Source organism: Streptomyces sp. NBC_00258 (assembly GCF_036182465.1).
Classification (GTDB): Bacteria; Actinomycetota; Actinomycetes; order Streptomycetales; family Streptomycetaceae; genus Streptomyces.
The window spans coordinates 9,640,682-9,697,829 of record NZ_CP108081.1 but is presented as its reverse complement, the minus strand read 5'-3'; the positions used below and the strand labels follow the sequence as shown (position 1 = coordinate 9,697,829).

At 70.9% G+C, this 57,148-nt stretch carries 53 protein-coding genes and 1 riboswitch (2 of these 54 cut by a window edge); of the genes, 9 read left to right on the top strand and 44 right to left on the bottom strand.

Features of this window, described 5'->3' with window-relative positions; genetic code table 11:
• From OG718_RS43200 to OG718_RS43155, 10 genes are all read right to left on the bottom strand, one after another.
• Window positions 1–629, bottom strand: the 5' portion of a protein-coding gene (locus tag OG718_RS43200) for a hemolysin family protein (protein ID WP_143635294.1). It extends 472 nt beyond the left edge of the window; 629 of the gene's 1,101 nt are visible here — the first part of the coding sequence; its start codon is at window positions 627–629; its stop codon lies beyond the left edge, outside the window.
• Window positions 626–1,981: a hemolysin family protein gene (locus tag OG718_RS43195; RefSeq protein ID WP_143635296.1), complete on the bottom strand. Its 1,356-nt coding sequence runs from the start codon at window positions 1,979–1,981 to the stop codon at window positions 626–628. The genes OG718_RS43200 and OG718_RS43195 overlap by 4 nt, the downstream gene beginning before the upstream one ends.
• Window positions 1,982–2,181: 200 nt before the next feature.
• The gene (locus tag OG718_RS43190) at window positions 2,182–2,670 is read right to left on the bottom strand and encodes a PH domain-containing protein (RefSeq protein ID WP_143635298.1); all 489 of its coding nucleotides are present in this window, start codon (window positions 2,668–2,670) and stop codon (window positions 2,182–2,184) included.
• A 12-nt stretch (window positions 2,671–2,682) separates the two neighbouring features.
• Window positions 2,683–3,540: an ATP phosphoribosyltransferase gene (gene hisG / locus OG718_RS43185; protein WP_143635299.1), complete on the bottom strand. Its 858-nt coding sequence runs from the start codon at window positions 3,538–3,540 to the stop codon at window positions 2,683–2,685.
• 47 nt (window positions 3,541–3,587) lie between these two features.
• Window positions 3,588–3,860 (bottom strand): phosphoribosyl-ATP diphosphatase, encoded by a 273-nt coding sequence (locus tag OG718_RS43180; RefSeq protein ID WP_143635302.1) that lies wholly within the window; start codon window positions 3,858–3,860, stop codon window positions 3,588–3,590.
• Window positions 3,861–3,894: 34 nt separating this feature from the next.
• Window positions 3,895–4,380, bottom strand: a complete 486-nt coding sequence (gene ribH / locus OG718_RS43175; RefSeq protein ID WP_055615729.1) for a 6,7-dimethyl-8-ribityllumazine synthase — start codon at window positions 4,378–4,380, stop codon at window positions 3,895–3,897.
• A 25-nt stretch (window positions 4,381–4,405) separates the two neighbouring features.
• A complete protein-coding gene (locus OG718_RS43170; protein ID WP_306941020.1) occupies window positions 4,406–5,704 on the bottom strand; it encodes a bifunctional 3,4-dihydroxy-2-butanone-4-phosphate synthase/GTP cyclohydrolase II in 1,299 nt (432 codons plus the stop codon).
• A complete protein-coding gene (locus OG718_RS43165) occupies window positions 5,701–6,345 on the bottom strand; it encodes a nicotinamide mononucleotide transporter family protein (RefSeq protein ID WP_143635305.1) in 645 nt (214 codons plus the stop codon). The genes OG718_RS43170 and OG718_RS43165 overlap by 4 nt, the downstream gene beginning before the upstream one ends.
• Window positions 6,342–6,977, bottom strand: a complete 636-nt coding sequence (locus OG718_RS43160) for a riboflavin synthase (protein WP_143635307.1) — start codon at window positions 6,975–6,977, stop codon at window positions 6,342–6,344. Before OG718_RS43160 ends, OG718_RS43165 begins: the two co-directional genes overlap by 4 nt.
• A 152-nt stretch (window positions 6,978–7,129) precedes the next feature.
• A riboswitch (FMN riboswitch) is annotated at window positions 7,130–7,260 on the bottom strand.
• Between the two features lie 402 nt (window positions 7,261–7,662).
• Window positions 7,663–8,862 (bottom strand): ROK family transcriptional regulator, encoded by a 1,200-nt coding sequence (locus OG718_RS43155; RefSeq protein WP_143635309.1) that lies wholly within the window; start codon window positions 8,860–8,862, stop codon window positions 7,663–7,665.
• A 131-nt stretch (window positions 8,863–8,993) separates the two neighbouring features.
• Here OG718_RS43155 and OG718_RS43150 point away from each other — a divergent pair, with 131 nt between their 5' ends.
• Both OG718_RS43150 and OG718_RS43145 read left to right on the top strand, forming a co-directional pair.
• Window positions 8,994–10,208, top strand: coding sequence for an MFS transporter (locus OG718_RS43150; RefSeq protein WP_306941018.1), 1,215 nt, complete (start codon window positions 8,994–8,996; stop codon window positions 10,206–10,208).
• A gap of 112 nt (window positions 10,209–10,320) precedes the next feature.
• Window positions 10,321–11,757, top strand: a complete 1,437-nt coding sequence (locus OG718_RS43145; protein ID WP_328846716.1) for a uracil-xanthine permease family protein — start codon at window positions 10,321–10,323, stop codon at window positions 11,755–11,757.
• Here OG718_RS43145 and OG718_RS43140 read toward each other — a convergent pair.
• The gene (locus OG718_RS43140; RefSeq protein ID WP_328847928.1) at window positions 11,739–12,860 is read right to left on the bottom strand and encodes a glycoside hydrolase family 6 protein; all 1,122 of its coding nucleotides are present in this window, start codon (window positions 12,858–12,860) and stop codon (window positions 11,739–11,741) included. The genes OG718_RS43145 and OG718_RS43140 overlap by 19 nt on opposite strands.
• 173 nt (window positions 12,861–13,033) lie before the next feature.
• Here OG718_RS43140 and OG718_RS43135 point away from each other — a divergent pair, with 173 nt between their 5' ends.
• Entirely contained in the window at window positions 13,034–13,732 is a 699-nt protein-coding gene (locus OG718_RS43135; protein ID WP_306941016.1) for a DUF5995 family protein, read from the top strand.
• A gap of 82 nt (window positions 13,733–13,814) precedes the next feature.
• Here OG718_RS43135 and OG718_RS43130 read toward each other — a convergent pair whose 3' ends face one another.
• Both OG718_RS43130 and OG718_RS43125 read right to left on the bottom strand, forming a co-directional pair.
• A complete protein-coding gene (locus OG718_RS43130) occupies window positions 13,815–15,521 on the bottom strand; it encodes a flavin monoamine oxidase family protein (RefSeq protein WP_328846715.1) in 1,707 nt (568 codons plus the stop codon).
• Window positions 15,522–15,592: 71 nt separating this feature from the next.
• Entirely contained in the window at window positions 15,593–16,381 is a 789-nt protein-coding gene (locus OG718_RS43125; protein ID WP_328846714.1) for a carbon-nitrogen hydrolase family protein, read from the bottom strand.
• Window positions 16,382–16,714: 333 nt separating this feature from the next.
• Between OG718_RS43125 and OG718_RS43120 the strand changes: the two genes are divergently transcribed.
• Entirely contained in the window at window positions 16,715–17,344 is a 630-nt protein-coding gene (locus OG718_RS43120; RefSeq protein WP_143635320.1) for a Repetin, read from the top strand.
• Here the strand turns inward: OG718_RS43120 and OG718_RS43115 are convergent.
• The 6 genes from OG718_RS43115 to OG718_RS43090 form a co-directional block, all read right to left on the bottom strand.
• Window positions 17,313–18,662: an MFS transporter gene (locus tag OG718_RS43115; protein WP_328846713.1), complete on the bottom strand. Its 1,350-nt coding sequence runs from the start codon at window positions 18,660–18,662 to the stop codon at window positions 17,313–17,315. The two genes, OG718_RS43120 and OG718_RS43115, sit on opposite strands and share 32 nt — an antisense overlap.
• 250 nt (window positions 18,663–18,912) lie before the next feature.
• Entirely contained in the window at window positions 18,913–20,496 is a 1,584-nt protein-coding gene (locus tag OG718_RS43110; RefSeq protein WP_328846712.1) for an HAD-IA family hydrolase, read from the bottom strand.
• A gap of 11 nt (window positions 20,497–20,507) precedes the next feature.
• Window positions 20,508–21,578, bottom strand: a complete 1,071-nt coding sequence (locus OG718_RS43105; protein WP_143635323.1) for an ABC transporter ATP-binding protein — start codon at window positions 21,576–21,578, stop codon at window positions 20,508–20,510.
• Between the two features lie 3 nt (window positions 21,579–21,581).
• The gene (locus tag OG718_RS43100; RefSeq protein ID WP_186001102.1) at window positions 21,582–22,409 is read right to left on the bottom strand and encodes an ABC transporter permease; all 828 of its coding nucleotides are present in this window, start codon (window positions 22,407–22,409) and stop codon (window positions 21,582–21,584) included.
• Complete coding sequence (locus OG718_RS43095) at window positions 22,394–23,293, bottom strand: ABC transporter permease (RefSeq protein ID WP_328846711.1); 900 nt, start codon at window positions 23,291–23,293, stop codon at window positions 22,394–22,396. Before OG718_RS43095 ends, OG718_RS43100 begins: the two co-directional genes overlap by 16 nt.
• Complete coding sequence (locus OG718_RS43090) at window positions 23,290–24,435, bottom strand: ABC transporter substrate-binding protein (protein ID WP_143635327.1); 1,146 nt, start codon at window positions 24,433–24,435, stop codon at window positions 23,290–23,292. The genes OG718_RS43095 and OG718_RS43090 overlap by 4 nt, the downstream gene beginning before the upstream one ends.
• 222 nt (window positions 24,436–24,657) lie before the next feature.
• Between OG718_RS43090 and OG718_RS43085 the strand changes: the two genes are divergently transcribed.
• On the top strand, window positions 24,658–25,407 hold the full coding sequence (locus OG718_RS43085) for a GntR family transcriptional regulator (protein ID WP_143635329.1): 750 nt from the start codon (window positions 24,658–24,660) through the stop codon (window positions 25,405–25,407).
• Between the two features lie 179 nt (window positions 25,408–25,586).
• Here OG718_RS43085 and OG718_RS43080 read toward each other — a convergent pair whose 3' ends face one another.
• The 9 genes from OG718_RS43080 to rpe all read right to left on the bottom strand — a co-directional run bounded on the left by OG718_RS43080 (window position 25,587) and on the right by rpe (window position 33,133).
• Window positions 25,587–26,039 (bottom strand): Lrp/AsnC family transcriptional regulator, encoded by a 453-nt coding sequence (locus OG718_RS43080; RefSeq protein WP_055618648.1) that lies wholly within the window; start codon window positions 26,037–26,039, stop codon window positions 25,587–25,589.
• Window positions 26,040–26,049: 10 nt separating this feature from the next.
• The gene (locus OG718_RS43075) at window positions 26,050–27,516 is read right to left on the bottom strand and encodes an amino acid permease (RefSeq protein WP_143635331.1); all 1,467 of its coding nucleotides are present in this window, start codon (window positions 27,514–27,516) and stop codon (window positions 26,050–26,052) included.
• Window positions 27,517–27,884: 368 nt separating this feature from the next.
• Window positions 27,885–28,280, bottom strand: coding sequence for a hypothetical protein (locus OG718_RS43070; RefSeq protein WP_143635333.1), 396 nt, complete (start codon window positions 28,278–28,280; stop codon window positions 27,885–27,887).
• 15 nt (window positions 28,281–28,295) lie between these two features.
• Window positions 28,296–28,826 carry a GNAT family N-acetyltransferase gene (locus OG718_RS43065; RefSeq protein WP_328846710.1) on the bottom strand — a complete coding sequence of 177 codons (531 nt, stop codon included), beginning with the start codon at window positions 28,824–28,826 and terminating at the stop codon, window positions 28,296–28,298.
• An 87-nt stretch (window positions 28,827–28,913) separates the two neighbouring features.
• Complete coding sequence (locus OG718_RS43060) at window positions 28,914–30,356, bottom strand: GuaB1 family IMP dehydrogenase-related protein (RefSeq protein WP_186001124.1); 1,443 nt, start codon at window positions 30,354–30,356, stop codon at window positions 28,914–28,916.
• 128 nt (window positions 30,357–30,484) lie between these two features.
• On the bottom strand, window positions 30,485–30,817 hold the full coding sequence (locus tag OG718_RS43055) for a barstar family protein (protein WP_143635338.1): 333 nt from the start codon (window positions 30,815–30,817) through the stop codon (window positions 30,485–30,487).
• Window positions 30,814–31,257, bottom strand: coding sequence for a ribonuclease domain-containing protein (locus tag OG718_RS43050; RefSeq protein ID WP_328846709.1), 444 nt, complete (start codon window positions 31,255–31,257; stop codon window positions 30,814–30,816). Before OG718_RS43050 ends, OG718_RS43055 begins: the two co-directional genes overlap by 4 nt.
• Before the next feature lie 67 nt (window positions 31,258–31,324).
• Entirely contained in the window at window positions 31,325–32,368 is a 1,044-nt protein-coding gene (locus OG718_RS43045) for a sugar-binding transcriptional regulator (RefSeq protein WP_055618140.1), read from the bottom strand.
• Window positions 32,369–32,446: 78 nt separating this feature from the next.
• A complete protein-coding gene (gene rpe, locus OG718_RS43040; protein WP_143635342.1) occupies window positions 32,447–33,133 on the bottom strand; it encodes a ribulose-phosphate 3-epimerase in 687 nt (228 codons plus the stop codon).
• 182 nt (window positions 33,134–33,315) lie between these two features.
• Between rpe and OG718_RS43035 the strand changes: the two genes are divergently transcribed.
• Window positions 33,316–35,508 (top strand): MMPL family transporter, encoded by a 2,193-nt coding sequence (locus tag OG718_RS43035; protein WP_328846708.1) that lies wholly within the window; start codon window positions 33,316–33,318, stop codon window positions 35,506–35,508.
• Between the two features lie 90 nt (window positions 35,509–35,598).
• On the opposite strand, the gene OG718_RS43030 is transcribed toward OG718_RS43035, so the two are convergent.
• Entirely contained in the window at window positions 35,599–36,573 is a 975-nt protein-coding gene (locus OG718_RS43030; RefSeq protein ID WP_328846707.1) for a helix-turn-helix transcriptional regulator, read from the bottom strand.
• A 136-nt stretch (window positions 36,574–36,709) separates the two neighbouring features.
• Here OG718_RS43030 and OG718_RS43025 point away from each other — a divergent pair, with 136 nt between their 5' ends.
• Together OG718_RS43025 and OG718_RS43020 are read left to right on the top strand one after the other, a co-directional pair.
• Window positions 36,710–37,105: a RidA family protein gene (locus OG718_RS43025; protein WP_328847927.1), complete on the top strand. Its 396-nt coding sequence runs from the start codon at window positions 36,710–36,712 to the stop codon at window positions 37,103–37,105.
• Between the two features lie 217 nt (window positions 37,106–37,322).
• Entirely contained in the window at window positions 37,323–37,658 is a 336-nt protein-coding gene (locus tag OG718_RS43020; protein ID WP_328847926.1) for a DUF488 domain-containing protein, read from the top strand.
• Between the two features lie 130 nt (window positions 37,659–37,788).
• Here the strand turns inward: OG718_RS43020 and OG718_RS43015 are convergent, their stop codons facing one another.
• Window positions 37,789–39,219 (bottom strand): RsmB/NOP family class I SAM-dependent RNA methyltransferase, encoded by a 1,431-nt coding sequence (locus OG718_RS43015; protein ID WP_328846706.1) that lies wholly within the window; start codon window positions 39,217–39,219, stop codon window positions 37,789–37,791.
• A 292-nt stretch (window positions 39,220–39,511) separates the two neighbouring features.
• Window positions 39,512–40,444 carry a methionyl-tRNA formyltransferase gene (gene fmt / locus OG718_RS43010; RefSeq protein WP_143635350.1) on the bottom strand — a complete coding sequence of 311 codons (933 nt, stop codon included), beginning with the start codon at window positions 40,442–40,444 and terminating at the stop codon, window positions 39,512–39,514.
• A 309-nt stretch (window positions 40,445–40,753) separates the two neighbouring features.
• On the opposite strand from fmt, the gene OG718_RS43005 reads away from it, so the two are divergent.
• The gene (locus tag OG718_RS43005; RefSeq protein WP_328846705.1) at window positions 40,754–41,302 is read left to right on the top strand and encodes a hypothetical protein; all 549 of its coding nucleotides are present in this window, start codon (window positions 40,754–40,756) and stop codon (window positions 41,300–41,302) included.
• Window positions 41,303–41,437: 135 nt separating this feature from the next.
• On the opposite strand, the gene OG718_RS43000 is transcribed toward OG718_RS43005, so the two are convergent.
• The 13 genes from OG718_RS43000 to OG718_RS42940 form a co-directional block, all read right to left on the bottom strand.
• Window positions 41,438–43,606 (bottom strand): primosomal protein N', encoded by a 2,169-nt coding sequence (locus tag OG718_RS43000; RefSeq protein WP_328846704.1) that lies wholly within the window; start codon window positions 43,604–43,606, stop codon window positions 41,438–41,440.
• A 438-nt stretch (window positions 43,607–44,044) separates the two neighbouring features.
• On the bottom strand, window positions 44,045–45,253 hold the full coding sequence (gene metK, locus OG718_RS42995; RefSeq protein ID WP_143635364.1) for a methionine adenosyltransferase: 1,209 nt from the start codon (window positions 45,251–45,253) through the stop codon (window positions 44,045–44,047).
• Between the two features lie 237 nt (window positions 45,254–45,490).
• Complete coding sequence (gene coaBC / locus OG718_RS42990) at window positions 45,491–46,693, bottom strand: bifunctional phosphopantothenoylcysteine decarboxylase/phosphopantothenate--cysteine ligase CoaBC (protein ID WP_306940993.1); 1,203 nt, start codon at window positions 46,691–46,693, stop codon at window positions 45,491–45,493.
• A gap of 102 nt (window positions 46,694–46,795) precedes the next feature.
• Window positions 46,796–47,068 (bottom strand): DNA-directed RNA polymerase subunit omega, encoded by a 273-nt coding sequence (gene rpoZ / locus OG718_RS42985; RefSeq protein WP_006382157.1) that lies wholly within the window; start codon window positions 47,066–47,068, stop codon window positions 46,796–46,798.
• A 38-nt stretch (window positions 47,069–47,106) separates the two neighbouring features.
• On the bottom strand, window positions 47,107–47,700 hold the full coding sequence (gene gmk / locus OG718_RS42980) for a guanylate kinase (RefSeq protein WP_143635367.1): 594 nt from the start codon (window positions 47,698–47,700) through the stop codon (window positions 47,107–47,109).
• Between the two features lie 38 nt (window positions 47,701–47,738).
• On the bottom strand, window positions 47,739–48,062 hold the full coding sequence (locus tag OG718_RS42975; protein ID WP_005319887.1) for an integration host factor: 324 nt from the start codon (window positions 48,060–48,062) through the stop codon (window positions 47,739–47,741).
• A gap of 256 nt (window positions 48,063–48,318) precedes the next feature.
• Window positions 48,319–49,167, bottom strand: coding sequence for an orotidine-5'-phosphate decarboxylase (pyrF, locus tag OG718_RS42970; RefSeq protein WP_328846703.1), 849 nt, complete (start codon window positions 49,165–49,167; stop codon window positions 48,319–48,321).
• Window positions 49,164–50,273 carry a quinone-dependent dihydroorotate dehydrogenase gene (locus OG718_RS42965; protein ID WP_328846702.1) on the bottom strand — a complete coding sequence of 370 codons (1,110 nt, stop codon included), beginning with the start codon at window positions 50,271–50,273 and terminating at the stop codon, window positions 49,164–49,166. Before OG718_RS42965 ends, pyrF begins: the two co-directional genes overlap by 4 nt.
• A gap of 76 nt (window positions 50,274–50,349) precedes the next feature.
• Window positions 50,350–53,658, bottom strand: a complete 3,309-nt coding sequence (gene carB, locus OG718_RS42960; RefSeq protein ID WP_328846701.1) for a carbamoyl-phosphate synthase large subunit — start codon at window positions 53,656–53,658, stop codon at window positions 50,350–50,352.
• Window positions 53,651–54,835, bottom strand: a complete 1,185-nt coding sequence (gene carA / locus OG718_RS42955; RefSeq protein ID WP_328846700.1) for a glutamine-hydrolyzing carbamoyl-phosphate synthase small subunit — start codon at window positions 54,833–54,835, stop codon at window positions 53,651–53,653. Before carA ends, carB begins: the two co-directional genes overlap by 8 nt.
• Complete coding sequence (locus OG718_RS42950) at window positions 54,832–55,443, bottom strand: PH-like domain-containing protein (protein ID WP_373466281.1); 612 nt, start codon at window positions 55,441–55,443, stop codon at window positions 54,832–54,834. Before OG718_RS42950 ends, carA begins: the two co-directional genes overlap by 4 nt.
• On the bottom strand, window positions 55,440–56,726 hold the full coding sequence (locus OG718_RS42945) for a dihydroorotase (protein WP_328846699.1): 1,287 nt from the start codon (window positions 56,724–56,726) through the stop codon (window positions 55,440–55,442). The genes OG718_RS42950 and OG718_RS42945 overlap by 4 nt, the downstream gene beginning before the upstream one ends.
• A gap of 5 nt (window positions 56,727–56,731) precedes the next feature.
• Window positions 56,732–57,148, bottom strand: partial view of an aspartate carbamoyltransferase catalytic subunit gene (locus tag OG718_RS42940; RefSeq protein WP_143635379.1) — the final stretch only. It continues 561 nt past the right edge of the window; only the last 417 of its 978 coding nucleotides appear in the window; its start codon lies beyond the right edge, outside the window; it ends in the stop codon at window positions 56,732–56,734.

Genomic DNA, 57,148 nt, shown 5'->3' with positions numbered 1-57,148 from the left:
GAGCCCAGCTCCAGGGCGTCCTCGAGGCGCTCCTGCTCCTCGGGGTCGAGCAGGCCCGCCTGTCCCGCGTCCTCGACGAGCCGGTTGAGCTGCTCGCTGGTGAAGACCGCCTCGACCTCGTCCTTGGGCTCGACGTGGAAGAGCCGCAGGATGACTCGGGCGCAGGCGCCGAGGCCCAGCGTCACCGGCTTGCAGAGCCGGGCGAAGGCGACCAGGCCGGGGCTGAGCCACAGCGCGGTCTTCTCGGGGGCGGCCATCGCCAGGTTCTTCGGCAGCATCTCGCCGACGACGAGGTGCAGGAAGACGACCGCGGCGAGGGCTATGACGTACCCGAGCGGGTGGATCATGCCCTCGGGCAGGTGCACGGCGTGGAACACCGGCTCCAGGAGGTGCGCGACGGTGGGCTCGGCGACCGCGCCGAGCGTCAGCGAGCAGACCGTGATGCCGAACTGCGCGGCGGCCATCATCTGCGGCAGGTTCTCCAGGCCGTACATGACCTGGCGGGCCCGTGCGGTGCCGAGCGGTTCGATCTGGCTGCGCCGGACGGAGACCAGCGCGAACTCGGCGCCCACGAAGAAGCCGTTGGCGAGCACCAGCAGGACCGCGAACAGGAGTTGGAGCACGCTCATCGCACGGCCTCCACCACGGAAACGGAGGCCGAGGAAGCCGAAGCGGCGCCGGCGGTCCTGACCAGCCGGACCCGCTCGGCCCGGTAGTGCCCGACCTGGCGCACGGAGAGGCGCCAGCCCGGCAGCTCCGCCTTGTCACCGGGCGCGGGGATCCGGCCGAGCAGATCGGCGACCAGGCCGGCGACCGTCTCGTACGGGCCCTCGGGGACGTCCAGGCCTATGCGCTGGAGGATGTCGACACGGCAGCTGCCGTCGGCGTCCCAGGCGGGCCGGCCGTCCTCGGCCGGTGCGGCGGCGAGTTCCGGGACGTCATGGCCGTCGTGCTCGTCGCGGACCTCTCCGACGAGTTCCTCGACGATGTCCTCCAGGGTGACCACACCGGCCGTGCCGCCGTACTCGTCGACGACGACGGCGATGGGCTGTTCGTTGCGCAGCCGCTCCAGGAGGGGCTGCACGGGCAGCGTCTCCGGGACGAGCAACGGGGCCTGGGCGATCCTGGTGACGGGCGTGCGCAGGCGGTCGTGCGAGGGCACCGCGAGGGCGTCCTTGAGGTGCGCCATGCCGACGATCTCGTCGATCCGCTCCCGGTAGACGGGGAAGCGGGACAGGCCGGTGGCCCGGGTGAGGTTCACGACGTCCTCGGCGGTCGCGGAGGACTGGAGGGCGCTGACCTTCACGCGCGGGGTCATGACGTGCTGCGCGGTGAGGTCGGCCAGCGAGAGCGTACGGACGAACAGGTCGGCGGTGTCCTGCTCCAGGGCACCGGCCTGGGCCGAGTGCCGGGCCAAGGAGACCAGCTCGCCGGGGGTGCGGGCGGAGGCCAGCTCCGCGGTGGGCTCGACGCCCAGGGTGCGGACGAGCCGGTTGGCCACGGAGTTCAGCCCCGAGATCACCGGCCGGAACGCGGTCGAGAAGGCGTGCTGCGGGCCCGCGACGAACCGCGCGACCTGCATGGGCCTGGAGACCGCCCAGTTCTTGGGCACGAGCTCGCCGATCACCATCTGCACGGCCGAGGCCAGCAGCATGCCGACGACCACGGCGACACCGGACACGGCGCCCTCGGGGATACCGACCGAGGTGATGGGGCCGTTGAGCAGCTCGGCGAGCGCCGGTTCGGCGAGCATGCCGACGACGAGCGAGGTGATGGTGATGCCGAGCTGGGTGCCGGAGAGCTGGAAGGACAGCTCCTTGAGCGAGTTGACGACCGTACGGGCGCGTCGGTCGCCCTCGGCGGCGGCCTTCTCGGCGTCGGGGCGCTCCACCGTGACGAGGCCGAACTCGGCCGCCACGAAGAAGCCGTTGGCGAGGATCAACAGGAACGCCGCTCCGAGGAGCAGCAGGGGGATGGTCATGCCGCCGCCTCGATATGTCGGGAGGGGGCGGCGCAGGTACTACAGGACGATCCGTCCATCGCTGGAGGGAGTCACTCCTCGAATAGCAGGGGGCCTCTGATGTTCCGGGTGGAAAGTCAGCGGCGGAGGCGCAACGAAAACGCCTCCGCCAACAGATTAATCAAGACATGGGCCCGTACGGCAGGGTGGAAGGCCGAGAGTCAGCCGTGATGTTCGTCGTGCCGGCCGTCCTGCTGTCCTTCGGGGTCGCGAATGGAGCGGGCCTCGGCGAGGGCGCGCAGCGCACGGGCATCACGGATCGCGTGCTGCTTGGCGATGCCCGGCTGGATGCCGAGCGCGGCCAGGCTGGTCCCGTCACTGAGGTTCAGGAACACCCACGGGTCGCCCGGGCGCAGGTTGACCTGCACAATCTCCGCCCAGGCCAGCTTCCGGCGGCCGGCGATGTTCACGACGGTCACGCCGGACTCGTCGGCGACGACTTTCGGCCGTGAGAGCAGCACGAGCACCCCGAAGAGCAGGGCCCCGGTGAAGACGAAGCTGGTGCGCTCCCCCGGGCTGAGCTTCTCCAGCAGCATCGCGACCGTGGTGATGACCACAAAGATCGTGGCGCCGGCGGTCAGCAGGACGGCTCGGGTGCGGCCCGGCCGGAAGGTGACCGGAAGAGCGGGCAGCTCTGGTGCGTCGGACATGGCGGGCGTTCCTCAGAGGCGGCAGGCGTGGATGGCCGTGGTCAGGATGGCCCGCGCGCCGATGTCGTACAGGTCGTCCATGATCCGCTGGGCTTCCTTGGACGGGACCATGGCGCGCACGGCGACCCAGCCCTCGTTGTGCAGCGGCGAGACGGTCGGCGACTCCAGGCCCGGAGTGAGGGCGACGGCCTTCTCCAGCTGCTCGACGCGGCAGTCGTAGTCCATCATCACGTAGGTCCGCGCGACGAGGACGCCCTGGAGGCGGCGCAGGAACTGCTGCACCTTGGGCTCTGTTTCCTCGGTGGTCTCCGCGCCTGTGCGGCGGATGACGACGGCCTCGGACTTCATGATCGGATCGCCGAAGACCTCGAGGCCCGCGTTGCGCAGCGAGGTGCCGGTCTCGACGACGTCCGCGATGACCTCGGCGACACCGAGCTCGATGGCCGTCTCGACGGCGCCGTCCAGGTGCACGACGGACGCGTCGATGCCCTTGTCGTCGAGGTACTTGGCGACGATGCCCTCGTACGAGGTGGCGACGGTCATGCCGGCCAGGTCCTCGACGGACTTGGCCGTGCCGGGCTTGGTGGCGAAGCGGAAGGTGGAGCGGGCGAAGCCGAGCGGGAGGATCTCCTCCGCGTGGGCCGCGGAGTCGATCAGCAGGTCGCGGCCGGTGATGCCGATGTCGAGCTTGCCGGAGGAGACGTAGATCGCGATGTCGCGGGGGCGGAGGTAGAAGAACTCGACCTCGTTCTCCGGGTCGACGATCCTGAGCTCCTTGGCCTCCCTGCGCTGCTGGTAGCCGGCCTCATGGAGCATCTCCCCCGCGGGGCCTGACAGGGAACCCTTGTTGGGGACGGCGATGCGCAGCATGAGGTCGGCTTCCTTTGCGTGACGGGTTCTGGGTGGAACCAGGAGACTTACAGGTGGGCGTAGACGTCGTCCAGCGAGATTCCGCGGGCGACCATCATCACCTGGACGTGGTAGAGCAGCTGCGAGATCTCCTCGGCGGCGGCTTCCTTGCCCTCGTACTCGGCGGCCATCCAGACCTCGGCGGCCTCTTCGACGACCTTCTTGCCGATGGCATGGACCCCCTTGCCGACCAGCTCCGCGGTGCGGGAAGTGGCGGGGTCGCCGTTGGCTGCCTTGTGCTGGAGCTCGTCGAAGAGCTCCTCGAACGTCTTATTGGACATGGTGGCGCCCACCTTATTGCACTTAATAGTGTCTCTAACGCCACGGTTCAGATACTGAGCGGAGCGTGGCCGCCGTCGCCACGGCGGCCGTCACCGCTTCGTGGCCCTTGTCCTCGTTCGAGCCCTCGATGCCCGCGCGGTCCAGGGCCTGTTCCTCGGTGTCGCACGTCAGGACGCCGAAGCCGATGGGCACGCCGGTGTCGATCGAGACCTGGGTGAGGCCCTGGGTGACGCCCTGGCACACGTACTCGAAGTGGGGGGTGCCGCCGCGGATGACGACGCCGAGCGCGACGATCGCGTCGTATCCGCGGCCCGCGAGGACCTTCGCGACGACCGGCAGTTCGAAGCTGCCGGGGACCCTCAGGAGGGTCGGCTCGTCGATTCCCAGCTCGTGCAGGGCGCGCAGCGCGCCGTCGACGAGACCGTCCATCACCTTCTCGTGCCACTGTGCCGCGATGACGGCGACCCTGAGGTCGCTGCAGTTGCGTACGGACAGTTCGGGTGCACCCTTGCCGCTCACGTGTGTCTCTCCTCGTGCTTTGCCGTTACTGGTTGCCGCAGGCGGACACGGTCGTCGTGTCCAGCCAGGGCAGGTCGTGCCCCATCCGGTCCCGCTTGGTGCGCAGATACCGGAGGTTGTGCTCGCCCGCCTGTACGGGCATCGGCTCGCGGTGGGTGACCTTGAGGCCGTGGCGGACGAGCGCGTCGGTCTTCTCGGGGTTGTTGGTCATCAGGCGCAGGCTGCGCACACCGAGGTCCTCCAGGATCTGCGCGCCTGCCGCGTAGTCCCGGGCGTCGGCGGGCAGGCCCAGCTCCAGGTTGGCGTCGAGGGTGTCGTGCCCCTGCTCCTGCAGTTCGTACGCGCGCAGCTTGGACAGGAGCCCGATGCCGCGTCCTTCGTGGCCGCGGAGGTAGACGACGATGCCGCGGCCCTCTGCCTGAATGCGCTCAAGGGACGCTTCGAGCTGGGGGCCGCAGTCGCAGCGCAGCGAGTGGAAGATGTCGCCGGTGAGGCATTCGGAGTGGACACGTACGAGGACGTCCTCGCCGTCGCCGATCTCGCCGTGGACCAGGGCGACGTGCTCGACGCCGTCCACGATGGAGCGGTAGCCGAAGGCCGTGAACTCGCCGAAGGCGGTGGGCAGTTGGGTCTCGGCCTCGCGGCGGACGGTGGGCTCGGCGGTGCGGCGGTAGGCGATCAGGTCCTCGATGGAGATGATCGTCAGGCCGTGCTTGCGGGCGAACGGGATCAGCTCGGGCAGCCGCAGCATCCGGCCGTCCTCGCCCGCGATCTCGACGATGGCGCCGGCCGGGCGCAGACCGGCGAGCCGGGCGAGGTCGACGGCGGCCTCGGTGTGGCCGTTGCGGACCAGGACGCCGCCGGGCTTGGCGCGCAGCGGGAAGATGTGGCCCGGGCGCACGAGGTCGCCCGCCTCGGCCTCGCCGCCGGCCAGCAGCCGGAGCGTGGTGGCGCGGTCGGCGGCGGAGATGCCGGTGGTCACGCCGTAGGCGGGGCCCGCGTCGACGGAGACCGTGAAGGCCGTGCGCATCGACTCGGTGTTGTTCTCGACCATCTGCGGGAGCTGGAGGCGGTCGAGCTCGTCGCCCTCCATGGGCGCGCAGATCAGACCGCGGCACTCGCTCATCATGAAGGCGATGATCTCGGGGGTCGCCTTCTCGGCGGCGATGACGAGGTCGCCCTCGTTCTCCCGGTCCTCGTCGTCGACGACCACGACCGGGCGGCCCGCCGCGATGTCCGCGATGGCCTGCTCGACCGGGTCGAGCGCGAAGTCCGAGGCGTCCTGATCGTGTCCCGTGCTGTACCAAACCGGCGCCGTTGTCATGCCGGGGCTCCTTCCAGGAGGGGCTGCCCGGCCTTGCGGGAGCGCAGCCACCAGTCGCGCATGCCCCACAGGACGAGCGCGCCGTAGATGATGTAGACGAAGCCGGAGAAGGCGAAGCCGTTGGCGAAGTTCAGCGGCACGCCCACCAGGTCGACGAGCAGCCAGGCGAACCAGAACTCGACCATGCCGCGCGCCTGGGCGTACATCGCGACGACCGTGCCGACGAAGATGTACGCGTCCGGCCAGGGGTCCCAGGACAGCGTCGGGTAGGCGGTGAACAGGCTGCCGACCGCGAGGGTGCCGACGGCCGCGGCACCGAGGAGGTACCCGCGCTCGCGCCAGGTGGCGAAGCGGACGGCGATGGAGCCGTCCTGAGCGCCGCCCTTGCCGCGGTTCCACTGCCACCAGCCCCACAGGGCGACGGCCATGACCACCACCTGCTTGCCGGCGCTGCCGGAGAGGTGGGCGGTGGCGAAGGCGGCGAGGAGGATGGCACCGGACAGGAACTGGACGGGCCAGGTCCAGATGGACCGCCGCCAGCCGAGGGCGAGGCCGGCAAGACCGATCACGTTGCCGATCATGTCGGCCCACTTGATGTGCTGGCCGAAGAGCGTGAACGCCTCCGAGTTGAGCCAGTTCACGGCGTCGCTCCCTGGGTGCCGGGCAGGGCCGCCGGCTGCTCTCCCCGCGAGCCGAGCAGCCGCTCGACGTACTTGGCGATCACGTCGACCTCGAGATTGACCGGGTCGCCGGGCTGCTTGAGGCCGAGCGTGGTCAGGTCGAGGGTGGTCGGGATGAGGCTGACGGTGAAGAAGTCGGGGCCCGCCTCGACGACGGTCAGGCTGATGCCGTCGACGGTGATGGAGCCCTTCTCGACGACGTAGCGCGTGAGGTCCGCGGGGAGGGAGATCTTCACGATCTCCCAGTTCTCGGACGGCTTGCGCTCGATGACCTCGCCCGTGCCGTCCACATGGCCCTGCACGATGTGCCCGCCGAGGCGCTCGCCCACGGCCATGGGGCGTTCGAGGTTGACGCGGGAGCCGACGGCGAGGACGCCGAGGCTGGAGCGGTTCAGGGTCTCCGCCATCACGTCGGCGGTGAACTCGTCGCCCTCGTGCTCGACGACCGTCAGACAGACGCCGTTGACGGCGATGGAGTCGCCATGGCGCGCACCTTCGGTGACTACGGGGCCACGGAGCCGGAAACGGGAGGCGTCGTCGAGGTTCTCGACGGCGGTGATCTCACCCAGCTCTTCGACGATTCCGGTGAACACTTCCCGGGTCCTCCTGCCATTTCGGGCACGGACTCCGGGGCCTGTCGATGACGACAGATATGAGCGAGCGAGGACACCGGGGACGACGCCGCGTAGGACGGGTCCCGAGGGACACGTCGAAACAGACGGCGGCGCGCACGAATGCCCGCCCGCCGCGCACTGCCTCCCATCCGGACTTTAACCGTCGGTCCAGGAATTTCACCTGGTCAACCGGCCGCTGGAAGCGACCGGGTCGCGGACTGTAACCGCCGGTTCGGACTTTCACCGACCCCGGAGTGCGCTGCTTCTGGTACAGACTCAGTGTGCCACGCCTGATCGACGCCCATGCGGGCGAATGTTGTGGGCTGCCTCACAGGGTGTGCCGATGGACTTCACGGGACACTCGTGACGGACCAACTACCTTTCAGACACAGCAGCTTACGATTGGTCCATACCTATTGACGCTTTGGTCTAGTCCTCTTTAGGGTCTGCGTTCACCGACGCCTCCACGGGCTCCGCGTTCGCCGGCCCGCCCCCAGAACGACCCGGCGGCGGTGACGGAGGCCCTTGCCCCGCCGCCGGGTCTCCGTTCCCGGACATCGGCCGCTGCCGTCCGTCGCCTCTTCGGAGACGGGCGCCATCCCTCCGGAACCGGAAGCGGGCGTCACTCCTCCAGAAGCGGCTTTCGCCTCTCCGGAGGCGGGCGTCACCTCTCCGGAGGTGCGAACAGTTCGTCCTGGGCCCCGTCCCGCGCCATCAGCAGCGCGCCGCGGAGCACGGCGCCGCCACCCAGGGTGCCGGCCCGCACCTCGGTGGGCAGCGGCGACATACGGCCGACCCGGTCCTGGACACGGGCGGCCAGCACCTCGCCGCCCGCACCGCCGATCTCGCCCGCGAGCACCAGGCATCCCGGGTCGAGGACGGCGACGACGGACGCGGCACCGAGGGCGACACGTTCGGCGAGCGCGTCGAGGAAGCCCGAGGCCAAGGGGTCCCCGGCGTCGGCCGCGACCCGCGCCACGGCCTCCCGAACCAGCGCCGCCGCATGGGGTTCATGGGGAGCGGCGGGCGCCACGATCCCGTGGCGCGCCGCCAGTTCGGAAATCGCGGCGGCGCCCGCGAGGGAGTGGAAGCCGCCCTCGCAGCCCGTCGCGGACGGCAGGCCGTTCGTCCCCGGCACCGGCAGGAAGCCGATCTCGCCCGTGCCTCCTGAGGCACCCCGGCGCAGGGAGCCGTCGAGGACGACGGCCGCGCCGATGCCGTGGCCGAGCCAGAGCAGGACGAAGGTGTCGCGGTCCTGCGCGGCCCCGTCGCGCTGCTCGGCCAGCGCGGCGAGGTTGGTCTCGTTCTCCACCAGGACGCGGGCCGGCAGTCGCTCCTGCAACGCCGCGGCGAGGCGGCGGTGCCATTCGGGCAGCCCCGAGGAGTCACGGAGTTCGCCGGTGGCGGGGTCGATCAGCCCGGGGGCTCCGACACCGATGGTGTGCAGCCGCTCGACGCCCGCCTCCTTGGCCGTACGTTCGACCAGGGTGACCGCCTGCTCGACGGCGGGCCCGGTGTCCGTACCGTCGCCGATCGGCACCGACGCCTCGGCCAGCACCGAGCCCAGCAGATCCGACACGAGGACGGACACGCCCTCGGTCCTTACGTCCAGTGCGGCCAGGTGCGCGCGGTCGGCGACGATCCCGTACAGCCGGGCGTTCGGGCCGCGTCGCTGTTCGCCCGACTCCCCCACGACGCCTATGAGTCCGGCCACGGCGAGGCGTTCCACCAGGTCGGCGACGGAGGGTCGGGACAGGCCGGTGAGCTGCTTCAACTGCCCTGCCGTCAAAGGGCCTTCCTGCTGGAGGAGGCGCAGGGCGAGCCGGTCGTTGATGGCCCGGGCGGTGCTCGGTGATGCGGGCATGCCGGGATCCTTCCAGATCGGGGGCGCCGGGGCGGCAGGCCCGATACCGCCTATCTATCAGGCAGGGTCCCTGATAGTTTACGGCGGCACAGTGGGGAGTGGGCGGGTAATGGACAAGGGGGGCCGGGTAAATGAGTGAAGTGGTCTACGACCAGCGCGAGGTGAAGCGCTCCCGGTACGCGGTGGCGGTGGTGTTCGCCGTGCACGGTGCCGTCACCGGTTCGTTCGCGACCCGCGTCCCGTGGATCCAGGACCACGCCTCCGTGAGCGCCGGCCAGCTCGGCCTGGCGCTCGCGTTCCCGGCGATCGGCGCGTCCGTCGCGATGCCGCTCGCGGGCAGCGTCAGCCACCGCTTCGGCGCCCGCGCGGCCCTGCGCGGCCTGATCGCCCTGTGGACGCTCGCGCTCATCCTCCCGGCACTCGCGCCGAATCTGCTGACCCTGTGCATGGCCCTCTTCGTCTACGGCGCGACGGCGGGCATGGCCGACGTGGCGATGAACGCCCTGGGTGTCGAGATCGAGACCCGGCTCGACAAGTCGATCATGTCCGGGCTGCACGGGATGTGGAGCGCGGGCGCACTGGTCGGCTCGGCGGCCGGCACCGTCGCCGCCCATCTGGGCTCGGACGCGCGCCTGCACCACGCGCTCGCAGCCGTGGCACTCACCCTGATCGGCGTGGCCGCCTGTCAGTGGGTGCTGGACCTGCGTCCCACCGAGGACGAGGAACCGCCCCCGCGTTTCGCGCTGCCTCCGAAGTCGGCACTGCTCATCGGCGCGATCGGCTTCTGCGCGGTGTTCGCGGAGGGGGCGAGCCTGGACTGGTCGGCGGTGTATCTGCGGGACGTCCTCGACAGCTCGGCCGGGGTCGCGGCCGCGTCCACCACGGGCTTCACGCTCACCATGGCGATCGCGCGGTTCGCCGGCGACTCGGTGGTGGACCGCTTCGGCCCGGTCCGCACGGTACGGGTGAGCGGTGCCCTCGCGACCCTCGGTGCGCTGCTCGTCGTGATGGCCCAGAACGCCGCGGTGGCCATGGCCGGCTTCGCCCTGCTGGGTCTCGGCATCGCCGTCGTCGTCCCGCTCTGCTTCGCGGCGGCGGGCCGCAGCGGCCCCAATCCGTCCCAGGCCATCGCGGGCGTCGCCACCATCACGTACACCTCGGGCCTGATCGCGCCGTCCGCGATCGGGGCCGTGGCGGACGCGACGAGCCTGGTGACGTCGTTCGTCCTCGTGACGGTGCTGACCCTCGGCCTCGCCTCGTTCGCGAACGTGCTGCGTGCCAGCGGCCGCACCACCGGCGGGAAGGCCAGCTCGGCGGACGCGCCGGTTCCGGATCGTCGGCCCTGAACCGGCCGCTCTCCCAGCTCCGCCCTACCATGGCGCTGATCTTCACTTGCGGATCTTGACGTCGGCCCATCGGCGTACAGATCTCGTCGTACAGAGAAAGCGGAACCCCACCATGGACCTCGGCGTGCGCTGGAAGCTGCACGGTGACGGGCGCACGCCCGCGCCGGGGGCGGTCGTCCGCCCCGACGAACGGCTCTCGTGGCCGCGTACGGCCGGGCTCGGCGCCCAGCACGTGGTGGCGATGTTCGGGGCGTCCTTCGTCGCGCCCGTCCTGATGGGCCTCGACCCGAACCTCGCGATCATGATGTCGGGCGTCGCGACGGTGATCTTCCTGCTCGCGACCCGCGGCCGGGTGCCCAGCTATCTGGGCTGCTCGCTGTCCTTCGTGGGCGTCGCGGCGGTGATCCGCGCGCAGGGCGGCACCAGCGCGACCGTGACCGGTGCCGTCTTCGTGGTCGGGGTCGCGCTGTTCCTCGTGGGTCTCGCGGTGCAGCGGTTCGGGGCGCGGATCATCCACGCCGCGATGCCGCCGATCGTCACGGGCGCGGTCGTCATGCTGATCGGCTTCAACCTGGCGCCGGTCACCGCCTCCACGTACTGGCCGCAGGACCAGTGGACGGCGCTGCTCGTGATGCTGTTCACCGCTCTGGCCGTGGTGTGCCTGCGCGGTTTCTGGTCGCGGATCGCGATCTTCCTCGGGCTGGTCTTCGGGTACGGGATCTCCTGGGTCTTCGACCGCGTCTTCGGGCGGATCCACTCGGTCGACGCGAGCGGCAAGCTCACCGATCACTGGCGGCTCGACCTCTCCGCCGTGGGCCGGGCCGACTGGATCGGGCTGCCGAACTTCCACGGCCCGTCCTTCGAGTGGTCCGCGATCCTCGTGGCGCTGCCGGTCGTCATCGCGCTGGTCGCCGAGAACGCGGGCCATGTGAAGGCGGTCGGCGAGATGACCGGCGACCCGCTGGACGACAAGCTGGGCACCGCGATCTCCGCGGACGGCGTCGGCTCGATGCTCTCCACCGCCGTGGGCGGCCCGCCCAACACGACGTACTCCGAGAACATCGGCGTCATGGCCGCGACCCGTGTCTACTCGACGGCCGCCTACTGGGCCGCCGCCGGCTTCGCGCTGCTCTTCGGCCTCTGCCCGAAGTTCGGCGCGGTCGTGGCCGCCATTCCGGGCGGTGTGCTCGGCGGGATCACGGTCATCCTGTACGGCATGATCGGCCTGCTGGGCGCGCAGATCTGGCTCAACGCGGGCGTGGACCTGCGCAATCCGCTGAACCTGGTGCCGGCCGCGGCGGGCATCATCATCGGCGTCGGCAACGTCACGCTGGAGTTCACCGACACCTTCTCGCTGAGCGGCATCGCGCTCGGCACGATCGTCGTCATCGTCGGCTACCACGCGCTGCGCGCGATGGCCCCCGCGCACCTCAAGTCGCAGGAACCGCTGCTCGACGAGGGCACGTCGTCGTACGGCTCCGACTCGGGATCCGCTTCCGGCTCCGATTCGGGATCCGGTTCGGCGGGCGGTCAGCGTGCCAAGTCGTAGGCGTAGTCGGGGGTGAACGTCCCCGGCGCGCCCTTGCAGCCGTCGGACTCGCCGGGCAGCTTCACCCACAGATAGGCGTCGATCCGTGCCTCTCCGGTGCTCATGGTCGGCGCCTGTCCGAGCTTGCGGCCCGCGGGATCGCACCACTCGCCGTCGGCCGGGGCGCCGTTGCCGTTGCGGCTGGTGTCGATGACGGCGCCCAGGCCCGCCGGGCCGCCGAGGGCGTCGAGGGTCCGGCGGACGTACGCGATCTCGTCGCCCGTCCGGTTGAAGTTGGAGACATTGCTGAAGATGCCGTCCGAGGAGGCGGCGGATGCGGCACCGGCCCGGCGCAGCAGCCCGGCCTGCTTCTCCGGGGTGTTCCAGTCGGAGTGACCCGCGTCGAAGTAGACCCGCGCCTTCGGGTTCGCCGCCTTGAGGACGCGTCCCGCACGGGCCAGCGAGGCGAAACGGGCGGCCCGGTCGCCTTCGGACAGGCAGTCGGACTGGGCGATCGCGTCCGGCTCCAGGACCACGATGACCTCCTCGGAACCGAGGCCCGCCGCGAACTTGTCGATCCACCCGTCGTACGCCCCGAGGTCAGGCGCACCGCCCTGCGAGGCGCCTCCGCAGTCGCGGTTCGATATCGCGTACGGGACGACGACCGGGACCCTGTCCTTCGCCGAGCCGGCCGAGGTGACCGCCCTGACGCGGGCGGTGATGTTCGACGGCGTGTAGTCCGCGAACCAGACGGCGGCCGGCCGGTCGGCTATCCGGGACTCGATGAGCGGGCGGCGCGGGTCGTCGCGGTGGTCGCGGACCCAGTCGAGGACCTGGGACTCGGGATGGCGGTACAGCTGCACGGACACGGGCTCCGTCCTCGGCTTCGTCGACGCGCTCTTCGACGGCTTCGGGCTCGGCGTGGCCTTGGACGGAGAGAGCGACGGGGACGGCGAGGCGGACGTCTTCGAGGGCGACGGTGTGGGCACACCGGGCAGCGGTTGCAGGAGTGGTGAGCTGGTGACGTCGGGGCGTGCCTCGTCGCTGCCCCGGCCGTCGTCGAGCGCGGACATCATCCCCGTCACCGTGCCGACCACGACGACCGCGGACGCCACGGCGACCATGGCGCCGCGCCGGGCGGCGCGCCTGCGCTCGGCCCTGCGTGCGGCCAGGCGATGGGCACGTTGCCCTGACACGTGGTGCTCCCCCCTCCGTCGGGTCCCGCGTGTTCCCCCGTTCTGGGGAAGCGCTCGGCCCGGCGGCCCTCGGCACAGCGTAGGCCTGGGACCCTGCCCCCATGGTGCCGTTGGAACAGTTCACAGCTCGCGTGCACAGCGTCGACGCGGTGGTGCACCGGATGCGTGCGCTCGGTGCGGCCTGGCCCGAGCGGGACGGTGTCGCGGTCTTCAACCGTGTCTACCTCGCCGTCACCGAGGAGGTCGACCGGCGCCTGGAGACAGGGCACTTCACCGATGCCCGCGCGGCGATCACGCTGGACGTGCGGTTCGCGGAGCGCTATCTCGACGCCGTCGAGGCGGTGGCGGACGAGCGTCGTCCGCCCGCCTGCTGGCGGCCGCTCCTCCAGCTCCGACGTCATCCCGGAGTACGTCCACTGCAGTTCGCACTTGCGGGCATCAATGCGCACATCGGGCACGATCTGGCGCTCGCGGTGGTGGACGCCTGTCGTACGCTCGGCTGCGAACCGGCCGAACTGGAGGACGAGTTCGACCGCGTGGGTGACGTCCTCGTCTCGCTGGAGGAGCGCATCCGCGAAGATCTGATGCCGGGCCCCGACCTCCTCCAGATCGCCGACCCGCTGACCCATCTGCTCGGCGCGTGGAGCCTGGACCGGGCGCGGGACGCGGCGTGGTCCGCCGCGCGGGCGGTGTGGGCGCTGCGGGAACTCCCCGACTTGGCCGGGGAGTTCGTCGAGCGGCTCGACACGGGGGTTGGCCTGGTCGGCCGGTGTCTGCTTACTCCGTTGGGAACGCGGTGATCTATCTGCGGGACGGTGGGGGCTGGTCGCGCAGTTCCCCGCGCCCCTGAAGGGGCGGGGCAGGGCCCGAATCGTCCTGTCGTCAGTCCTCGGGGAGCTCTACCGGAGCGATCTCGTCGTATACGTCGCCCGGGCCCGGGTTGGCCGGGTCCGTTCCGCCGCCGAAGTGGTGCATGACGCCCCATACGGCGTTGAGGGCGGTCTGTACGGCGCCCTCGGCCCAGCCGGCCGTCCAGGAGATGTCGTCGCCCGCGAGGAAGATGCCCCGCTTGTCCTCGGGCAGCCGGTCTTGCATGAAGTGCGTGAACAGGCGCCGCTGGTAGCGGTAGTGGCCGGGCAGGTTGGCCTTGAACGCGCCCATGAAGTAGGGCTCGTTCTCCCAGGACACGGTCACCGGGTTGCCGATGATGTGCTTCCTGATGTCGACCTTCGGATAGATCTCGCCGAGCGACTTCAGCATGACCTCCATCCGCTCGTTCGCGGACAGCGGCAGCCACTTCAGGCTGTCGTCGCACCAGGTGTAGGAGAGGCAGATGACGGCGGGCTTGTCCGGCCCGTCGTCGAGGAGGTAGGTGCCGCGCGTCATCCGGTCGGTGAGCGTCATCGACATGACGTCACGGCCCGTCGGATTTCCCCTGTCGTCGACGGCCTTGTCCAGCCAGAACGGCCGGTCGACCGGCACGAAGAGCTTGCTCGACTCCATGTAGTGGGTGCGCTCGATGGCCGTCCAGTGGTCGATCGGGAAGAGCGCGTCGTCGCAGGCGACCTTGGACAGCAGCATCCAGGACTGGGCTGTGAAGATCGCCGCCCGGTACGTACGGATGTCGCCGGAGGCGTCGGTGACCGTGATCCCGTTGCCGGCCGTGCGGTTCAGGCGGGTCACGGCGGGCCGCGGCGTCCCCTCGTGGAGGTCGGCGAGCGACGTCCCGTACGCCCAGTGCACGATCTTCTGCGGCTCGCGCTCCCACAGGCGCAGCGGGAGTTGCTGGCTGCCGCCGACGATGCCGCGGTGGTGGTCGTCGGCCTCGGTGTAGACGACGCGCAGGATCTCCAGGATGGAGTTCGGGAAGTCGGTGTCCCAGCCGCCGGTTCCGAAGCCGACCTGGCCGAAGATCTCGCGGTGCCGGAAGGACTTGAAGGCCTCCGACTCGCAGAGGAAGCCGTAGAAGGTCTGGTCGTCGAGCTTCTCGACGAGCTTCGCCCAGATCTCGCGGATGCGCGGCACGTCGCGCTCGCGCATGGCCTGGTTCATGTCGGAGAAGTCGGCGCCCTCTTCGAGGCAGGCGTTCCACGCGTTCATCACGTCGCGGTAGACCTGCGGCAGGTCGTCGACGGTGGTCGCGTAGTGCGACTCGCCCTTGAGGTCGACCACGGTCGAAGGGGTCGCCTCGGCAAGGGGGTTGGGGAACGGCTCGGTCCGCAGCCCCACCAGGTCGATGTAGTGCTGGAGCGCCGTGGAGGACGGCGGGAAGCGCATCGCGCCCATCTCGGCGGTGAGGGAGGGGTCGCACCCGTCGAAGCCCACCGTCCGCAGCCGCCCGCCGATCTTGTCGGCCTCGTACACGACGGGCTTGAGGCCCATCTTCATCAGCTCGTACGCGGCCACGATGCCGGACAGACCGCCGCCGATGACGGCGACCTCGGTGCCGAGCTCGGTCGCCGGTATCTGGCCCAGGCCCGCGGGATGCGCGAGGAAGTCGTCGTACGCGTACGGGAAGTCCGGGCCGAACATGGTGATCGGCGGCTGCGCGTCGGTGTGCGGGACGGCGGGGGGCACCGTGGACGTCATGGGGTACGGACTCCTTGCGGGAAAGCTGGGGTGAGGCGGGTGGGGCTGGGGGTGTCAGGCGTCCGGGGGTGTCAGACGAGGGACCCGTAGAGGCCGGGGCGGCGGTCCTTCAGATACGGGTTGGCCTCGCGCGAGGCGGCGAGGAGAGCGGGGTCCGCATCACCGAGGACGAGTTCCTCGCCGCGGCCGGCGCGGGCCCGGGCGCCCCCGTCCGGGCCGGCCAGAGTGGAGAGCCCGACGAACTCGAACTCCCCTTCCACGCCGACCCTGTTGACGTACGCGACGTACATCTGGTTCTCGAAGGCGCGCACCGGTACGACGGACTCGGCGACGAACTGGAACGGGTGCATCTGGGCCGTGGGCACCACGAGGAAGTCGGTGCCGGCGAGGGCGTGCGCACGGACGTTCTCCGGGAACTCCACGTCGTAGCAGATCATCAGGCCGACGCGGAGGCCGTCCAGCTCGGCCTGGACGACCGGCTCGTCCCCGGGGGTGAACCACTCCTGCTCGAAGCAGCCGAAGAGGTGCGTCTTGCGGTAGTTGGCGAGACGCGTGCCGTCGGCGGAGATCAGCTGGGCCGAGTTGAAGACCAGCTCAGCGGCGCGCTCCGGGTAGCCGTAGGCGATGGCCACGCCGTGCCGGGAGGCGATCTCGGCGATCTCGTCCGCGGAGTCGCCGTCGGCGGGCTCGGCGAGCCTGCGCACGTCAGCACCGATCGCGTAGCCGGTCAGGAACATCTCCGGGGCGGCGAGGAGCCCTGCGCCCGCGGCGGCTGCACGGCCCGCGGCCTCGTCGAGGACCTTGAGGTTCTCGACGACCGAGCCGGGACGGCCGGAGCTCTGGAGCAGGGCGGTGCGCATGCGTGATCCTCACCGGAATCGGAAGGGGTTCGGGGGCCAGATAGACGGTACGGGCGGCAGGCTCGGGCGGACAAGGAGGAGCCGTTGCGCGCCGGTGAACGAATCGTTGCGTCCGTCGGCGGTACGGCGGCGATTCGTTGCGCCCCCTGGCATGCGCGCCCCTGGCACGAGGGCCCGTACTCCCAGGGGCGCAGGTCAGGGGTGTACTCCCCCGCCGGGTGGCGGAGGCGCGGTGCAGCCTGCGGCGCGATGTGGCGCGGCGCCTGCGCCGGGACAGTGAGTGCTGTCCGCACCAGTCACCGAACCACCGGACGAACCACCGAAAGGGCCGACATGAATCGCCGTACGAAGACCGCCGTACTCGGTGCCGCTCTGCTCGTGACCGCCGGGGCCACCGGGGCCGCCGCGTCCGCCTCCGCATCCAACACGTCGTCGACCGCCGCCGCCGGAGAGACCTCGACGCCCTCCACCGCCTCCCCCGCCTCAGCGCACTCCGTCGCCTCCGCGGCCGGTGAGCGGCGGCGCGAGGCCGCCGCGCTCACCGGCAGGGCGAAGCTGTACCGGTCGGCCGGGGACGACATCACGTTCTCCTTCGACGCGCATCTGGCGGCGAAGGACACGGACGATCCGCTGAAGGCAACCGGCACCTTCGAGTGGAGCCACTACGCCGGCGGCGACGGTGCCTGGGCGAAGGCCGAGGTCGACTGCCTCCTCACCGGCGGCAAGGTGGCCGTCGTCTCCGGCGTCGTCACCGACTCGGATCTGCCGGGCGCCAAGGGCAAGCGGGTCGGCATCACCGTCCACGACACCGGACGGCAGGACCGGCTCGGATACAGCTGGGCCTCCACCGGCAACCCCGTCGAGACGAAGGACCTGCCCAAGTGCGTCGGCTCCGCGCCCTTCGAGAAGGTCAAGAAGGGCACGGGCGACTTCACGGTCGTGCCCTGGAACCCGAGGTTCTAGCCGCGCGGGCCGCCCTCTTCCCTGCCGGCCCCTTCCCGGCGGCCGCCAGCAGCGCGGCCGCCACGAGGTAGGGCACCGCGAACAGGGCGAAGGCGGCGCCGTGCGTCGTCGCCGACCCGACCACCCCGTATGCCCCGTACACGGCGATGGTGGTCAGGTCGGTGCCCACTCCGGCCACCGAGGTCAGGGTGGCCCGGCCGGTTCCGCCGATCCGGTCCTGGAGCCGGGCGTCGGCCAGCACGCTCGCCAGCTGGAACCCGCAGAAGGAGAGCGCCACCAGCCCGATGCCGGCTGGTGTCCGTACCCACGCGCCCGCGGCCAGTGCCACGGCCGAGACCGCGAGCAGCCCGGCGAACCCGCCCGTGCCCAGCCGGCAGCCGACGCCGGCGAGCAGCCCGCCGACCGTCGCCCCCGCCCAGATCAGCAACAGCCAGTGCGGGACGGCGCTTTCCGCGACGCCCGTGTCGCGGACGAGCAGCGGTGTGTACTCGTCGAGGGAGCCCCACACGGCGGTCACGGCCGGGACGAGCAGCAGGGCACCACGGACGGACCGGTCGCCACGGGCCTCGGCGAGCCCGGCCCGCAGCGTCCGGGTCCAGCCGTCGCCGGGGCCGTCGCCCAGTCCCGCACCAGGTCCGTCGCCCGGTCCCTCGCAGGAGTCGTCGCCCGCTCGATCGCGGCGGGCGTCGCCGTCCTTCGCCGCTTCGGCCGGTTCCCGGTGCTCCGGAAACCGTGCCGCGGTGGCCGCAGCGAGCAGACAGGCCAGCACACTGGCGAACCCGACGGCCGGGTAGCCGCCGAACGCGAACACCGGCGCGGTCAGCGGCATCGCCGCCATCACGGCCACGAGCCCGGCCGCGCGGGCCCGGCCCATGACGGCCCCGTACCGGGCCGCCGCGCCGAGACGGTCCAGCTCCTCGTAGACCAGCGCCTCCAGCGCGCCGGAGCCGAGCGCTCCCTTGGCGCCCCAGAGGACGAAGCCGAGGGCGAACGCCCAGTACGACGGGGCGAGCACCCACAGGGCGAATCCGGCGGCCGTGAGCAGCGGTCCGAACCACAGAAGCAGGCGCCGCGAGACGGCGTCGGCCCAGGCGCCGGACGGGATCTCCAGCAGGACGCCGGTCAGCGACCACAGGCAGAACAGCGAGGAGATCTGCCAGACCGTGAGCCCCGTGTCGCTGAACAGCAGGGCGTACACCGGGTAGAGCAGGACGAAGTCGTCGAGGAACGCGTAGCCGTACAGCGTGGTCGTCAGCCGCCGGACGGCGGGGCCGGAGCCAGGGCCGGTGCCGGGCACACGCGCAGGTGAGAGTGTCATGAGGCCTTCCCGCAGGGACCGCAGGGACAGTTCGGACGCCGGAGATACGGCGTCCGAGGCGGTCCTCGGGCCCCTCGGGAGGCACGGCTGGTGGATCAATGTCGCCAGGTCATGACAGCAATGCTAGGCGCTCCGCTGAGGGTGCGGTGATTAATTCTGCGGGCCCGGTGAGGGCTGGTCGTGCAGTTCCCCGCGCCCCTGCAGTTCCCCGCGCCCCTAAAGGAGCGCGGTGCTGCACCCCCAAAGCCGCTCAGCCGGAACCGGCTGCCCGGCCCAGCGAGAATGTCGTGATCACCGCCGCGTGGTCCGACGGCCAGTCGTTGTCCTCGACGTCGGGCCAGGGGCGCGGAGTGCCGGTGACGAGGGTGCGGGAGTCGAGGACCCGGAGCCCGGCGCCCGCGCAGAGCACGTAGTCGATCCGGTCCTGCGGCTCCGGGCGTCCGCTGCCGTCCTCGTGCTCGGAGTGGACCGGCGACCAGGTGTGGCCGGGGCTCCGGACGGGGTCGGGGTGCGCCTCCCGGTAGGAGTCGCGCAGGCCGGCCTCCTCCGCGGCCCTGGTCACGGGCCACTCGGCGTCCTCGCGGTCCAGGTGGGAGGGGGCGTTGAAGTCGCCGACCAGGAGGACCGGAGTGGTGTCGCGGGCCGTCAGGTCCGGGGCCATCGCGGCCAGGATCTCCCGTACCTGCCCCAGCCGTCCCGACTCGTGGGCCGCCAGTTCGGGCCCGGCGAGCCCGTCGAAGGACGCCTCGTACGGGCCGTACGGCGTGTAGTCGAGGTGGGCGCTCCACAGCACGACGTCCTGGTCCGCGCCGAGCGTGACGCGTACTCCGGTCGCCCCGTAGAAGCCGGGGTCTGCGGCGCCCAGCCTGTCCGTGATCGGATACCGGCTGATGACACCGAGGTTCTCGCCCGCCTGGTGGTACGCCCAGCCCAGCGCTTCGGCGAGTTCCCGGGCAGCGGTGCTGTACGTCTCCTGCAGGCCGACCACATCGGCTCCGGACTCCAAGATGATCTTGAGCTGCTTCTCACGGTGATGGCGGACCTTCGTGCCGCCGTACCAGAGGTTCCAGCTCATCACGCGAAGTTCACGCAGGTCAGAGAGCTCGGGCAGGTCAGAATGGTCAGACGGTTCAGGGGCCTCACGGGTGGTGATCATGTCGCGCAGTCCGGCCGGGGTCACGTCCTCCAGACTCTCCCGGACCGTGCGGCCCGGCGCGGCGGCGATCGGCGCGAGCGACGGGACCGCGAGCACCGTGCAGCCCGCCGCCTCCGCCGAGGAGACACCGGTCCGGGTGTCCTCGACCGCCACGCAGGACGCGGGTTGGACGCCGAGGGCGTGGCAGGCGGCGAGATACGGGTCGGGGGCGGGCTTGGTGCGCGGGGTGTCGTCGGCGGTGACGGTGACCGCGAAGCGGCCGGTGCCCAGGGCCTCGACGACGAGGTCCGCGATGGCACGCGGTGACGCGGTCACCAGAGCGGTGGGCACGCCGTCCGCGGCCAGTGCGTCGAGCAGCCGGAGCGCGCCGGGCCTGGCCACGACACCGGAGCGCACCCGGACGGCGAACTCCCGGTGCAGGTCCGCGGCGACCTCGGCGAACGGGGCGCCCGTCGTCCGGCTCAGCATCTCGGCGGTGTGCTCGACGGGCCGCCCGAGCACGTCGTCCTCGTCGGCCTCCGTGAGCGACCTGCCGAGCCCCGCCGCGACGTGCTCGACCGCGTCCCACCACAGCCGCTCGGTGTCCACGAGGGTCCCGTCCATGTCGAACAGGACGGCCTGGAGCGGCTGTTGGGGAAGTCGAGGGGGGTGGGAGTCGGGGGTGGTGTGGGGGGTCACGCGGCTCTCTCTCACAGACGGTCGGCGACCAGGACGGGACGCTCCGGCAGGCTCACGGTCACGGCGGCACCCGCGCCCAGCGCGGCGGCCTCGTGGGTCGGCAGATCGGCCTTCACCTCGGTGCCGTCGGCGAGCCGGACGGTGACGCGGGTGGCGGCGCCGAGGAAGGCGGAGGCGACGACCCGGGCGTCCGAGGTGTCCTCGGCCGTCACCCGCACCGCCTCCGGCCGTACGAGCACGTCGACCTCGGGCGAGGCGGGCGCTTCGCCGTCGACCGGCAGCCGTTGCCCGAGCACCTCGACCGTTCCGTCCGTCACCCGCCCCGGTATGCGGCTCATCGTGCCGACGAACTCGGCGACGAACGCGGTCGCGGGCCGCCCGTACAACTCGGCCGGAGCCGCGCACTGTTCGAGCCGTCCGGCGCGCATCACGGCGACCCGGTCCGCCATCGACAGGGCCTCTTCCTGATCGTGCGTCACGAACAGGGTGGTGATGCCGAGTTCCTGCTGGAGCCGGCGGATCTCCTCGCGCAGCGTGAGCCGCACCTTGGCGTCGAGCGCCGACAGCGGTTCGTCGAGGAGCAGGACGCGGGGCCGCAGCGCGAGCGCGCGGGCAAGGGCCACGCGCTGCTGCTGACCGCCGGAGAGCTGATGCGGGAAGCTCGCACCCTTGTCGCCGAGCCCGACGAGTTCGAGCAACTCAGCCGCCCGCGCCTGCCGTTCGGTGGTCCGCACCTTGCGCATCCGCAGTCCGAAGGCGACGTTGTCGAGCGCGCTGAGGTGCGGGAAGAGGCTGTACGACTGGAACACCATTCCGGCGTCGCGCCGGTGGGCCGGGACGCGCGTGACGTCCTCGCCGTCGACCAACACCTCACCGGAGTCGGGGTGTTCGAACCCGGCGAGCATCCGCAACGCCGTGGTCTTGCCGCAGCCGGACGGACCGAGCAGGGCGAGGAGTTCACCGGGCCGTGCGGTCAGGTCGAGCCCGTCGAGGGCGACGGTCCGGCCGAACTCCCGGCGCAGGCCCCGGAACTCGACGGTGGCGGCCGTCGTGGCCGTCTTCTCAAGCGTGGTTGCGGTCATGGTTCATCCCCGGGGAGCGGTACGGGAGCGCCCACCGAATCCGGCGAGCGCGAGAAGGAGTGCCCACGTGACGAGCAGGCTGAGCACGGACACGGCGACGGACAACTGGGCCTGCGAACCGCTGACGTTGACGATCCACACGGCGAACGGCCGGAAGCCGAGCAGCTGGGCGACGGTGAACTCACCGAGCACCAGGGCCAGGGTCAGGAACGACGCGTTGAGCAGAGCCCCGCGCAGGTTCGGCAGCACGGCCCGTACGAGCGCCTGGGGCCAGCCCGCGCCACAGCTGCGGGCCGCCTCGACGAGGGTGCGTACGTCCATCGCGCGCAGCCCGGCGTCCAGGGCCCGGTACACGAACGGCAGCGCCATCACGACGTACGCGAGGACGAGGACGAACGGGAAGTCGGGGTTCTGGATCGACACGAACGTCTGGAACAGCGGGGTGCGGGAGAGGTGTTCGGGCCCCCACTTCAGGACCGTGCCAATCCCGGCGACGAACGCGATCGGCGGGACGACGAGCGGCAGTGAGCAGACGATCTCGACGACGGGCCGCAGCTTCGGGGCGCCGAGACGCAGCGCGACCATCGCGGGCACCATCAGCAGCAGCACGATCGCGATGGTGGCGGCGGCCAGTTCCAGCGAGAGCAGCAGGCTGGAGACGAACCCGTCGGTGCCGAAGATCTGCGTGTACGCGTCGAAGGTGACGCCCTCCCCCGGCACGTCGACCGTGAAGACGACGGACGCGGCGAGCGGCACCAGGAAGTAGAGCGCGGCGCCGGCGAGGACGACCCCGCGCCAGGGACGTACGGACCGGTTCAGTTGTCGAGCCATCGCGCGCTCCGTCGTTGCAGGGGCAGGTACACGGCCATCACCAGGCCCGCGACGAGGACCATGTCGAGGCTGAAGGCGAGCGCCACGTTCTCCTGGCCGACCAGGACGTTGCCGGAGATGGCGTCGGCGATCTGCAGGGTGACCAGCGGGACCGAACTGCCCACCATGGCCGCGGCGGTGGCGTACGCGGCGAAGGCGCTGCCGAAGAGCAGCACGAACCCGCCGAGGAGTGAGGGCGCGAGGACGGGCAGGGCGATGTGCCGCCAGTACTGGACGGCGGTGGCGCCGTTGTTCCGCGCGGCCTCGCGCCACTGGACGCGCAGTCCGTCGAGGGCGGGTGTGATGGTGAGGACCATCAGCGGGATCAGGAAGTAGAGATAGACGATCACCAGACCCGAGAAGCTGTAGAGGTCCCAGCCCTTGTCGGCGAGGCCCAGATGCCGGGTCAGGACACCGGAGTTGCCGAGCGTGGCGACGAACGCGAAGGCCAGCGGGACGCCGCCGAAGTTGGCGAGCACGCCGGACGCGGTGAGCACGGCCTCGCGCAGCGCACGGAAGCGGGAGGTCACCACGGCCTGGGCGACCAGCAGGCCGAACACCGTCGAGATGACCGCCGAGACGGCGGACAGCTTGACGCTGCCGAGCAGGGCGGTGAGGTACGCGCCCTTCAGCGAGGCGGTCAGGTTCGCCGTGGTGTACGAAGTCGCCCCGGTGGCCGGGTCCTTGACGGTGAACGCGCCGTTCAGCATGGCCAGCGCGGGAATCCCGAAGGCGAGCGCCACGAAGGCGAGCAGCGGGACGACGGCCAGCCAGCCGGGCGCGTGGCGCCGCCGCTTCGGTGAAGCGACGGGCGCCACGTCCACACGGGTGAGGGTCGCGGTCATCCGGAGACGGCCTTGCCCCAGCCCTGGCCGAGCACGGTCTTGGCCTTGCTCTGCTGGGCCTCGGTCGGGAATGAGGGCGTCCCGGAGACCTCGGGGAGCTTGGCGGCCGCGGTCTTGTCGAGCGTGCCGGCCTTCTCCATGGCGGTCATCAGGGCCGGGCGGGCGTATCCCTTGAGCCAGAGGTTCTGGCCCTCGGCGCTGTAGAGGTACTCCTGCCACAGGCGGGCGGCCGCCGGGTGCGGGGCGTCCTTGTTGATGGCCTGCGAGTAGTACTGGGAGAACTTGCCGTCGGACGGGACCGCGACCTTCCAGTCGAGACCCTTGCTCTTGAACTCGTCGGCGTACCCGGCGTTGAGGTAGTCCCAGTCGATGCTGATCGGCGTCTCGCCCTTCTCGACCGTGGCGGGAGTCGACTCGACGGGCGTGTAGTTGCCGTTCTTCTTCAGCTTGGCGAAGAAGTCGAGGCCGGGCTGGATGTCGTCGAAGGAGCCGCCGCTCGCGAGGGAGGCCGCCCAGACACCGCCGAACGCCGAACCGGACTTGGTGGGGTTGCCGTTGAGCGCCACCTGCCCCTTGTACTGCGGCTTCAGCAGGTCCGCGAAGGTGGTCGGGCAGGTCTTCACGCGCTTGGCGTCGCAGCCGATGGAGATGTAGCCGCCGTAGTCGTTGAACCAGCGGCCCTGCGCGTCCTTCTGCCCCTCGGGGATGTCGGCGAAGCCCGCGACCTTGTAGGGCGCGAGGAGTCCCTGCTGGGCGGCGCTGAGCGCGAACGAACTGCCCAGGTCCAGGACGTCGGGCGCCCGGCCCTGTCCCTTCCTCGACGTCACGGCGTTGATCTCGTCCTGGCTGGTGCCGTCGGGGTTCTCGACCTCGATCTTGATGCCGTACTTCTTCTTGAAGCCGTCGATGAGGGCGCCGTAGTTGGCCCAGTCGCGGGGCAGTGCGATCGCCTGCAGCGTGCCCTCCTTCTTGGCCGCCTTCACCAGTGCGTCCATGCCGCCGAAGGCCTCGGCGGAGGTCGCGGTGGCGGCGCTCCTGCCGTCGGTGGTGGTGGACGCGTCGTCGGGGGCCGCGCCGCAGGCACTCAGGGCGAGTGCGGCGGCGCCGACGAAGACGGCTGTTCTGGGCAGGGACACGGTCACGTTCTTCTCCAGGGGGCGCGCAGGGGTGACACGAGACGCAGAGCTGGTCAGCAGAACTTGTCTGAACAAGTTGGCCCAAGTAGGCCCGGCATTGATGACCTGTTCGTAAACATTGTCGAAACCGTGACCCTTGATTTCCCTGCCACTCGCCGGACGCACCTGTCACCGGCGATCCTCGTCTAGGCTGATCAAGGGGTACTCATCTGCGCACAGAGGGGGAGCATGGCGACGCGACACGAGGAGATCGCCGAGGAACTCAGGCGGGCGATCGACCTCGAGGAGTACACCGTGGGCAGTCGACTGCCCGCCGAGACCGACCTTGCGGCCCGCTACGGCGTCTCCCGCGGAACGGTCCGCCAGGCCGTCGCCGCCCTGACCGCCGAGGGCCTCATCGGTTCCCGGCAGGGCGCGCGCCGCGTGGTCCTCGCGAGCCGCCGCAGCCAGTCCTTCGAGGAACTGCGCAGCTTCGCCCAGTGGGCCCGCGCGATGGGCCGCGAGGCGACGGGCCACGTGGTGTCGTCGCAGTACCGCCCGGCCACCCCCGAGGACTCCGTCCGCCTCCAACTGTCCACGGGCACCCCGGTGTTGCACGTCCTGCGCGTACGCGGCCTGGACGGCGACCCGGTCCTCCTGGAGCGCACGGTCTACGCGGCCTGGATCTCCCCCGCCGTCGAGGCCGTCGAACCGGACTGCCCCTCGGTCACCCAGCGCCTCTACGAGGACACCGGCCTCGTCTTCGCCTACGGCGAGCACGTCATCGACGCGGTGGCGGCCGGCGCCCAGGACGCCGAACTCCTCGACGTCCGCCGCACCAGCCCTCTCCTGCGCGTCCGCCGCGTGACAACGACCCGCGAGGGCCGCCCGGTCGAATGGTCCGACGACCGCTACCGCCCGGACGCCATCACCTTCAGCGTCCACAACTCCATAGCCAACAACGCCCTGGCCCGCCAATCAGGCCAGTCCGACTTCTGAGACCAGCCCCTTCAGGGGCGCGAGGAACTGCGCGCCCAGCCCCCACCCACCCGCACGCGACCACGGACCGGGGGGCGCCCCCTCAGGGGCGCGAGGAACTGCGCAATCTTTCAGGGGCGCGGGGAACTGCGCGACCAGCCACGACGAACCCGCGGCCGCCACCCACCCCGGACAACCACCTACGTGGGCGACCCCGAAGAAAACCGCCGCAGCAAAGGCGACAGCACCAACACGGACTTCGTCCGCTCCACGAACGGCTCCCCGGCAATCCGCTCAAGCACCCGCTCGAAATGCCGCATGTCGGAGGCGAAGACCTGCACCATCGCATCCGCCTCCCCCGTCACGGTGGACGCGGCAACAACCTCCTGATACCGCTCGAGCCCCCGCTGAATCGTCTCCGGCGAGGTGTTCCGCCGGCAGTAGATCTCGACGAACCCTTCCGTCTCCCACCCGAGCGCGGCCGGGTCGACCCGAACGGTGAACCCGGTGATCGCCCCGGTGGCCCGCAACCGGTCCACCCGCCGTTTCACCGCGGGCGCGGACAGCCCCACCTCCTGCCCGATGTCGGCGTAGGAGCGGCGGGCGTCCTCGGCGAGGGCGTGCACGATGCGTTCGTCGAGATCGTTCAGCACTGCGGGTGGATCACTTCTCTGGAGTGGCGAGACGGGAGCGGCGATAGCCGTAACTGAAGTAGAACACGAGCCCGACGGCCATCCAGACCCCGAAGACGACCCAGGTCACGGTGTCGAGGCTGCCCATCATCCACACACAGAAGGCGAAGCCGAGCGCGGGCATCACCGGCGACAGCGGCACCCGGAACGTACGGGGCATCTCGGGCCTCGTACGCCGCAGCACCACAACGGCCACATTGACCAGCGCGAAGGCGAAGAGCGTGCCGATGCTGGTGGCGTCGGCGAGTTGCCCGAGCGGAATCGCGGCGGCGAGGACACCGCAGAACAGGGACACGATGACCGTGTTGACGCGGGGCGTACCGGTCTTCGCGTGGACGCGCGAGAAGACCTTGGGCACGAGCCCGTCGCGGGACATGGCGAAGAGGATGCGGGTCTGCCCGTAGAGCACGGTCAGCACGACACTCGCGATGGCGATGACCGCGCCGGCCGCGAGCAGCGTGCCCCAGAAGGCGTCCCCGGTGACGTCCTTCATGATCCCGGCGAGCGCGGCCTCCGAGTCGGTGAAGCCCTGCCAGGGCTTCGCGCCGACGGCGACGGCCGCGACGAGCACGTACAGCGCGGTCACGATGATCAGCGAGAGCATGATGGCGCGCGGCAGGTCGCGCTGAGCGTTCTTGGCCTCCTCGCCCGCCGTGGAGGCCGCGTCGAAGCCGATGTAGGAGAAGAAGAGGGTCGCTCCGGCGGCACTGACGCCCGCCATGCCGAGCGGCATGAAGTTCTCGTAGTTGCCGGAGCGGAAGCCCTGGATGCCGATCGCGCAGAACAGCAGCAGCGCGGCGATCTTCACGACGACCATGACGGTGTTGGCGCGTGCGGACTCACGGGCGCCGCCGAGCAGGAACGCCATGGCGAGCAGTACGACGATGAGCGCGGGCAGGTTGAAGACGCCGCCGTCACCGGGTGGCGCGGAGAGCGCGTCCGGAATGGTGACGCCGATCGTGCCGTCGAGCAGCTCGTTCAGGTACTCGCCCCAGCCGACGGCGACGGCCGCGACGGAGACGCCGTACTCCAGGACCAGACACCAGCCGCAGATCCAGGCGATGAGCTCGCCCATGGTTGCGTACGCATACGAGTACGAGGACCCGGCGACCGGAATGGTGCCCGCCAGCTCGGCGTACGAGAGGGCGGAGAAGAGCGCCGTGAGGCCGGCTATCACGAAGGAGACGGTGACGGCCGGGCCCGCCTTGGGGACGGCCTCGCCGAGCACCACGAAGATGCCGGTGCCGAGGGTGGCGCCGATGCTGATCATCGTGAGCTGCCAGAGGCCGAGGGAGCGCCGCAGGCTGCCGCCCTCGCCCTGGCCACCCTCCGCGACCAGGCTCTCCACGGGCTTGCGGCGCATCAGCCGCGCGCCGGCTCCCGGAGGCTCGGGGGTGGGGTGACTGCGGGACTGCGGGGGTGCGCCGTGGTCGAGCACGCGGCTGGCTCCTTCATCGCTGCCGGTCAGGGCGGCGCGGCCCCACGGCAGTCCGAAGGAAGGGGACCACCGTGCACGGGGTCCCCGCCACACTACGTTCAGCGCACGACTCTACGAGGACAGCCTTTCCAGCCGTAATGCAGCAACCTTGCGCGCCTCCGCAAGATCGTTGCGTTGATCCCGGGCAGGCGCGTGTTCGTTGCGCGGGGCCTTTCGACCGTTGCGCGACCTTCCCCTCCGCCCGCCGCACAGCTCCGCCGCCCGGCCGGAGAGCAGGCCCGGAACCACTCGCGTGGTACGTCCCTCGGCCGGTCTCACGGCCCATCCGCCCGCCCGCAGGACAGTCCCCAGGAGCAGGAGCCGCCCACTCAGGCCCCGTCCGGCTCCCCCGCGATCGCCCGTGCCTCGGCCACGTCGCCCTCGTCGAAGCCCATCTGCCCGGGCCGCCCGTGAGCCGCCGCCTGCTCGTCGATCCACCGGTTGTGGGCCTCCCAGGCGGCCTGCTTGCTGGTGCCCAGGGCCGCTCCGATCTGCGACCAGGAGGCCCCGGCCCGACGCGCCGCGCGCACGCTCAACTGCCGCCCGTACGCGGCCTTGCGGGCCACCACCTCGCTCAGCGCGAGCAGTTCGAGCAGCTCGCCCCGGTCGAGGGCCTCCTCGTCGCTCCCCGCCCCGGCCAGCGACTCCCGCACACGCAGCTCGTCGAGACGGGCCACGGAGGTCAGCAGCGTGTACTGGGGCTCGATGCTCTGCGGTGTCGTCATGACCCCAGCATCTCGTCAGGCAGGCTTGACGTCAAGAGAGCTTGACGGGAGGGTCAAGTCCTTGACCAGGAAGACACAGGGGTCGGCGCACACGTGGCGCACACAGTCCACGTCGAGATACGCCCAGCGATCGACGTACGACACGGTGGGCCGGTAGCCGAGCCGTGCGTAGAGCCGCGCGGCCTGTGGGTTGTCGTCGCCCACACCCAGCCCCATGAGCCAGGTTCCGCGGGCGACCGCCCGTTCCTCCGCGGCACGCACCAGTGCCGTTCCGATGCCCCGCGAGCGGAGCGACGCGGGCCAGACGAACAGCCCGTTGAGCTCGGGACAGCCCGGCTGGGCCGCCCGCACCTCGGGAGCCTCGCAACCGGTCCAGCGGACCTCCGCGTGACCGACGGGCAGGCCGTCGAGCCAGGGGATCAGATAGCTGCTGTCACCCGCCTCCTGCCGCGCGAACCGCGCCCCGTGGCTCCCGTCCACGCTGTGCGAGGGCATGAACCGCTCCAGCGCCGCGATGTCCTCGGCGCGGCAGACGTCGATCCTCATCCGCCCGACCCTAGCGACATCGGGAACGGCACGGCCCCCGCCTTCCCGGCATGCGGGACAACAGGGGCCGTGCGGAAGGGAGTTGCGTCAGCTCCAGCTGGCGTGCAGCGGCTGGCCCTCCGCGTAACCCGCCGCGCTCTGGATGCCGACGACGGCCCGCTCGGCGAACTCCTCCAGGGAGTTGGCACCGGCGTAGGTGCAGGAGGAGCGGACGCCCGCGATGATCGAGTCGATCAGGTCCTCGACGCCCGGCCGGGACGGGTCGAGGAACATCCGCGAGGTCGAGATGCCCTCCTCGAACAGGGCCTTGCGGGCACGGTCGTACGCCGACTCCTCCGAGGTGCGGTTGCGCACCGCGCGGGCGGACGCCATGCCGAACGACTCCTTGTAGAGGCGGCCGTCGGCGTCCTGCTGGAGGTCGCCCGGCGACTCGTACGTACCGGCGAACCAGGAACCGATCATGACGTTCGACGCGCCCGCGGCCAGCGCCATGGCGACGTCGCGCGGGTGGCGCACACCGCCGTCGGCCCACACGTGCTTGCCGAACTTCTTCGCCTCGGCGGCGCATTCGAGCACGGCCGAGAACTGCGGGCGGCCCACACCGGTCATCATGCGCGTGGTGCACATGGCGCCCGGTCCGACACCGACCTTGATGATGTCCGCGCCGGCCTCGATGAGGTCGCGTACGCCCTCGGCGGCGACGATGTTGCCCGCGACGATCGGCACCTGGGGGTCGAGCCCGCGAACCGCCTTGACCGCGGCGATCATCGACTCCTGGTGGCCGTGCGCGGTGTCCACGACGAGCGTGTCGACGCCGGCGGCGAGGAGCTGCTTGGCCTTGCCCGCGACATCGCCGTTGATACCGACGGCGGCCGCGATGCGCAGCTTGCCGTCCGCGTCGGTGGCCGGCGTGTAGAGCGTGGCGCGCAGGGCGCCCTTGCGGGTGAGGATGCCGGCGAGCCTGCCGTCCTTGTCCACGGCGGGGGCGTACCGGCGGTTCGCGTGGTCGAGCCTGTTGAACGCCTCGCCCGGCTCGATGTCCGCGTCGAGCAGCAGCAGGTCCCGGGACATGACTTCGGACAGCTGCGTGAAGCGGTCGACGCCGCTCAGGTCGGCGTCGGTGACCACGCCGACCGGCCTGCCGTCGTCGTCCACCACGACACCGGCGTTGTGTGCGCGCTTCTGCAGCAGGGACAGCGCGTCGGCGACCGTCTGGTGCGGGGCCAGCACGATCGGGGTGTCCAGGACGAGATGACGGCTCTTGACCCAGGAGACGACCTCGGTGACTACCTCGATGGGGATGTCCTGCGGAATGACGACGAGCCCGCCCCGGCGGGCCAGTGTCTCGGCCATCCGGCGGCCCGCGATGGCCGTCATGTTGGCGACGACCAGCGGAATCGTGGTGCCGCTGCCGTCCGGCGAAGCCAGGTCGACGCCCTGCCGCGAACCGACCGCGGAACGGCTCGGCACCATGAAGACGTCGTCGTACGTCAGGTCGTACGCGGGCTGGATGTCGTTGAGGAAACGCACGTGCTGCACATCCCAGTGGTTCAGAGGTGGCCCCCGAACAGGACAGCCCGAGGGAAGAGCACGTACCTCATTGTCCCATGACAGTGGGTTCGCACGCCCCGGGCCGATCGTCCAGGCTGGTCAGGGGGCTAGTGGTGCGATCCTCCAAGAGCCAGCGCCACGGTGAGCGGCGGAGTGCGGTCCGCGGCCTGGGAGAACACGTCCTGCACGATCTCCCATTCGTCGGGCCGCGCCTTCGCGTACGGCTGCCAGCCGGTGACGACGACGAGCAGCCCCTGCTCCACGGCGGGCGAGGGCCAGACGGTGGAGTCGCCGAGGCTGTCGGCGAGCGCGTCCCAGTTGCGCCCGAACCAGTCCGGCAGCTCCAGGGCGCGTACGCAGCGCTCCATGAGGCCCGCCTTGTCCGCGACGCCGTCGAGGTCCAGCGCGACCACGTGGCGGCCCGCCACGTCGTGCGTCATCTCAGCACCGCCCAGAACGAGTTGTAGTGATCATCGGTGTAGTAGACCTCGCCACCCCGCCCCGTGACAATGCGCCGGGCTCCGCGGTCCCGCTCGCCGGGCGTCCGCACCGTGTACTCGTGGTAGAAACCGCGCTCGTGGCGCGGCAGTTCACGCTCGAAGTTCCCGAACACGGAGCCGTCCTTGGCGTACGGGAAGGGGCCGCCCGCGTCGATGAGGGCGAGCGTCCGAAGGGCCTCGGCGGGCAGCCGCCCCTCCTCGACCGTCTCCATGCCCTCGGCCCAGGAGGGGGCCGCGGTGCTCGTGGCCGACCCGGTGCCGGCGCCGGTCCCTGTCGATGTGTCCGCCGACGAGCAGCCGGTCAGCAGCACCGCGGCGAGACACCCGACGAGACAGAGGAACAGCCCCGGAAACAGACGGGGGACGGACCGGAGCAGCATGTCGCCGATGCTGCCACAGCCGTCCCCACGCGGCGCGTCGCCGAGCCGCCGTCGGAGCGTTGCGGGCTCAGGGCCCGTCCGGGTCCGCCCGGTTCAGGGCGGGGCGCGGGGTCGAACCCGCCGTCATCAGATAGTCCGCGGCCGCCGTGTCCGTCACCAGGCTGGTGACCAGGCCCGACCGCAGCACCGCGTCGATGGCGGCCGCCTTGCGCTGGCCACCGGCGATCGCGACGACCTCGGGGATCCGCCGCAGCCGGTCGGCCTCGACGGTGATGCACCGCTCCCCCAGGTCCCGCCCGACGCGACGGCCCTCGGAGTCGAAGAGGTGCGCGGACATCTCGGCGGCCACACCGAGGGTGGCGTAGTGGGCGCGCTCCTCCTCGGTGAGCATGTCGTGCACCGTCGAGATGCCTGCCTCCCAGGAGCCGATCGACACACAGGCGACGGTGACCTTGTCGAAGTACTCGAAGGCGCGGGCGATCCCCGTCTGGCTGCGCAGCGCCGCCGCGGTGGCCACGTCCGGCAGCAGCATCGGCGCGTAGATGGGATGGGCGTCCCCGCCCGAGACCTGGGCGGCCCGGCGGACCGCCTCGACCGAGCCGCGCTCGGCCGTCCCTGCGTCGTAGACACCCGTCAACTGCACCACCGTGCACGGCGGCAGCCGGTCGAGCGCGGCCGCCATGTGGATGGTGGAGCGGCCCCAGGCGAGGCCGAGCACATCGCCCTCGGCGACGAGTTCACCGAGCAGGTCGGCGGCGACCTCACCGAGGTTCTCCGGGTCGGGCGACTCCTCGGCCTCGGCCGGGGACTCGACGACGACGGCATGCCGCAGGCCGTAGCGGGCGCGCAGCGCGTCCGAGCGCTCCGCGTCCAGCTCGGCGGGGACGCGGATCTCGATCCTCACGAGATCCCGTTCGAGGGCGGTCTCCAGGACCCGGGCCACCTTGAAGCGGCTGACGCCGAACTCCTCGGCGATCTGGATCTTGGACTTGCCCTCTAGGTAGAAACGGCGGGCCATGGCCGCCGCCTGCACCAGCTCAGCGGGTCCCATCCGCATGGCCGACCGGCCCGCCGACATACCCGACACGGCGATCTCCTCACTGCTGTTCACACTCTGGATTCGCCGTTCATCCTTGCAGATCCGGCGTACTTGATCAGCCCTGAGGGGCGGCGTTCACGTTCCCTTGGCTCAGTGGTCGCATGCCCATGCTGCCTGGGCCGTCGCCTCCTCCGCCTGCGTGCGCAATGCACGTACCGCCTGGGCGGGGTCGGCCGCCCCGTACACCGCCGAACCGGCGACGAAGACGTCGGCGCCCGCCTCGGCGCAGCGCTCGATGGTGGAGGCCGAGACCCCGCCGTCGACCTGCAGCCACAGCTCGAGGCCGTGCTTGTTGATCAACTCGCGGGTGCGGCGGATCTTGGGCAGCATGATGTCGAGAAAGGCCTGGCCTCCGAAGCCCGGCTCGACGGTCATGATCAGCAACATGTCGAGCTCGGGGAGCAGGTCCTCGTACGGCTCGATGGGAGTCGCGGGCCGCAGGGCCATGGAGGCCCGGGCGCCCTTGGCCCGGATCTCGCGGGCGAGCCGCACGGGTGCGGCGGCCGCCTCGACATGGAAGGTGACGGACCCGGCACCCGCTTCTACGTACTGCGGCGCCCACCGATCGGCGTCCTCGATCATCAGATGGCAGTCCAGCGGCGTGTCCGTAGCACGCGCCAGAGACTCTACGACCGGCACACCTAGCGTGAGGTTCGGGACGAAATGGTTGTCCATCACGTCGACATGGAGCCAGTCAGCCCCTTCCACCGCCTTTGCCTCCTCGGCAAGGCGGGCGAAGTCGGCGGACAGGATGCTGGGGTTGATCTGCGCGGCCATGCGTTAAGCCTGCCACGTCCGGCGCCGGTTGTTCTCCCCGGTCGCCGAGGTCCCCGAGGTCACCGAAGTCCTCGACCCGGACCGATCGGTATATACCAACCCCGCCGAGGGACTGCACCCGGCTTGCCGCCCGTGCCATCCTTGTCGGCCCACCAGCTCCACACGCGGCTACGGGGGTCGCCATGACGGACGCACAGGGGAAGCAGGGACGCGGCATCGGCTGGCTGGTGTGCGGCCGACGCAGCAAATGGATCGTCGTGGGACTGTGGCTGGTGCTGCTGTTCCTGACGGCGCCCTTCGCCTCGAAACTCACCGACGCACAGGACAACGACGCGGCGTCCTGGCTGCCCGGATCCGCCGAATCCACCCAAGTCCTGGAGATCTCCGAGGACTTCAGGCCGGAACAGATCCCCGCGGTGGTCGTGTACGCCCGTGAGAGCGGCCTGACGGCCGAGGAGCGGGCACAGATCGACGAGGACGCACGCCAGATCAAGGAACTGCGTGCGCACGGCATCCTCGGCGCGGAGACCCGCGGCCCGGTGTTCGACCGGCAGACCGATCCGCGCGCGGCCCAGATCTACGTCCCCATCAGGATGGACGAGAAGGGCTGGGAGGAGATCTCGCCCGCCGTCGACTCGATCCGTGACGTGACCGGCAAGGGCGGCGACGGGCTCGCCGTGCATGTGACGGGCCCGGGCGGTACGTCCGCGGACTTCTCCGAGGCCTTCGAGGGCATCGACTCCACACTCCTGTTCTCGGCGATGGCCGTCGTCATCGTGATGCTGCTGCTGACCTACCGCAGTCCCACCCTGCTGCTGGTCCCGCTGCTCGGCGTGGTCGCCGCACTGTTCACCGCGCAGGCGGTGATCTACTTCCTCGCCGAGCACGCGGGCCTGACCGTCAACGGCCAGAGCGCGGGCATTCTCACCGTCCTCGTCTTCGGCGCGGGGACCGACTATGCCCTGCTCCTGGTGGCCCGCTACCGGGAGGAACTGCGCCGCCACGAGGACCGCCACGAGGCGATGGCACTCGCCCTGCACCGGGCGGGCCCTGCGGTACTCGCGTCCGGCGCGACCGTCGTCCTGAGCATGCTGGTGCTGCTCGCCGCCGAGATGAACTCGACGCGCGGCCTCGGCCCGGTCGCCGCCATCGGCGTCGCCGTGGCACTGGCCGCGATGATGACCCTCTTCCCGGCCCTGCTGGTGATCTTCGGCCGCTGGATCTTCTGGCCGGTGATCCCGCACTTCGGCTCCGCGGACCCGACCGAGCGCGGTGTCTGGGCGCGGATGGGCAACCGCATCACCCGTCGCCCGCGGCTGATCTGGGGCGTCACGGCGGCGGCGCTCGCACTGCTCTCCCTGGGCCTGATCCAGCTGCGCGCGGAGGGCATCAGCAACGCCGACGCCTTCACCGGCAAACCCGACTCGATCGTCGGCCAGGAGGTGTCCGCGCGCTACTTCCCCGCGGGCAGCGGCGATCCGCTCGTCATCGTCAGCAACCGCGCCCAGGCCGAGGACGTCGGCCAGGCGGTCGCGGCCACCCGCGGTGTCGTACCGGAATCCCTCGGCCTGCCACCGGGCACGAAACCCGAGTTCGAGGGCAAGGTCCTCTTCGAGGCCACGATGACCGCACCCGCGGACAGCGAGGCAGCGAAACAGACGGTGGAGCGGGTACGGGACGCCGTGCACGAAGTACCGGACGCCGACGCGCAGGTGGGCGGCGGCACGGCCTCACTGCTCGACATGGACAAGGCCACGACCCACGACAACATCCTGATCATCCCGTTGGTGCTCATCGTGGTCCTGCTGATCCTGTGCGCCGTGCTCCGCGCCCTGGTCGCCCCGCTGCTGCTGATCGGCACGGTGGTGCTGTCCTTCGCCGCCGCGCTGGGGATCAGTGCGCTCGCGTTCCGCCACATCTTCGACTACGCGGGCGAGTCGACGGACTTCCCCCTGTTCGTCTTCGTGTTCCTGGTCGCCCTGGGCATCGACTACAACATCTTCCTGACCACCCGCATCCGCGAGGAGGCGGGCCGCCAGGGCACCCGCAAGGGCGTGGTCACGGGCCTCGCCACCACCGGTGCGGTCATCACCTCGGCGGGCCTGGTCCTCGCCGGAACCTTCGCCGCCCTCGGCACGCTCCCCATGGTCGCCTTCGCCGAGATCGGCTTCGCGGTCGCCCTGGGCGTACTGCTCGACACGTTCATCGTGCGCTCGGTGCTCGTGCCGTCCCTGTTCCTGGACGTCGGCCCGAAGGTGTGGTGGCCGCACCGGCTGGCCCACGAGGACGGGGGCACGGCAGGTCCTCCGACGGCCACCGACCCCGGGACCGGGCCTCCGGAACCGGCGTCGAAGCCGGGAGGCGCGCCGGAGTAGCCCGGCCGGCCTGTCGGTGCCGGTTGCCGGTGGGCCTGTCGGTGCCGGTTGCCGGTGGGCCGAGAGCCGAGCCCGGACGGAGCGCCGGTCTCAGGTGGAGTCTCCGTACCGGGTGGCCATCGCGTCGGCTCGGTTCCGCAGGGCGGTGCGCAACGACCGCGGGGCCAGGGCCTCCGCGTCCGTGCTGAGCTGCCACAGCGCCCATTCGGCGTGCCGTGAATCCTGGAAGGTCACCTCAAGCCGCAGCCAGCCGTCCGCGTCGGGTTCTTCCGCGCGGACGGCCAGCGCGGTGTCCAGCAGTTCCTCCCGCCGCGCCGGGTTCACCCGTACCAGCACGGTGCTGTGGTCGCCGCCGGAGAGGAACTCCGCGGAGCGCTCCCGCCAGATCCGGTCCAGATCGACCCGGTTCGGCCGCTGTGCCGTTTCGGGGAGTTCCTCGGCGGCCGACATCCGCGACAGCCGGTAGGTGCGGTCCTCGCCGGATCTCGTGGCCAGTAGGTAGCCCCGGTCTCGTACGGTGACCAGGCCGATCGGGTCCACCGTGCGCCACTGCGGTGGCCGGCCCGTGGCCGCGTAGTGGATGCGCAACTTGTGTCCGGCGAGCACCGCGCGCCGGACCTCGATCATCACGGTGTCGGGTACCTCCTCGGTGACCGGCCGACGGGAGAGCAGGTCGGTCTCCGGGTCGACGAGAAACCGCTGGGCCGCGTCGCTCGCGCTCGCCCGGTGGCTCTCGGGCAGGGCGTCGACCACCTTCCGCATGGCCGAGGCGAGCGCCGAGCCGAGGCCGAACACCAGCTCGCCGCGCCCCGATCCGGCGGTCAGCAGGGCAAGGGCCTCGTCGTGGTTCAGGCCGGTGAGCTCGGTCCGGAAACCGGGCGACAACGCGAACCCGCCGTGCCTGCCGCGTTCGGCGTAGACCGGGACGCCGGCCGCCGACAGCGCCTCGATGTCGCGCAGCACGGTGCGGGTGGACACCTCCAGCTCCCGGGCCAGCGTGTCGGCAGTCAGCCGACCGCGCTGCCGCAGCAGCAGCACAAGCGAGACCAACCGGTCGGCACGCATACGAGAACTCTATCGAAATACATGACCAAGGATGTCGTGATTTGTTGCGAGGCTCGTTGACACGACATCGAGGCCGGCGGCTACCGAGCCGATGGCCGTACGTACACCCCATGAATCGAATGGAGCTGAAGTGGCGATGGAACGAACGGCGGTCAACCCGGTGACCTGGTCGGCGGAGATGGGATTCAACCAGGGTGAGCTCGTCTCCGGGCACACCCGGATCCTTTACATATCGGGGCAGACCGCGATGAGCGGCGACGGCAAGCCCGAGCATGACGGTGACATGGCGGCGCAGTTGGCGCTGAGCATCGACAACCTGGAGGCCGTGCTCGGCGAGGCCGGCATGTCTCTCGCGAACCTGGTCCGGCTCAACGTCTACGCGACCGACGTCGATCTGCTGTTCCAGCACTACGGGGTGCTGGCGGCGCGGTTGGGCGCCGCCGGGGTGGCGCCGGCCACCACGATGCTCGGGGTGACGCGGCTGGCGATCCCCGGCCAGCTGGTCGAGCTGGAGGGGACCGCCGTCGCGTGACGCGACCTCGCCACCTCCGCTCGTGCCGGTTCAACCGGCACGAGCGGCAGGCAGAAAGGTGACTTCGGGTGCTCAGAATGGTGACGACCGGCGTCCACGGCCTGGACGGCGAGTCCTACTCCAACGGCTGGGCCACGCAGACGTCCGCCTGTTGCTCGACGTACGCCGGCGCCGCGGTGTCCGTGGACCCGACTGAGCCTGGGCGAACTCGCTCCGGCTGCAGGCGGCCCTCGCCCGTGTCCGGATCGCCTACGAGCACCGTCCCGACCTCGCCCCGACCACCGAGCTACGCCGGCTCCAGTACGCCGAGGACGCTCGCCGAGGGGTCGGCAAACGCTCCCGCCACGAGCTCGCTGCCGAGTACACCCGCCGCTACTCCGCCGAGATCCTAGACAGCGCCGACCTCACGCCGATCGTGTCGGCGCTGTCGAGCGGTGGGGTCGCGGCGCTGTTCTGCGTCGAGCGCGACGCGGAAGCCTGCCACCGCTCGTTGATCGCCCGGCGACTGGCCGAGCAACACCGCGTCACGGTCGAGCACCTGCGCCCGTTGTGACGGACGAGCGGGATACCGGGCCGCACAGGCCGACCAGGCAGGCTCAGACCCGTGGCCGACCGGCCACGGGGTGGCCACCGGCCGCGAGACCGGGCCGGGCAGTTCGAGATTCCCCCACCGCCGGCCGAACTCAGCCGGTCCGGCGGATCAGCGCCAGGTACATGGCGTCCGTCCCGTGCAGATGCGGCCACAGCTGTACGTCGGGGCCGTCGCCCAGGGCCGGTACGCCCGGGAAGAGCGGGCGGGCGTCGAGGAGTTCGGCCGAGCCGCCGTGCTGCTTGAGCACGTCGTCGACCACGACCCGGGTCTCGGCGAGGTGCGGCGAGCAGGTGGCGTACGCGACGACACCGCCGACCCGCACCGAGTCGAGTGCCGTACGCAGCAGTCCGCGCTGCAACGGCGCGAACCCGTCCAGGTCCTCGGGGCGCCGCCGCCAGCGGGCCTCGGGACGACGGCGCAGGGCACCAAGACCCGTGCAGGGCACGTCCATCAGTACGCGGTCGAACGTCCCCGGACGCCACGGCGGCCGTGTCCCGTCGGCGGCGATGACCTGGTAGGGCCCCGGGTTCCCGGCGAGCGCCCTGGCGACGAGGCCGGCCCGGTGCGGCTGCTTCTCGGAGGCGAGCAGCACGGCCCCGCGCTCGGCGGCGAGTCCGGCGAGCATGGCCGCCTTGCCGCCGGGTCCGGCGCAGCCGTCGAGCCATGCCTTGTCCGGTCCGTCGAGGGGCGCGTTGGCGAGGGCGAGCGCCACGAGCTGGCTGCCCTCGTCCTGCACGCCCGCACGGCCTTCGCGTACGGCGTCGATGGCGCCCGGCTCGCCGCCCTCGGACAGCCGCACGGCGTACGGCGACCAGCGCCCCGGCAGTGCGTTCTCCTCTCCGAGCGCGCCGAGGATCTCATCGGCGGTGGAGCGCCCCGGGCGGGCCACAAGGGTCACCTCGGGCCTCTCGTTGTCGGCTTCGAGGAGATCCTCGATCCCCGCGCGTCCGCCCCCCAGCGAGTCCCACAGCGCCGAGACGACCCATCGTGGATGCGAGTGCACCACGGCCAGATGGTCCTCGGCGTCCTCGTCGTACGGCGGCGCGACCAGTTCCAGCCAGCCGTCGAGATCGTGCTGCGCGATCTTCCGCAGCACGGCGTTCACGAACTTCGCCCGCCCGTCGCCGAGCACGACCCGCGCCAGCTCGACCGACGCGGACACGGCGGCATGCGTGGGGATCCGCGTCCCGAGCAGCTGATGCGCACCGAGGCTCAGCACGTCCAGCACCGGCGGGTCGACTTCGCGGAGCGGCCGGTCGACGCACGCGGAGATGACGGCGTCGTACGTCCCCTGCCGTCGCAGCGTCCCGTACACCAGCTCCGTGGCCAGCGCCGCGTCCCGCCCGTCGAAGTCGCCCTTCTCCCGCGCCTTCCGCAGCAGCGGCGGCAACACGAGATTCGCGTACGCGTCCCTCTCGTCCACCGCCCGCAACGCGTCGAAGGCAAGCATCCGCACGGGGTCCTTCTTGGGACGACGGTACGGCTTGCCCTGCTGCCGGGGCCGACGGGACTGCTCGTTCACGTAAAAGGTGCTCCGGATCGTGGAAGAGGTACGGGTCCAGCGTACGTCGCGGGGGCGGTCGTGTTCCTTCTCAGGACGCGAGGAAGGGCACGCTCATGGAGGGCACGGGGGACGGCTCGTTCTTCTTGGGCGGCACCGGGGGACGGCTCGTTCTTCCTGGGGGCGCGGGGAATGCGCATCTTTAGGGGCGCGGGGAACTGCGCGACCAGCCCCCACCGGCCCGCACCCGACAACCCACCCGTCGCTACGGCTACGCATCCACCCACCCGAGCCGGCAGTCGGAAAGGAACCCTCAGCCCCCCACCACCTCGCCGGACCCGATCCGAACCCCCCGCGCCCAATCCGCCGCCCGCATCGGCTTCTTCCCCTGAGCCTGCACCCACAGCAACTCGACGGCACACGACCCAGTACCCACGTGCACATTGTTCTTGCCGACGCCCAACGCCCCCGGAGCGAGATCCGTCCGCTCAGGAGCAAGCGCAACCTGGATCAACTTGAGCCGCTCCCCCCGGAACACGGTCCACGCCCCCGGCGCGGGCGTACACCCGCGTACGACCCGGTCGACGCGAAGCGCGGGCGCGGCCCAGTCCACGTGCGCGTCCTCGACGCTGATCTTCGGAGCCAGCGTGACACCGTCCGCCGGCTGCGGCACGGCCTTCAGCGTGCCGTCCTCGATCCCGTCCATGGTCGCGGCAAGCAGCCCCGCTCCCGCGAAGGCGAGCCGCGTCAGCAGATCCCCGCTGGTGTCGGTGGGCCGCACCTCCTCGGTGACGGTCCCGTAGACGGGCCCGGAGTCGAGCCCCTCCTCGATCAGGAAGGTGGAGGCCCCGGTGATCTCGTCCCCGGCCATGACCGCGTGCTGCACCGGCGCCGCCCCGCGCCAGGCGGGCAGCAGCGAGAAGTGCAGGTTGACCCAGCCCTGGGCGGGGATGTCGAGCGCGACCCGCGGCAGCAACGCACCGTAGGCGACCACGGGGCAGCAGTCCGGCGCGATCTCCCGCAGCCGCTCGAGAAACGCCTCGTCCCGCGGCTTCACCGGCTTCAGCACCTCGATCCCGGCCTCCTCCGCACGCTCGGCGACGGGGCTCGCGACAAGCCTCCGCCCCCGCCCCGCCGGCGCGTCGGGCCGAGTGACGACGGCGGCCACCTCATGCCGCCCGGAGGCGATCAGGGCGTCCAGAGCGGGAACGGCGACCTCGGGGGTACCGGCGAAGACGAGCTTCATGGGTGGCAGTCGGCCTCTCGGGCGAATTCATGACGGGCAGCACACCAGTCTATGGGGCGGCGTGAGCCGTGCGAGCGGTGCGGGCAGTTCGGGCGGGACTCACTCGTCACGAGGCCGAAGACGAAGGCCGAAGGCCGAAAGCCAGGGCTGATGCAAGCGCACGCCCGGCCGCCGGGGGCGTACGCATATGCCCCCACGCCCCATAAGCGTGACCACTCACCCTGAAACGCGTTGGTCAAGAAAGAGTTGACCAAAACGGGCCGCACTCGCTGCCCGGTCCTTTTCAACGCCGGTTCGAGAGGCTTGTTCATGGCCGACCACGCAACCCACGACGCCCAGGCTCGGGCCAGCCTGCACTTGCTGGTGCGGGACATCGAGCGGGTCCGCCGGCAGGTGGACGCACTGCGCACGCTGACTGCCCAGCTGGGCAACGTCTACCGCCCGCGCCGCTCAGGCCCCTCCACGGGCTTCGTCGTCTACGGGCGCGCTCCCGCCCCGACCGTCCGCCTCGCCCAGGAGCTGCGGGACAGTGTCGAGACCCTGGTCACGGCTGCCGTGGACTTCGACCGCTCACTGGGCTTCTCGTGGGACGCGGTGGGCTCGGCACTGGGGGTCACCAAACAGGCGGTGCACCGCCGTTACGGCGCCCGCCGGGCGGCGGCCCAGGCCGCCGCCGAGGCCGAGCGCGCCACGGAACCGTCGGGATCCTCCCGCACGGTCGCCGTCAACACCGGCCTTCCCACGGTCCCCGCGGCCCGTTCCATGCCGATGCCCATGCCCACCCAGCCGACAGCGGGCAGCTCCACGTTCCGCGAGGAGATCAGGCCGAGCGCCTTCCCGGGCCCGCGCAACGGCTGATCCCACACTCATCTGTCTGCCCCCGACGAGGCTCGGGGGCAGATCCGTGAACCCGAACGAACACCCGCTGACATCCGGCCGCACTCATCGGCCTCATCGGTCTCATCGCCTTCGGCAGCCAGCGGTCCCGCACGGTCACCCGATATCCGGCGGGTCGACCCGAATCCGCACCACGTCACTCCCCCCGCCGCTTCCGGCGCCCCCGCTCCCCCCACGCGCCATCCGAGCCGCCTGCGCGTTCTTCAACGCGGACGCCAACGCGGCCCCCTTCCCCGGCGGCACCCTGATCAGCGCCCGTTCCCACGGCTCGCCCACCGGCGGCGCCCCCGCCCGCCGTGGCCGCCCGGGATCCGCCGGAGGCACCGGTACAGGCCCCAACACCTCGGCCTCAGGCGGCAGTTCGACCGCGGCCATAAAACCGGCGAGCGCATCCGCCGTCCCGGACACGGCAGCCATCCGCGACACGGGCGGAAAGCCCAGCTCGGCGCGCTCGGCCAGCTCACGGACGGCATGACCCACCGGATCCCACCGCACCAGCGCCTGCACCGGCCGGAGCGTCGGCTCGGCGACGACCACCACGGTCCCGCCGTCCCGCTGCCCCCGCACCAGCGCCGCCGCCCCGATCCAGCGCCGCAACGCGTCCTCGCCCGCCCGCAGATCGGGCCGCCCCAGCATCGCCCAGCCGTCGAGCAGCAGCGCCGCCGCGTACCCGCCCTCGGCCACGGGCTCCGCGCCCGGCGTACTGACGACCAGCGCGGGTGCCCCCGGCACCGTGTCCAGGATCTGCTCGCGCCCCGAGGTCCGCACAGGGACCGCGGGAAAGGCCCGCCCGAGCTCCTCGGCGGTCCGCCGCGCCCCCACGACCTGCGCACGCAACCGGAACCCTCCGCAGTCGGGACAGCGCCACTCCGGCTCGTCCCGACCGCACCACCCGCAGCGCAGCCCACCGGCGTCCTGCCCCTCCAACGGCCCGGCACAGTGCCGACACCGCGCGGCCGCCCGGCACTGCGCACAGGCCATCCGCGGCACATAGCCACGCCGCGGCACCTGCACCAGCACCGGCCCCTGCTTCAGCCCCTCCCGTACGACCTGCCAGGCGAGGGTGGGCAGCCGTGCGGCGCGCGCCGCCTCGTCGCGCGCGAGATCCCCGTCACCCACGGTCCGTACGAGCGGAGCCGCCGCCCGCACCTGCTCCCGCTCGGCGACGATCGGAGCCGCCCAGCCGCTCTCCACGAGCTGCGCGGCCTCGACGGTGCAGCTCCAACTTCCCAGCAGGAACGCGCACTTGTCGTGGGCGGCCCGCAGCAACAGCACCTCCCGGGCGTGCGGCTGGGGGGCGTGCAGCTCGCTGTGGCTGCCGTCCCCGTCGTCCCACATGGCGACAAGCCCCAGATCCCGCACGGGCGCGAACATGGCGGCCCGGGTGCCCACGACGGCCCGTACGGACCCTCGCCGCACCGCGAGCCACTGCCGGTACCTCTTCTCGGGTCCGGCCTCGGCGGTGAGCACGGCGTGCAGCCCCTCGCCCAGCACGGAGGTCAGCGCGGCGTCGACCCGGCTGACGGCCCGCCCGTCCGGCACGACGACGAGCGCGCCACGGCCCGACGCGAGCGTCGCCCCCACGGCCCGCGCCAGCTCCTCGGCCCAGCCGGGCCCCGGCAGCACGTTCCACACGGCCCGGGGCGCTCCGCCCCCCGCGAGCGACTCGACGAAGGCGGCCCCCCGCGAGTACCGGTCCCAGGACCCCACCCCCGGCGCCTCGGGAACCGGCAACGGCTCGGGCGACGGCTTCTGCTCGGCTCGCGCGTTGCGCGGGGGCACGGCCAGCTGGAGCACATCGGCCAGACTCCCCGCGTACCGATCGGCGACGGCCCGGGCGAGCCCCAGCAACTCCTCGCTCAACACGGGCTCGGGCGACACGACTTGAGCGAGCGCGGCCAGCGGCCCGGAGTAGTCGGACTCGGCCAGCCGCTCGATCAGGAACCCGTCGATCAGCCCCCCGCCCTCGCGCCGTCCCTCCCGCACGCGGTGCCGCCCGGCCCCGAACCGCACCCGCACCCGCACCCCCGGCTGCGCATCGGCGTCGAGTTCTTCGGGCACGGCATAGTCGAAGTACCGATCGAGATGCAGCACGCCCTTGTCTACGAGCACCCGCGCCACGGGCAGCTCCTTGGCGACCGCGGCTCCCCGCCAGGTCCGCGGCTTGGCCCGCGGCGCCTTCCGCACGGCATCCCGAATCAAGGCAAGCTGCTCGGGCGGCGCACTCTCGGCCCCGCCTTCACCACGCCCATCCGTGCTGCTCACAGCAACATTCCTACCAGACCCCACTGACACCGCCGCGCGCCCGAGATCAGGCCGGCCGCGGATCGCGAACGCCCCTGGGGCGCTTCTGCCATGGGCCACTCGGCCATACCGGTCCAGGACCGGCAGCAGGATTCGAACCTGCGAGGGGTCAACCCGGAAGTATCCGCAACCATCGCACCGGGCGCCGCGACATCAGCTCCTCCCGAGTTCAGAACGGCAGCGGCACATGAACCAGATTCACCGCACGCACTCGACGCACTCCACCGAAGCAACCGCGGCCTGCGCACCGGAAGGACCGCCAGCGTACGAAGTGCGACGACGGCCGTGCCAATGATTTGTCGGCCCCGCCGTCTGCCCGCGGAATCCGACGGGCGGACAGCGGTGAGGCCCGGCACCCCTCGGGGCGCCGGGCCTCACAAAACCGTGGAACCGGAGGGACTACAGCCCCGCGGCCTTCCGCAGCGCGTCCACCCGGTCCGTCTTCTCCCAGGTGAACTCGGGCAGCTCACGGCCGAAGTGGCCGTACGCGGCGGTCTGGGCGTAGATCGGGCGGAGCAGGTCCAGGTCGCGGATGATCGCGGCCGGGCGGAGGTCGAAGACCTCGGTGATGGCCGTCTCGATCTTCTCGGCGTCGATCTTGGCGGTGCCGAAGGTCTCGACGAAGAGGCCGACGGGCTCGGCCTTGCCGATGGCGTAGGCGACCTGGACCTCGCAGCGCGTGGCGAGGCCCGCGGCGACGACGTTCTTCGCGACCCAGCGCATGGCGTACGCGGCGGAGCGGTCGACCTTGGACGGGTCCTTGCCCGAGAAGGCGCCGCCACCGTGGCGGGCCATGCCGCCGTAGGTGTCGATGATGATCTTGCGGCCGGTGAGGCCGGCGTCGCCCATCGGGCCGCCGATCTCGAAGCGGCCGGTCGGGTTGACCAGCAGCCGGTAGCCCTCGGTCTCCAGCTTGATGCCGTCGTCGAGGAGGGCCTTCAGCTCCGGCTCGACCACGAACTCGCGGATGTCGGGGGCCAGGAGGGAGTCCAGGTCGATGTCCGACGCGTGCTGCGAGGAGACGACAACCGTGTCCAGACGGACCGCCTTGTCGCCGTCGTACTCGATGGTGACCTGGGTCTTGCCGTCCGGGCGCAGGTACGGGATCGTCCCGTTCTTGCGGACCTCGGAGAGGCGCCGCGAGAGACGGTGCGCGAGGTGGATCGGGAGCGGCATCAGCGCGGGCGTCTCGTCCGTCGCGTAGCCGAACATCAGGCCCTGGTCGCCCGCACCCTGCTTGTCGAGCTCGTCCTCGTCGCCCTCGACGCGCTTCTCGTACGCCGTGTCGACGCCCTGCGCGATGTCGGGGGACTGCGAGCCGATGGACACCGAAACGCCACAGGAGGCGCCGTCGAAGCCCTTCTTCGAGGAGTCGTAACCGATCTCGAGGATCTTGTCGCGCACGAGCTGCGCGATCGGCGCGTACGCCTTGGTGGTGACCTCCCCGGCCACGTGCACGAGGCCGGTGGTGATCAGCGTCTCCACGGCGACCCGGGAATGCGGGTCCTCGCGGAGAAGCGCGTCGAGAATGGTGTCACTGATCTGGTCAGCGATCTTGTCGGGGTGACCCTCGGTCACAGACTCCGAGGTGAACAGGCGACGGGACACAACGCTCCCTGAGGTTGCAGCGGCTGCTGGCTGATCATTGGCGGACGGCCGGGAGCTGCGCCCGGCGTCGTCCGAGAACAGTTTATCGGTCGCGCTCTGCCGCCGGGCTACTGTCTCGCCTCTCGGAAGCGCTGTGACCTGCGGCACGGGCATTCTGCGACACGACGAACCTTCTGCGCCAGGCTCCCACACCCCGATCTGACGGTTTTGGCGGGTCTGTTGGAGCGAATGAGACATTCACCCGATGCGACGCACCACGAGATCCCACACGGTCTCGGCCAGGGCTTCCTTGGGTCCGTACGGCACCGGGGTCTCGCTTCCGTCGGCGCCGAGCACCACCGCCTCGTTCTCCTCGGAGCCGAAGGTCTTGCGTTCGCCGACCTCGTTCACCACGAGGAGGTCGCAGCCCTTGCGTCGGAGCTTCGTCCGCCCGTTGGCCAGGACGTCGTCCGTCTCGGCGGCGAAACCGACGATCACCTGGCCCGGGCGGGCGCGGTCCGCCGAGATCTCCGCGAGGATGTCCGGATTACGGACCAGAACGATCGGCTCCGGTTCCTGGCCGTCCTTCTTCTTGATCTTTCCGGCCGCGTATGCGGCGGGCCGGAAGTCCGCGACCGCCGCCGCCATCACCACGGCGTCGGCCTCCGGCGCGGCCTTGAGCACGGCCTCGCGCAACTGCACGGCGGTCCCGACCTGTACGACGTCGACACCGGCCGGGTCCGGCATGCCGGTGTTCGCGGCGATCAGGGTGACCCGGGCACCCCTGGCGGCGGCGGTGCGCGCGAGGGCGTACCCCTGCTTCCCCGAGGAACGGTTGCCGAGGAAGCGGACCGGGTCGAGCGGCTCGCGCGTGCCTCCGGCGCTGACGACGACGTGACGGCCGGCGAGGTCGGGCTCTGTGACGCCGCGCGCGAGCACCCGGCGGCAGACCTCGAAGATCTCCGACGGTTCGGGCAGCCGCCCCTTGCCCGTGTCCACGCCGGTCAGGCGCCCCACCGCCGGGTCGATGACCACGGCGCCGCGGCGGCGCAGCGTCGCCACGTTGTCCTGGGTGGCCGGGTGTTCCCACATCTCGGTGTGCATGGCGGGGGCGAAGACGACCGGGCACCGGGCGGTGAGCAGTGTGTTCGTCAGCAGGTCGTCGGCGAGGCCGTGGGCGGCCTTCGCCAGCATGTCCGCGGTGGCGGGGGCGACGACGACCAGGTCGGCCCCCTGTCCGATGCGGACGTGCGGGACCTCGTGGACGTCCGACCAGACCTCGGTGGACACGGGGTGGCCGGAGAGCGCGGACCAGGTCGCGGCGCCGACGAAGTGCAGCGCGGACTCCGTCGGGACGACCCGCACGTCGTGCCCCGACTCGGTCAGTCTCCGCAGCAGCTCACAGGCCTTGTACGCGGCGATGCCACCGCTGACCCCCAGCACGACCTTCGGCTTGTCCACGTCTCTCCCCGGACCTCGGAAAACGTACGTCCCCATCACACACCACAGGCCCGGCAGTCGCGCTGCCGGGCCTGTGGAAAAACGAACTGCAAGCCGAAAATACTACTGCGCCGGGCCTTCGACGGCCTCCGACGTCAGGAGACCCGCGTTGATCTCGCGCAGGGCGATCGAAAGCGGCTTCTCGTGGACATGCGTGTCGACGAGGGGACCGACGTACTCAAGGAGGCCTTCACCGAGCTGCGAGTAGTACGCGTTGATCTGGCGCGCGCGCTTGGCGGCGTAGATCACGAGGCTGTACTTCGAGTCGGTTGCCTCGAGGAGCTCGTCGATCGGAGGGTTGATGATGCCCTCGGGCGTGGAGATGGAAGAGGACACGCTCTGCCTTCCGAAAGGTGGGATGGGATCGAAAACGATCACACAACTGCCATCAAGGCTAGCAGCTCGCGCGCCACGTCCTCGACGGAGGTGTTGACCAGGGTGACGTCGAACTCCGGCTCTGCCGCCAGTTCGATCTTTGCGGCCTCCAGCCGGCGCTCGATCACCTCGGGCGGTTCGGTGCCCCGCCCCGTGAGCCTGCGCACGAGCTCCTCCCAGGAGGGAGGAGCCAGGAACACGAGCAGAGCATCCGACATGGACTCGCGGACCTGCCGGGCTCCCTGGAGATCGATCTCCAGGAGGACCGGCTCACCCGACTCCAGCCGTTCGAGCACGGCCTTGCGCGGTGTCCCGTAGCGGTTGCCCGCGAACTCCGCCCATTCGAGCAGTTCGCCGTTGGCGATCAGCTTGTCCATCTCCTCGTCGCTGACGAAGAAGTAGTGGACACCGTGCTTCTCCCCGGGGCGCGGCTTGCGGGTCGTCGCCGACACCGAGAGCCAGACCTCGGGGTGTTCCTTGCGCATATGGGCGACGACCGTGCTCTTGCCGACCCCGGAGGGGCCGGAGAGCACGGTCAGCCGCGGACGTACGTCCGGGGGTACGGGGGTCGTCCCCCGGGGTGTTGCAGCCATGCGGCGATTATCCAGGTTCTCAGGGGTGCCCGAGAACGTCAGGCAGCACCGCCGCCGAACTCGCGCTCAAGAGACGCGATCTGATTGGAGCCGAGACCGCGCACACGGCGGCTCTCGGAGATGCCAAGTCGCTCCATGATCTGCTTGGCGCGGACCTTGCCCACGCCCGGCAGGGACTCCAGGAGGGCGGAGACCTTCATCTTGCCGATGACGTCGTTCTCCTGGCCCTGCTTGATGACCTCGTGAAGGGAGGCGCCGGAGTGCTTGAGTCGATTCTTGACCTCGGCCCGCTCCCGGCGAGCCGCGGCGGCCTTTTCGAGCGCGGCTGCGCGCTGTTCAGGGGTAAGGGGCGGAAGAGCCACGCCTACGTCACCTCGGATGTCGAACTGTCGGATACGGACCGGTGAGGAACCTAGTCGCCCCACACCTGGGGAGCAACGAGCAACGCTCTTGCCCGTTCACTCTGCGTCGGAGACTAGCGGGCAAGTCCGCCGGAGTCAGCGAGAACAGCGGAAAAGTCCTGGTCAGCCTCTATCGAGTCCGACATTCCGGACAAAATGCCCCGGATTTGAGGATGTATTCAGACTCGGGACGCCTGAAGGACGCCCACGAAAAGCGCTAGGCAGACGCCACGGCCGCCCTGATCTGCTCCGCGAAGAGGTCCGATGACGCGCGTAGCGAGCCGATGTCGGGTCCGTGACGCAGAACACCCCGGCTGACGTTCGGGACCACCCGGTGCACCGCCGCGCCGAACACGCCCGGCAGATCGGCCGGTGTGGCCCCCTGGGCACCGATTCCGGGCGCGAGGAGCGGGCCGTTGATGTCGAGGTCGTACGAGGACAGATCGCCGAGCGTGGCGCCGACGACCGCCCCGAAGGAGCCCATCGGGGTCTCCCCCGCGTTCTCCTCGGCGAGATGCGCCAGCATGGTCGCGCCCACGTTCCGCAGGGCCGTGTCCTCGGGGCGTACCGCGTGCTGCACCTCGCCGCCCTCCGGGTTGGAGGTCAGCGCGAGCACGAACAGTCCCGAGCCGCTCTCCCGCGCGAGGTCGACCGCCGGCCTCAGCGACCCGTAGCCGAGGTACGGCGAGACGGTGAGCGCGTCGGAGAAGAGCGGCGAGCCCTTCTCCAGGAAGGCGGAGGCGTACGCCGCCATCGTCGAGCCGATGTCGCCGCGCTTGGCGTCCATGACGACCAGCGCACCGGCCTGCCGCGCCTCCTCGACCGACTTCTCCAGTACGGCGATGCCCCGCGACCCGAAGCGCTCGAAGAACGCGCTCTGGGGCTTGAGCACGGCCACCCGGTCGGCCAGCGCCTCGACGACGGTGCGGCTGAAGCGCTCAAGACCCGCGATGTCGTCGTTCAGACCCCAGTCGGCGAGCAGGGAGGTGTGCGGGTCGATCCCGACGCACAGCGGCCCACGCTCGTCCATGGCGCGGCGCAGTCGCGATCCGAAGGGCTCAGTCATACCGTCGTCTTCCTTACGTCGGCGCCGACCGCGTCGGCGAGGGTGGCGTGCGGGCTGGTGCGCAGGCGGGCGGCCAGGCCCTTGTGAATGGCACGGCCCCAGAAGGGGCCCTCGTAGATGAAGGCGCTGTAGCCCTGGACGAGCGTGGCGCCCGCGAGGATCCGCTGCCAGGCGTCCTCGGCGTTCTCGATCCCTCCGACGCCCACGAGGGTGATGCGGTCCCCCACGCGCGCGTAGAGGCGGCGCAGCACCTCCAGGGAGCGCGCCTTCAGCGGGGCGCCCGAGAGTCCGCCGGTCTCTCCGACCAGGGTGGGTTCGGACTTCAGACCGAGCCCCTCGCGCGCGATGGTGGTGTTCGTGGCGATGATCCCGTCCAGGCCGAGTTCGACGGCGAGGTCGGCGACCGCGTCGACGTCCTCGTCGGCCAGGTCGGGCGCGATCTTCACCAGCAGCGGAACCCGGCGCGTGGTCACCGTCCGGTCGGCCGCCTCGCGGACGGCGGTCAGCAGCGGCCGCAGCGACTCGGTGGCCTGGAGGTTGCGCAGCCCGGGCGTGTTCGGCGAGCTGACGTTGACGACGAGGTAGTCGGCGTACGCGGCCAGCCGTTCGGTGGACTTCACGTAGTCGGCGGCGGCCTCGGCCTCCGGAACCACCTTGGTCTTGCCGATGTTGACGCCCACGACGGTCCTGAAGACGGGCGTACGGGCCGCCAGGCGCCCCGCCACGGCCTCGGAGCCCTCGTTGTTGAACCCCATGCGGTTGATCAGCGAGCGGTCCGGCACGAGGCGGAACAGGCGTTTCCTGGGGTTGCCCGGCTGCGCCTCCCCCGTCACCGTGCCGATCTCGATGTGGTCGAAGCCGAGCATCGACATCCCGTCGATGGCGACCGCGTTCTTGTCGAAGCCCGCCGCGAGCCCGAACGGCCCGTGCATCCGCAGCCCGAACGCCTCGGTCCGCAGCTCCTTGTGGCGGGGCGCGAGCACGGCGGCGACGAAGGTCCGCAGGACGGGGACACGGACGGCGAGCCGGATCCAGCGGAAAGCGAGGTGGTGGGCCTGCTCGGGGTCCATGCGCTGGAACACGAGCCGGAAGAAGAGCTTGTACATGGTCGGTGTCCTCAAGAAGAGCCTGATGAGCCTCATGAAGAGGGGGACACCGTTTCCGGTGTCCCCCTCGGGGCTGCTAGTCGCGGGCCGCGGTCAGATGCTCGGCGTGTTCCTGGAGCGAACGCACGCCCACGTCACCGTGGTTGAGCGCGTCGATGCCCTGGACGGCCGCGGCGAGCGCCTGGACCGTCGTCAGACAGGGCACGGAGCGGGCCACGGCAGCCGTACGGATGTCGTAGCCGTCGAGGCGGCCGCCGGTGCCGTACGGCGTGTTGACGATGAGGTCGACCTCGCCCTCGTGGATGAGCTGGACGATCGTCTTCTCGCCGTTCGGGCCCTCGCCCTCGGACTGCTTGCGCACGACGGTGGCGTTGATGCCGTTGCGCTTGAGCACCTCGGCCGTACCGGACGTGGCGAGCAACTCGAAGCCGTGGGCGACCAGTTCACGCGCCGGGAAGATCATCGAGCGCTTGTCCCGGTTGGCGACCGAGATGAAGGCACGGCCCTTGGTCGGCAGCGGACCGTACGCGCCCGCCTGGGACTTGGCATACGCCGTGCCGAACACCGAGTCGATGCCCATGACCTCGCCGGTGGAGCGCATCTCCGGGCCGAGGATCGTGTCGACGCCGCGGCCGTGGATGTCGCGGAACCGCGACCACGGCATGACGGCCTCCTTGACGGAGATCGGTGCGTCCAGCGGCAGTTCGCCGCCGTCGCCGACGGCCGGCAGCAGTCCCTCGGCCCGCAGTTCGGCGACGGTCGCGCCCAGCGAGATCCGGGCGGCGGCCTTCGCCAGCGGCACCGCGGTCGCCTTCGAGGTGAAGGGGACGGTGCGCGAGGCACGCGGGTTGGCTTCGAGGACGTACAGGATGTCGCCCGCCATCGCGAACTGGATGTTGATCAGTCCGCGGACCCCGACACCCTTCGCGATGGCCTCCGTCGAGGCCCTCAGGCGCTTGATGTCGAAGCCGCCGAGCGTGATCGGGGGCAGCGCGCACGCCGAGTCGCCGGAGTGGATGCCGGCCTCCTCGATGTGCTCCATGACACCGCCGAGGTACAGCTCGTGGCCGTCGTACAGCGCGTCCACGTCGATCTCGATCGCGTCGTCCAGGAAGCGGTCGACCAGGACCGGCCGGGACGGGCTGATCTCGGTCGACTCCTCGATGTACGAGGCCAGCCGCGTCTCGTCGTACACGATCTCCATGCCGCGCCCGCCGAGCACGTACGACGGCCGGACGAGGACGGGGTAGCCGATCTCGTCGGCGATGGCCTTGGCCCCGGCGAACGTCGTGGCGGTGCCGTGCTTCGGCGCGGGCAGCCCGGCCTCCGCGAGGACCTGGCCGAAGGCGCCGCGGTCCTCGGCGGCGTGGATCGCCTCGGGCGGGGTGCCCACGACCGGCACGCCGTTGTCCTTGAGCGCCTGCGAGAGACCCAGCGGAGTCTGTCCGCCGAGCTGGACGATGACGCCGGCGATCGGTCCGGCGAGCGTCTCCGCGTGGACGATCTCCAGCACGTCCTCCAGGGTGAGCGGCTCGAAGTACAGCCGGTCGGAGGTGTCGTAGTCCGTGGAGACGGTCTCGGGATTGCAGTTGACCATCACGGTCTCGTAGCCCGCGTCGCTCAGCGCGAAGGAAGCGTGGACGCAGGAGTAGTCGAACTCGATGCCCTGGCCGATGCGGTTCGGCCCGGAGCCGAGGATGATCACCGCGGGCTTCTCGCGCGGGGCGACCTCCGACTCCTCGTCGTACGAGGAGTAGAAGTACGGCGTCTTGGCGGCGAACTCGGCGGCGCAGGTGTCGACCGTCTTGTAGACCGGGCGTACGCCCAGCGCGTGCCGCACCTCGCGCACGACGTCCTCGCGCAGGCCGCGGATCTCGCCGATCTGTACGTCGGAGAAGCCGTGGCGCTTGGCCTCGGCGAGCAGCTCCGGGTCCAGCTTGTCGGCGGCGGCCAGCTCGTCCGCGATCTCCTTGATCAGGAACAGCTGGTCCACGAACCACGGATCGATCTTCGTGGCGTCGAAGACCTCCTCGGGCGTGGCGCCCGCGCGGACGGCCTGCATGACGGAGTTGATGCGCCCGTCGGTCGGCCGGATCGCCTCGGCCAGCAGCTCGGCCTTGTCGCCGGGCTCGCCGACGAAGGTGAACTGGCTGCCCTTCTTCTCCAGCGACCGCAGCGCCTTCTGCAGCGCCTCGGTGAAGTTGCGGCCGATCGCCATGGCCTCGCCGACCGACTTCATGGTCGTGGTCAGCGTGGAGTCGGCGGACGGGAACTTCTCGAAGGCGAACCGCGGGGCCTTGACGACCACGTAGTCGAGCGTGGGCTCGAAGGACGCCGGCGTCTTCTCCGTGATGTCGTTCGGGATCTCGTCGAGGGTGTAGCCGACGGCCAGCTTGGCGGCGATCTTGGCGATAGGGAAGCCGGTCGCCTTGGAGGCCAGGGCCGAGGAACGCGAGACCCGCGGGTTCATCTCGATGACGATGATGCGGCCGTCGTCCGGGTTCACCGCGAACTGGATGTTGCAGCCGCCGGTGTCGACGCCGACCTCGCGGATGATCGCGATGCCGATGTCGCGCAGGCGCTGGTACTCGCGGTCGGTCAGCGTCATCGCGGGCGCCACGGTGATCGAGTCGCCGGTGTGCACGCCCATGGGGTCGAAGTTCTCGATGGAGCAGACGACCACGACGTTGTCGTTCTTGTCGCGCATCAGCTCCAGCTCGTACTCCTTCCAGCCGAGGATGGACTCCTCCAGGAGCACCTCGGTGGTCGGCGAGAGCGTGAGGCCCTGCCCCGCGATGCGGCGCAGCTCCTCCTCGTCGTGCGCGAAGCCGGAGCCGGCGCCGCCCATGGTGAAGGAGGGCCGGACGACGACGGGGTAGCCGCCGAGCGTCTCGACGCCCTGGATGACGTCGTCCATGGAGTGGCAGATGACCGAGCGGGCGGACTCGCCGTGCCCGATCTTCTCGCGGACGGCCTCGACGACGTCCTTGAAGAGGTCGCGGTCCTCGCCCTTGTTGATCGCCTCGACGTTGGCGCCGATCAGCTCGACACCGTACTTCTCCAGCACTCCCTGCTCGTGCATGGAGATCGCGGTGTTGAGGGCGGTCTGCCCGCCGAGCGTCGGCAGCAGGGTGTCCGGCCGCTCCTTGGCGATGATCTTCTCGACGAACTCCGGGGTGATCGGCTCGACGTACGTCGCGTCGGCGATCTCCGGGTCGGTCATGATCGTCGCCGGGTTGGAGTTGACGAGGATGACCCGCAGGCCCTCAGCCTTGAGGACGCGGCAGGCCTGGGTGCCGGAGTAGTCGAACTCGGCGGCCTGGCCGATGACGATCGGGCCGGAGCCGATGACCAGGACGGACTGGATATCGGTGCGCTTAGGCACGCTGGCCCTCCATGAGCTCTACGAAGCGGTCGAACAGGTAGGCCGCGTCGTGCGGGCCCGCCGCCGCCTCGGGGTGGTACTGGACGCTGAACGCCGGCTGGTCGAGCAGCTGCAGCCCCTCGACGACCTGGTCGTTCAGGCAGACGTGCGAGACCTCGGCACGCCCGTAGGGGGTCTCGGAGACCTTGTCGAGCGGCGCGTCGACGGCGAAGCCGTGGTTGTGCGCGGTGACCTCGACCTTGCCGGTCGTACGGTCCTGCACGGGCTGGTTGATGCCCCGGTGACCGTACTTCAGCTTGTACGTGCCGAAGCCGAGGGCGCGGCCGAGGATCTGGTTGCCGAAGCAGATGCCGAAGAGCGGTGTCTTCCGTTCCAGCACGGCACGCATCAGGGAGACGGGGTGCTCGGCCTGCTCCGGGTCACCGGGGCCGTTGGAGAAGAACACGCCGTCCGGCTCGATCGCGTAGATGTCCTCGGCCGTCGCTGTGGCGGGCAGCACGTGCACCTCGATGCCGCGCTCGGCCATGCGGTGCGGGGTCATGCCCTTGATGCCGAGGTCCACCGCGGCGACGGTGTACTTCGCGGCACCGATCGAAACGGCTTCGCCGTCGGGGCCGATCGCGGGGACGACGTACGTCTCCTTGGTGGCCACTTCCTCGTAGAGGCTGGCGCCCTTCATCTCGGGGGCCTGGCGCACCTCGGCGAGCATGGTGCCCTCGTCGGGCAGCGCGTTGCCGGAGAAGATGCCGACGCGCATGGCGCCGCGCTCGCGCAGATGGCGGGTGAGCGCGCGGGTGTCGATCCCGCTGATGCCCACGACGCCCTGCTGGACGAGCTCCTCGTCCAGCGAGCGCCGGGAGCGCCAGTTGGAGGGCACGCGCGCGGGGTCCCGTACGACGTAACCGGCGACCCAGATGCGCTTCGACTCGGGGTCGTCGTCGTTGACGCCGGTGTTGCCGACGTGCGGGGCGGTCATCACGACGACCTGGCGGTGGTACGACGGGTCGGTGAGGGTCTCCTGGTAGCCGGTCATGCCGGTGGAGAACACCGCTTCGCCGAAGGTCACCCCCACGGCCCCGTAGGCGCGGCCGCGGAAGGTCCGGCCGTCCTCCAGGACGAGTACGGCGGGAGCCGCCTTTCGCCTCTGTGAGGCGGTTCCCTGGATGGAGGTCGTCATCGTGCGCCTTCCGTCTTGTCGCTCTTGTCGCTCGTGTTGATCATGTTGTTCAGGGTGTCGACCCACTCGTTGTGCTCGGCCGCGTGGTCGGAGCGGAAGCCCGAGTCGATCAGCCGGTCGCCGTGCTCCCAGGTGACGACGAGGAGCCCGCCCTCGGTGAGGACCTTGCCCGCGATGCCCTTGTCGAGCCGGGCCTCACGCAGTTGGGCGACCGGCACGAAGAAGTCGGCCGCTCCGGGGCGTACGACATCGAGGCCCGCGTCCGTCAGCGTGACCTCGGCCCGGCTGCGGGTGCCCAGGCCGTGCGCCACGATGCGGTCGAGCCACTGCCCGGCGGTGGTGGAGCCGTGGTAGCGGCCACTCATCGAAAGCACAGTCAGTCTCGCCTCACCGGGCTCTTCCGGCGCGGTGTGCAGCTCGGGAAGGTCGCCCTGGAGTGCGCCGCGCCACTTCCAGCCCTCGCGCATCAGCCAGTAGACGAGCGCGATGAACAGCACGAGGCCGACGAGCCAGCCGATCCGGGCGGCCCAGTCGGTCACTTCCGCGGACTTCTGTTCCGCGGCGATGTCCGCTGTGATCTGCGCTGCAATGGGGGTGAGTGATGTCACGCGAGCTTCCCGTCGACGAGCGTGGCCCTGCCCCGGAGCCACGTGTGCGTGACACGGCCCGGCAGCTCACGACCCTCGTACGGAGTGTTGCGGCTGCGCGAAGCGAAGCCCGCGGGGTCCACGGCTCCACGGTATGCCGTGTCGACGAGGACGAGGTTGGCGGGCTCGCCTGCCGAGACGGGACGGCCGTGGCCCTGCGCCCGCCCGATACCGGCGGGCTTGAACGACATGCGGTCGGCGACGCCGGCCCAGTCGAGCAGCCCGGTCTCGACCATCGTCTGCTGGACGACGGACAGCGCGGTCTCCAGGCCCACCATGCCCATGGCGGCCGCGGCCCACTCGCAGTCCTTGTCCTCGTGCGGGTGCGGGGCGTGGTCGGTGGCGACGATGTCGATCGTGCCGTCGGCGAGCGCCTCGCGCAGGGCCATGACGTCGCGCTCGGTGCGCAGCGGCGGGTTGACCTTGTAGACGGGGTTGTACGAGCGCACCAGCTCGTCGGTGAGGAGGAGGTGGTGCGGGGTGACCTCGGCGGTGACGTCGATGCCGCGGGACTTGGCCCAGCGCACGATCTCCACCGATCCGGCGGTCGACAGGTGGCAGATGTGCACGCGCGATCCGACGTGCTCGGCGAGCAGGACGTCCCGGGCGATGATCGATTCCTCGGCGACCGCGGGCCAGCCGCCGAGTCCCAGCTCGGCGGAGACGACGCCCTCGTTCATCTGGGCGCCCTCGGTGAGCCGGGGCTCCTGCGCGTGCTGGGCGACGACCCCGCCGAAGGCCTTCACGTATTCGAGGGCCCGCCGCATGATCACGGCGTCGTCGACGCACTTGCCGTCGTCGGAGAAGACCGTGACGCCGGCGGCCGACTCGTGCATCGCGCCCAGCTCGGCGAGCTTCTTGCCCTCCAGGCCGACGGTGACGGCGCCGATGGGCTGCACGTCGCAGTAGCCGTGCTCCTGGCCCAGCCGGTAGACCTGCTCGACGACACCGGCGGTGTCGGCGACCGGGAAGGTGTTGGCCATGGCGAACACGGCGGTGTAGCCGCCGCTCGCCGCCGCGCGCGTACCGGTCAGGACCGTCTCGGAGTCCTCACGGCCGGGCTCGCGCAGATGGGTGTGCAGGTCCACGAGCCCCGGCAGGAGCACCTTGCCGTCGGCCTCGACGACCTCGGAGCCCTCGGCCGACAGGCCGCTGCCCACGGCCGCGATCTCGGAACCGTCGATCAGGACGTCCTGCGGCTCGCCGCCGAGCACCTTCGCACCACGGATAAGGATCTTGCTCATGTGACTTACTTCTCCTCGGTACGGGTGTGGGTGACGGCGGGTTCGTTGCCGCCGAGAAGCAGGTAGAGCACGGCCATCCGGATCGAGACGCCGTTGGCGACCTGCTCGATGGCGGTGCAGCGCCCGGAGTCGGCGACCTCGGCGGTGATCTCCATGCCGCGGACCATCGGCCCGGGGTGCATCACGATGGCGTGCTCGGGCATCTTCGCCATCCGGTCGCCGTCGAGCCCGTAGCGCCGCGAGTACTCGCGCTCGGTCGGGAAGAACGCCGCGTTCATCCGCTCGCGCTGCACACGCAGCAGCATCACGGCGTCGGACTTGGAGAGCGTGCTGTCCAGGTCGTACGAGACCTCGCAGGGCCAGGACTCGACGCCGACGGGCACCAGGGTCGGCGGGGCCACGAGGGTGACCTCGGCGCCGAG

Coding starts and splice junctions, on each gene's coding strand:
- carA (WP_328846700.1), bottom strand. CDS start 54,835: ATGACGACCTCCATCCAGGGAACCGCCTCACAGAGGCGAAAGGCGGCT.
- OG718_RS43025 (WP_328847927.1), top strand. CDS start 36,710: ATGGAACGAACGGCGGTCAACCCGGTGACCTGGTCGGCGGAGATGGGA.
- OG718_RS43150 (WP_306941018.1), top strand. CDS start 8,994: ATGAGTGAAGTGGTCTACGACCAGCGCGAGGTGAAGCGCTCCCGGTAC.
- OG718_RS43100 (WP_186001102.1), bottom strand. CDS start 22,409: ATGGCTCGACAACTGAACCGGTCCGTACGTCCCTGGCGCGGGGTCGTC.
- OG718_RS43140 (WP_328847928.1), bottom strand. CDS start 12,860: ATGGTCGCCGTGGCGTCCGCGGTCGTCGTGGTCGGCACGGTGACGGGG.
- OG718_RS43070 (WP_143635333.1), bottom strand. CDS start 28,280: ATGACGACACCGCAGAGCATCGAGCCCCAGTACACGCTGCTGACCTCC.
- OG718_RS43120 (WP_143635320.1), top strand. CDS start 16,715: ATGAATCGCCGTACGAAGACCGCCGTACTCGGTGCCGCTCTGCTCGTG.
- OG718_RS43135 (WP_306941016.1), top strand. CDS start 13,034: ATGGTGCCGTTGGAACAGTTCACAGCTCGCGTGCACAGCGTCGACGCG.
- OG718_RS43155 (WP_143635309.1), bottom strand. CDS start 8,862: ATGCCCGCATCACCGAGCACCGCCCGGGCCATCAACGACCGGCTCGCC.
- OG718_RS43115 (WP_328846713.1), bottom strand. CDS start 18,662: ATGACACTCTCACCTGCGCGTGTGCCCGGCACCGGCCCTGGCTCCGGC.
- OG718_RS43005 (WP_328846705.1), top strand. CDS start 40,754: ATGGCCGACCACGCAACCCACGACGCCCAGGCTCGGGCCAGCCTGCAC.
- gmk (WP_143635367.1), bottom strand. CDS start 47,700: ATGGCTGCAACACCCCGGGGGACGACCCCCGTACCCCCGGACGTACGT.
- OG718_RS43130 (WP_328846715.1), bottom strand. CDS start 15,521: ATGACGTCCACGGTGCCCCCCGCCGTCCCGCACACCGACGCGCAGCCG.
- OG718_RS43085 (WP_143635329.1), top strand. CDS start 24,658: ATGGCGACGCGACACGAGGAGATCGCCGAGGAACTCAGGCGGGCGATC.
- pyrF (WP_328846703.1), bottom strand. CDS start 49,167: ATGACTGAGCCCTTCGGATCGCGACTGCGCCGCGCCATGGACGAGCGT.
- OG718_RS43125 (WP_328846714.1), bottom strand. CDS start 16,381: ATGCGCACCGCCCTGCTCCAGAGCTCCGGCCGTCCCGGCTCGGTCGTC.
- OG718_RS42965 (WP_328846702.1), bottom strand. CDS start 50,273: ATGTACAAGCTCTTCTTCCGGCTCGTGTTCCAGCGCATGGACCCCGAG.
- OG718_RS43055 (WP_143635338.1), bottom strand. CDS start 30,817: ATGACGCACGACGTGGCGGGCCGCCACGTGGTCGCGCTGGACCTCGAC.
- OG718_RS43030 (WP_328846707.1), bottom strand. CDS start 36,573: ATGCGTGCCGACCGGTTGGTCTCGCTTGTGCTGCTGCTGCGGCAGCGC.
- hisG (WP_143635299.1), bottom strand. CDS start 3,540: ATGCTGCGCATCGCCGTCCCCAACAAGGGTTCCCTGTCAGGCCCCGCG.
- OG718_RS43145 (WP_328846716.1), top strand. CDS start 10,321: ATGGACCTCGGCGTGCGCTGGAAGCTGCACGGTGACGGGCGCACGCCC.
- OG718_RS43195 (WP_143635296.1), bottom strand. CDS start 1,981: ATGACCATCCCCCTGCTGCTCCTCGGAGCGGCGTTCCTGTTGATCCTC.
- OG718_RS43105 (WP_143635323.1), bottom strand. CDS start 21,578: ATGACCGCAACCACGCTTGAGAAGACGGCCACGACGGCCGCCACCGTC.
- OG718_RS43190 (WP_143635298.1), bottom strand. CDS start 2,670: ATGTCCGACGCACCAGAGCTGCCCGCTCTTCCGGTCACCTTCCGGCCG.
- OG718_RS43035 (WP_328846708.1), top strand. CDS start 33,316: ATGACGGACGCACAGGGGAAGCAGGGACGCGGCATCGGCTGGCTGGTG.
- rpe (WP_143635342.1), bottom strand. CDS start 33,133: ATGGCCGCGCAGATCAACCCCAGCATCCTGTCCGCCGACTTCGCCCGC.
- OG718_RS42945 (WP_328846699.1), bottom strand. CDS start 56,726: ATGAGCAAGATCCTTATCCGTGGTGCGAAGGTGCTCGGCGGCGAGCCG.
- OG718_RS43095 (WP_328846711.1), bottom strand. CDS start 23,293: ATGACCGCGACCCTCACCCGTGTGGACGTGGCGCCCGTCGCTTCACCG.
- OG718_RS43180 (WP_143635302.1), bottom strand. CDS start 3,860: ATGTCCAATAAGACGTTCGAGGAGCTCTTCGACGAGCTCCAGCACAAG.
- OG718_RS43065 (WP_328846710.1), bottom strand. CDS start 28,826: ATGAGGATCGACGTCTGCCGCGCCGAGGACATCGCGGCGCTGGAGCGG.
- OG718_RS43050 (WP_328846709.1), bottom strand. CDS start 31,257: ATGCTGCTCCGGTCCGTCCCCCGTCTGTTTCCGGGGCTGTTCCTCTGT.
- fmt (WP_143635350.1), bottom strand. CDS start 40,444: ATGAAGCTCGTCTTCGCCGGTACCCCCGAGGTCGCCGTTCCCGCTCTG.
- OG718_RS43170 (WP_306941020.1), bottom strand. CDS start 5,704: ATGACAACGGCGCCGGTTTGGTACAGCACGGGACACGATCAGGACGCC.